The sequence below is a fragment of the Leptospira selangorensis genome (genome assembly GCF_004769405.1).
GTDB lineage: Bacteria > Spirochaetota > Leptospiria > Leptospirales > Leptospiraceae > Leptospira_B > Leptospira_B selangorensis.
Window position 1 is genome coordinate 1 of sequence record NZ_RQES01000018.1, and the last position, 57,671, is coordinate 57,671.

55 protein-coding genes and 1 pseudogene (1 of these 56 running past the window's edge) are annotated in these 57,671 nt (G+C 38.7%); 27 read left to right on the top strand and 29 right to left on the bottom strand.

Annotation, left to right across the window (positions count from 1 at the left end):
* Window positions 1–167 precede the first annotated feature (167 nt).
* The 16 genes from EHO58_RS12540 to EHO58_RS12615 all read left to right on the top strand — a co-directional run bounded on the left by EHO58_RS12540 (window position 168) and on the right by EHO58_RS12615 (window position 11,681).
* Complete coding sequence (locus EHO58_RS12540) at window positions 168–1,538, top strand: MBOAT family O-acyltransferase (RefSeq protein ID WP_135680166.1); 1,371 nt, start codon at window positions 168–170, stop codon at window positions 1,536–1,538.
* Between the two features lie 11 nt (window positions 1,539–1,549).
* On the top strand, window positions 1,550–2,599 hold the full coding sequence (locus EHO58_RS12545; RefSeq protein WP_135680167.1) for a DUF1574 family protein: 1,050 nt from the start codon (window positions 1,550–1,552) through the stop codon (window positions 2,597–2,599).
* A 106-nt stretch (window positions 2,600–2,705) separates the two neighbouring features.
* Window positions 2,706–3,041, top strand: coding sequence for an ArsR/SmtB family transcription factor (locus EHO58_RS12550; protein ID WP_135680168.1), 336 nt, complete (start codon window positions 2,706–2,708; stop codon window positions 3,039–3,041).
* A gap of 2 nt (window positions 3,042–3,043) precedes the next feature.
* Window positions 3,044–3,520 carry an SRPBCC domain-containing protein gene (locus tag EHO58_RS12555; protein WP_135680169.1) on the top strand — a complete coding sequence of 159 codons (477 nt, stop codon included), beginning with the start codon at window positions 3,044–3,046 and terminating at the stop codon, window positions 3,518–3,520.
* Window positions 3,521–3,531: 11 nt separating this feature from the next.
* Window positions 3,532–4,422 carry an alpha/beta fold hydrolase gene (locus EHO58_RS12560; protein WP_135680170.1) on the top strand — a complete coding sequence of 297 codons (891 nt, stop codon included), beginning with the start codon at window positions 3,532–3,534 and terminating at the stop codon, window positions 4,420–4,422.
* Between the two features lie 60 nt (window positions 4,423–4,482).
* The gene (locus EHO58_RS12565) at window positions 4,483–4,953 is read left to right on the top strand and encodes an ankyrin repeat domain-containing protein (RefSeq protein WP_135629064.1); all 471 of its coding nucleotides are present in this window, start codon (window positions 4,483–4,485) and stop codon (window positions 4,951–4,953) included.
* A 154-nt stretch (window positions 4,954–5,107) separates the two neighbouring features.
* The gene (locus EHO58_RS12570) at window positions 5,108–6,226 is read left to right on the top strand and encodes a serine hydrolase domain-containing protein (protein WP_135680171.1); all 1,119 of its coding nucleotides are present in this window, start codon (window positions 5,108–5,110) and stop codon (window positions 6,224–6,226) included.
* Window positions 6,223–6,552, top strand: a complete 330-nt coding sequence (locus EHO58_RS12575) for a hypothetical protein (protein WP_135680172.1) — start codon at window positions 6,223–6,225, stop codon at window positions 6,550–6,552. Before EHO58_RS12570 ends, EHO58_RS12575 begins: the two co-directional genes overlap by 4 nt.
* A 137-nt stretch (window positions 6,553–6,689) precedes the next feature.
* On the top strand, window positions 6,690–7,514 hold the full coding sequence (locus tag EHO58_RS12580) for a hypothetical protein (RefSeq protein ID WP_135680173.1): 825 nt from the start codon (window positions 6,690–6,692) through the stop codon (window positions 7,512–7,514).
* Between the two features lie 6 nt (window positions 7,515–7,520).
* Window positions 7,521–7,808, top strand: coding sequence for a TRL-like family protein (locus EHO58_RS12585; RefSeq protein ID WP_244241165.1), 288 nt, complete (start codon window positions 7,521–7,523; stop codon window positions 7,806–7,808).
* Window positions 7,809–7,810: 2 nt separating this feature from the next.
* Window positions 7,811–8,176, top strand: coding sequence for a TRL-like family protein (locus tag EHO58_RS12590; RefSeq protein ID WP_244241166.1), 366 nt, complete (start codon window positions 7,811–7,813; stop codon window positions 8,174–8,176).
* A 3-nt stretch (window positions 8,177–8,179) separates the two neighbouring features.
* Window positions 8,180–8,542 (top strand): TRL domain-containing protein, encoded by a 363-nt coding sequence (locus EHO58_RS12595; RefSeq protein ID WP_135680174.1) that lies wholly within the window; start codon window positions 8,180–8,182, stop codon window positions 8,540–8,542.
* A gap of 61 nt (window positions 8,543–8,603) precedes the next feature.
* Window positions 8,604–9,488 (top strand): fatty acid desaturase family protein, encoded by an 885-nt coding sequence (locus EHO58_RS12600; protein WP_135680175.1) that lies wholly within the window; start codon window positions 8,604–8,606, stop codon window positions 9,486–9,488.
* Window positions 9,485–10,060, top strand: a complete 576-nt coding sequence (locus EHO58_RS12605) for a CDP-alcohol phosphatidyltransferase family protein (protein ID WP_135680176.1) — start codon at window positions 9,485–9,487, stop codon at window positions 10,058–10,060. The genes EHO58_RS12600 and EHO58_RS12605 overlap by 4 nt, the downstream gene beginning before the upstream one ends.
* Complete coding sequence (locus EHO58_RS12610) at window positions 10,061–10,939, top strand: diacylglycerol/lipid kinase family protein (RefSeq protein ID WP_135680177.1); 879 nt, start codon at window positions 10,061–10,063, stop codon at window positions 10,937–10,939.
* The gene (locus tag EHO58_RS12615; RefSeq protein WP_135680178.1) at window positions 10,926–11,681 is read left to right on the top strand and encodes a phosphatidate cytidylyltransferase; all 756 of its coding nucleotides are present in this window, start codon (window positions 10,926–10,928) and stop codon (window positions 11,679–11,681) included. Before EHO58_RS12610 ends, EHO58_RS12615 begins: the two co-directional genes overlap by 14 nt.
* A 12-nt stretch (window positions 11,682–11,693) precedes the next feature.
* Here EHO58_RS12615 and EHO58_RS12620 read toward each other — a convergent pair whose 3' ends face one another.
* Both EHO58_RS12620 and EHO58_RS12625 read right to left on the bottom strand, forming a co-directional pair.
* The gene (locus EHO58_RS12620; RefSeq protein ID WP_135680179.1) at window positions 11,694–14,672 is read right to left on the bottom strand and encodes a SpoIIE family protein phosphatase; all 2,979 of its coding nucleotides are present in this window, start codon (window positions 14,670–14,672) and stop codon (window positions 11,694–11,696) included.
* 292 nt (window positions 14,673–14,964) lie between these two features.
* On the bottom strand, window positions 14,965–15,816 hold the full coding sequence (locus EHO58_RS12625; protein WP_135680180.1) for an NmrA family NAD(P)-binding protein: 852 nt from the start codon (window positions 15,814–15,816) through the stop codon (window positions 14,965–14,967).
* A 129-nt stretch (window positions 15,817–15,945) separates the two neighbouring features.
* Here EHO58_RS12625 and EHO58_RS12630 point away from each other — a divergent pair, with 129 nt between their 5' ends.
* A complete protein-coding gene (locus EHO58_RS12630; RefSeq protein WP_135680181.1) occupies window positions 15,946–16,851 on the top strand; it encodes an AraC family transcriptional regulator in 906 nt (301 codons plus the stop codon).
* Between the two features lie 112 nt (window positions 16,852–16,963).
* Window positions 16,964–20,148, top strand: a pseudogene (locus EHO58_RS12635) (SpoIIE family protein phosphatase).
* A gap of 21 nt (window positions 20,149–20,169) precedes the next feature.
* Here EHO58_RS12635 and EHO58_RS12640 read toward each other — a convergent pair.
* The 3 genes from EHO58_RS12640 to EHO58_RS12650 all read right to left on the bottom strand — a co-directional run bounded on the left by EHO58_RS12640 (window position 20,170) and on the right by EHO58_RS12650 (window position 22,361).
* The gene (locus tag EHO58_RS12640; protein ID WP_135680182.1) at window positions 20,170–20,931 is read right to left on the bottom strand and encodes an ABC transporter permease; all 762 of its coding nucleotides are present in this window, start codon (window positions 20,929–20,931) and stop codon (window positions 20,170–20,172) included.
* A complete protein-coding gene (locus EHO58_RS12645; protein ID WP_135680183.1) occupies window positions 20,928–21,863 on the bottom strand; it encodes an ABC transporter ATP-binding protein in 936 nt (311 codons plus the stop codon). Before EHO58_RS12645 ends, EHO58_RS12640 begins: the two co-directional genes overlap by 4 nt.
* Window positions 21,864–22,037: 174 nt before the next feature.
* Complete coding sequence (locus EHO58_RS12650) at window positions 22,038–22,361, bottom strand: DUF2834 domain-containing protein (RefSeq protein WP_135629079.1); 324 nt, start codon at window positions 22,359–22,361, stop codon at window positions 22,038–22,040.
* Between the two features lie 247 nt (window positions 22,362–22,608).
* Here EHO58_RS12650 and EHO58_RS12655 point away from each other — a divergent pair, with 247 nt between their 5' ends.
* Both EHO58_RS12655 and EHO58_RS12660 read left to right on the top strand, forming a co-directional pair.
* Window positions 22,609–25,779 carry a fibronectin type III domain-containing protein gene (locus EHO58_RS12655; RefSeq protein WP_135680184.1) on the top strand — a complete coding sequence of 1,057 codons (3,171 nt, stop codon included), beginning with the start codon at window positions 22,609–22,611 and terminating at the stop codon, window positions 25,777–25,779.
* A gap of 133 nt (window positions 25,780–25,912) precedes the next feature.
* Window positions 25,913–27,349, top strand: a complete 1,437-nt coding sequence (locus EHO58_RS12660) for a RecQ family ATP-dependent DNA helicase (protein ID WP_135680185.1) — start codon at window positions 25,913–25,915, stop codon at window positions 27,347–27,349.
* On the opposite strand, the gene EHO58_RS12665 is transcribed toward EHO58_RS12660, so the two are convergent.
* Both EHO58_RS12665 and EHO58_RS12670 read right to left on the bottom strand, forming a co-directional pair.
* The gene (locus EHO58_RS12665) at window positions 27,346–29,322 is read right to left on the bottom strand and encodes a sensor histidine kinase (protein ID WP_135680186.1); all 1,977 of its coding nucleotides are present in this window, start codon (window positions 29,320–29,322) and stop codon (window positions 27,346–27,348) included. The genes EHO58_RS12660 and EHO58_RS12665 overlap by 4 nt on opposite strands.
* 66 nt (window positions 29,323–29,388) lie before the next feature.
* Window positions 29,389–30,330, bottom strand: a complete 942-nt coding sequence (locus tag EHO58_RS12670; RefSeq protein ID WP_135680187.1) for an LA_2444/LA_4059 family outer membrane protein — start codon at window positions 30,328–30,330, stop codon at window positions 29,389–29,391.
* A 122-nt stretch (window positions 30,331–30,452) separates the two neighbouring features.
* Here EHO58_RS12670 and EHO58_RS12675 point away from each other — a divergent pair, with 122 nt between their 5' ends.
* Window positions 30,453–31,409 carry an NAD-dependent epimerase/dehydratase family protein gene (locus tag EHO58_RS12675; protein ID WP_135680188.1) on the top strand — a complete coding sequence of 319 codons (957 nt, stop codon included), beginning with the start codon at window positions 30,453–30,455 and terminating at the stop codon, window positions 31,407–31,409.
* An 8-nt stretch (window positions 31,410–31,417) separates the two neighbouring features.
* Here EHO58_RS12675 and EHO58_RS12680 read toward each other — a convergent pair whose 3' ends face one another.
* On the bottom strand, window positions 31,418–31,762 hold the full coding sequence (locus tag EHO58_RS12680) for an ArsR/SmtB family transcription factor (protein ID WP_135629085.1): 345 nt from the start codon (window positions 31,760–31,762) through the stop codon (window positions 31,418–31,420).
* Window positions 31,763–31,927: 165 nt separating this feature from the next.
* Here EHO58_RS12680 and EHO58_RS12685 point away from each other — a divergent pair, with 165 nt between their 5' ends.
* Window positions 31,928–33,277, top strand: a complete 1,350-nt coding sequence (locus EHO58_RS12685; RefSeq protein WP_135680189.1) for a hypothetical protein — start codon at window positions 31,928–31,930, stop codon at window positions 33,275–33,277.
* A gap of 68 nt (window positions 33,278–33,345) precedes the next feature.
* Here the strand turns inward: EHO58_RS12685 and EHO58_RS12690 are convergent, their stop codons facing one another.
* Window positions 33,346–33,957 carry a beta-class carbonic anhydrase gene (locus EHO58_RS12690; RefSeq protein ID WP_135629087.1) on the bottom strand — a complete coding sequence of 204 codons (612 nt, stop codon included), beginning with the start codon at window positions 33,955–33,957 and terminating at the stop codon, window positions 33,346–33,348.
* A 271-nt stretch (window positions 33,958–34,228) separates the two neighbouring features.
* Here EHO58_RS12690 and EHO58_RS12695 point away from each other — a divergent pair, with 271 nt between their 5' ends.
* The 5 genes from EHO58_RS12695 (at window position 34,229) to EHO58_RS12715 (ending at window position 38,658) form a co-directional block, all read left to right on the top strand.
* A complete protein-coding gene (locus EHO58_RS12695; protein WP_135680190.1) occupies window positions 34,229–35,227 on the top strand; it encodes a hypothetical protein in 999 nt (332 codons plus the stop codon).
* Between the two features lie 201 nt (window positions 35,228–35,428).
* Complete coding sequence (locus tag EHO58_RS12700) at window positions 35,429–36,589, top strand: cytochrome-c peroxidase (RefSeq protein ID WP_135680191.1); 1,161 nt, start codon at window positions 35,429–35,431, stop codon at window positions 36,587–36,589.
* A gap of 36 nt (window positions 36,590–36,625) precedes the next feature.
* The gene (locus tag EHO58_RS12705; protein ID WP_208728805.1) at window positions 36,626–37,711 is read left to right on the top strand and encodes a metallophosphoesterase family protein; all 1,086 of its coding nucleotides are present in this window, start codon (window positions 36,626–36,628) and stop codon (window positions 37,709–37,711) included.
* 9 nt (window positions 37,712–37,720) lie between these two features.
* The gene (locus tag EHO58_RS12710) at window positions 37,721–38,164 is read left to right on the top strand and encodes a c-type cytochrome (RefSeq protein ID WP_244241169.1); all 444 of its coding nucleotides are present in this window, start codon (window positions 37,721–37,723) and stop codon (window positions 38,162–38,164) included.
* Between the two features lie 11 nt (window positions 38,165–38,175).
* Entirely contained in the window at window positions 38,176–38,658 is a 483-nt protein-coding gene (locus tag EHO58_RS12715; protein ID WP_135680192.1) for a hypothetical protein, read from the top strand.
* Window positions 38,659–38,749: 91 nt separating this feature from the next.
* Here EHO58_RS12715 and EHO58_RS12720 read toward each other — a convergent pair whose 3' ends face one another.
* The 20 genes from EHO58_RS12720 to EHO58_RS12815 form a co-directional block, all read right to left on the bottom strand.
* Window positions 38,750–39,424 (bottom strand): methionine ABC transporter permease, encoded by a 675-nt coding sequence (locus EHO58_RS12720; RefSeq protein ID WP_135629090.1) that lies wholly within the window; start codon window positions 39,422–39,424, stop codon window positions 38,750–38,752.
* Window positions 39,421–40,461: a methionine ABC transporter ATP-binding protein gene (locus EHO58_RS12725; protein ID WP_135680193.1), complete on the bottom strand. Its 1,041-nt coding sequence runs from the start codon at window positions 40,459–40,461 to the stop codon at window positions 39,421–39,423. Before EHO58_RS12725 ends, EHO58_RS12720 begins: the two co-directional genes overlap by 4 nt.
* Window positions 40,440–41,267: a MetQ/NlpA family ABC transporter substrate-binding protein gene (locus EHO58_RS12730; RefSeq protein ID WP_135680194.1), complete on the bottom strand. Its 828-nt coding sequence runs from the start codon at window positions 41,265–41,267 to the stop codon at window positions 40,440–40,442. Before EHO58_RS12730 ends, EHO58_RS12725 begins: the two co-directional genes overlap by 22 nt.
* A 179-nt stretch (window positions 41,268–41,446) precedes the next feature.
* Window positions 41,447–42,319 (bottom strand): hypothetical protein, encoded by an 873-nt coding sequence (locus EHO58_RS12735; protein WP_135680195.1) that lies wholly within the window; start codon window positions 42,317–42,319, stop codon window positions 41,447–41,449.
* A 2-nt stretch (window positions 42,320–42,321) separates the two neighbouring features.
* Entirely contained in the window at window positions 42,322–43,731 is a 1,410-nt protein-coding gene (locus EHO58_RS12740; protein ID WP_135680196.1) for an MBOAT family O-acyltransferase, read from the bottom strand.
* 58 nt (window positions 43,732–43,789) lie between these two features.
* Window positions 43,790–45,004, bottom strand: coding sequence for an adenylate/guanylate cyclase domain-containing protein (locus EHO58_RS12745; protein ID WP_135680197.1), 1,215 nt, complete (start codon window positions 45,002–45,004; stop codon window positions 43,790–43,792).
* Between the two features lie 78 nt (window positions 45,005–45,082).
* Window positions 45,083–46,159 (bottom strand): ATP-grasp domain-containing protein, encoded by a 1,077-nt coding sequence (locus EHO58_RS12750; protein WP_135680198.1) that lies wholly within the window; start codon window positions 46,157–46,159, stop codon window positions 45,083–45,085.
* The gene (locus EHO58_RS12755) at window positions 46,159–46,704 is read right to left on the bottom strand and encodes a hypothetical protein (protein WP_135680199.1); all 546 of its coding nucleotides are present in this window, start codon (window positions 46,702–46,704) and stop codon (window positions 46,159–46,161) included. Before EHO58_RS12755 ends, EHO58_RS12750 begins: the two co-directional genes overlap by 1 nt.
* 100 nt (window positions 46,705–46,804) lie before the next feature.
* Entirely contained in the window at window positions 46,805–47,569 is a 765-nt protein-coding gene (gene pstB / locus EHO58_RS12760) for a phosphate ABC transporter ATP-binding protein PstB (protein WP_100707948.1), read from the bottom strand.
* 34 nt (window positions 47,570–47,603) lie between these two features.
* Window positions 47,604–48,548, bottom strand: coding sequence for a phosphate ABC transporter permease PstA (pstA, locus tag EHO58_RS12765; protein ID WP_135629098.1), 945 nt, complete (start codon window positions 48,546–48,548; stop codon window positions 47,604–47,606).
* A 24-nt stretch (window positions 48,549–48,572) separates the two neighbouring features.
* Window positions 48,573–49,655: a phosphate ABC transporter permease subunit PstC gene (gene pstC, locus EHO58_RS12770; RefSeq protein ID WP_135680200.1), complete on the bottom strand. Its 1,083-nt coding sequence runs from the start codon at window positions 49,653–49,655 to the stop codon at window positions 48,573–48,575.
* 61 nt (window positions 49,656–49,716) lie between these two features.
* The gene (locus tag EHO58_RS12775; protein WP_100707983.1) at window positions 49,717–50,556 is read right to left on the bottom strand and encodes a phosphate ABC transporter substrate-binding protein; all 840 of its coding nucleotides are present in this window, start codon (window positions 50,554–50,556) and stop codon (window positions 49,717–49,719) included.
* 179 nt (window positions 50,557–50,735) lie between these two features.
* The gene (locus EHO58_RS12780; protein WP_135629100.1) at window positions 50,736–51,185 is read right to left on the bottom strand and encodes an LA_3150 family lipoprotein; all 450 of its coding nucleotides are present in this window, start codon (window positions 51,183–51,185) and stop codon (window positions 50,736–50,738) included.
* A gap of 21 nt (window positions 51,186–51,206) precedes the next feature.
* Window positions 51,207–52,883, bottom strand: coding sequence for a hypothetical protein (locus EHO58_RS12785; protein ID WP_135629101.1), 1,677 nt, complete (start codon window positions 52,881–52,883; stop codon window positions 51,207–51,209).
* Between the two features lie 208 nt (window positions 52,884–53,091).
* Window positions 53,092–54,417: a spinster family MFS transporter gene (locus EHO58_RS12790; RefSeq protein ID WP_135680201.1), complete on the bottom strand. Its 1,326-nt coding sequence runs from the start codon at window positions 54,415–54,417 to the stop codon at window positions 53,092–53,094.
* Between the two features lie 172 nt (window positions 54,418–54,589).
* Window positions 54,590–55,183, bottom strand: a complete 594-nt coding sequence (locus tag EHO58_RS12795; RefSeq protein ID WP_135629103.1) for an energy transducer TonB — start codon at window positions 55,181–55,183, stop codon at window positions 54,590–54,592.
* Window positions 55,180–55,599 (bottom strand): ExbD/TolR family protein, encoded by a 420-nt coding sequence (locus tag EHO58_RS12800; RefSeq protein WP_135680202.1) that lies wholly within the window; start codon window positions 55,597–55,599, stop codon window positions 55,180–55,182. The genes EHO58_RS12795 and EHO58_RS12800 overlap by 4 nt, the downstream gene beginning before the upstream one ends.
* 3 nt (window positions 55,600–55,602) lie before the next feature.
* Entirely contained in the window at window positions 55,603–56,022 is a 420-nt protein-coding gene (locus tag EHO58_RS12805) for an ExbD/TolR family protein (protein ID WP_100725201.1), read from the bottom strand.
* Between the two features lie 33 nt (window positions 56,023–56,055).
* Window positions 56,056–56,868: a MotA/TolQ/ExbB proton channel family protein gene (locus EHO58_RS12810; RefSeq protein WP_108926858.1), complete on the bottom strand. Its 813-nt coding sequence runs from the start codon at window positions 56,866–56,868 to the stop codon at window positions 56,056–56,058.
* A gap of 737 nt (window positions 56,869–57,605) precedes the next feature.
* On the bottom strand, window positions 57,606–57,671 hold the 3' end of the coding sequence (locus EHO58_RS12815; protein ID WP_135680203.1) for a SpvB/TcaC N-terminal domain-containing protein. 7,422 nt of this gene lie beyond the right edge of the window; only the last 66 of its 7,488 coding nucleotides appear in the window; its start codon lies beyond the right edge, outside the window; its stop codon occupies window positions 57,606–57,608.

Below are 57,671 nucleotides of genomic sequence, written 5' to 3' on the forward strand. Positions count from 1 at the left end.
GTGTGAGATATTCGCAGTTATATCAATGTTGAAGTTTATGAAAAGCCAGAGTAGCAACACTCTGGCTTTTTTATTGCATAATGACATGTATTTTGAAAAAGGTTGAATACGGCTTAAGTTATTATAAACAATCGCCGGCCTTGATTTCTTTTTAGGCGGAAAATTTTTTGCTCTTCAATTCATTGGATTTTTTCCTATTCCTACTAGTTGTTTTTATAGTTTACTGGACGTTGCCTAACGTATATCGAAAGGTTTGGTTGATTTCCGCTTCCATATTCTTTTACGGTTTTTGGAGTATCGGATTCTTATTTCATTTTTTAGGAATATTAGCTTTTAATTATTTGTTTTATTATTTTGCTCACGGTTCGTATACCAAGGCAAAAGTTTCCTTCCTTGTTATTGTAAATCTGTTCAATCTCGCGATTTTTAAATACTTAATCTTTTTCGAAACCATTTTGAATGATTTAGGATTTTCAATCCAAGTTGCATATCCTTTGAAGGATTTTGTACTTCCTCTTGCGATTAGTTTCTATACTTTTCAGATCATAGCTTTTCACATAGATTGTTACAGAGGCGAGCTCAAAGAGAAAGTAAGTCCCGAAGACTTTTTCTTTTTTATACTTTTTTTCCCTCAGCTGATTGCAGGTCCTATTATACGATGGGCTGAACTTAAGAGGCAAATCGATCGTAATAAGTTGCCTCATGCAGATTTGTTGAGAACGGGAAGTGTTCTTATCTTTTTCGGTTTATTGAAGAAAGTGGTTATCGGAGATCAATTAGGAACATTAATAGATCCTGTTTTTCAATCTCCTGAAAAATACAATCAAGCCGCAATCCTATTAAGCGCATATGGTTTTGCTGTTCAGATTTATTCAGATTTTTCCGGTTATTCTGATATTGCCCGTGGACTAGCCATTCTTCTTGGTTTTAATATTCCGAGGAATTTTGATACTCCATATTTCGCAACTACCTTACAAGAGTTTTGGCAAAGATGGCATATTACTCTTTCCCGTTGGTTAAGGGATTATTTGTATATTCCCTTGGGCGGAAATAGATCAGGTAAAATTAATACGTATATCAACCTGCTTTTAACGATGTTACTGGGCGGGCTTTGGCATGGAGCAAATTACAATTTTTTGATATGGGGAGGTTTGCACGGTTTATTTTTGGCGATAGAAAGGCCTTTTGTCAGGACTTTTCAGAAGTATTCCAAATTTTGGCAGCTCGGAATCAGAAGTTTGATCATATTTCATTTCGTTTGTATCACTTGGATATTCTTTCGTAGTTCCAGCTTAAGGGATGCGATTGTATTTTTCGAAGGATTTACTCGAAATGTAGGTTCTAATTTATCCAATAATAGCCTTGCAGGTTGGTTGATATTTGGAGCGATAGCGCTTCATATACTCGAACGTAATTATCGCAAATTGAATTTTTTAACACAAAAGTTTTGGTTATTGCCAGCTTTTGGTATCGCGTTATTTGCCTTGTTTCCTTCGACAGTCAATAATGTTATGACTTTCATATATTTCCAATTTTAAGGATAGATAGAATGCGTAAAATTTTCTTTATTCTTTCCATTCCTGCTTTTTTCCTTACTCTTCTTTTACTCGATCGATTTATCACATCCGATCCTGTCATACGGTTTGTTAGAAAACAAAAAACTATGCAGGAGAATTCTTTAGATTTGATCCGATTGAAACTCGGTGAATTGGAGCAAACGGATAAAAAGACAGCGGTTTTTTTAGGCTCTTCACAATCCTTTTACTTTTCCACCTTATCGAATAAAGAAAACAATTGGGAGCCAGAAGCCGGAGTTAAGTTTGGCATCCAGAACGGGTTTGCACTAACCGCCGTCGATTTTTTTGCGGAGATGGCAATTCTCGACGAGATCCTCGAAGCAAAACGTCGCCCTGATTTTATTGCAGTGGAAATTTCTCCCTTTCTTGCAAATGAGTCCCTTCAGATTTTCAGATGGGATTCGAATATATATGAAAAATCTTTCTTAGATACTTTCTCTCAGGATGATTTACCTATAGCCTTACGTTCTAAATTTCGTACGGGCAAGTTTTTTAACTCTCTACAATATGGAGTGAGTTTTTATAATTTAGCCACATATTCTAAACGTCAAAATGGTTTAGGGATCGATCCTAATGCAATCCAAGGAGTTTTGGAATTCGCATTATTTTCAAGAGAAGAACCGGACTTAAAAGGGAAAAGAGCCGAAGAATTTTTTGAAGAAGAATATACCAAGACCGGGCAAGCTCAGGATCATTTCGGTTATTATAAAAACTTTCGAGTATGGGACGGTTTTTATAATATCTTGCTCCAACGAGTTCGCAAAATGGAAGAGTTAGGTATCAAATATGTTCTTTGGATCCCTGCAATTCATCCAGTACATGAAAAATACGTCTATAAACCTCAGGGAGTCGAAGAGAAATTCATTTTTGATTTTAAGAAAAGAATGAAAGATTTCGGAGACCTAGTCGTTTTCGATGCCAGGCCTTTCGGAAGAAATTGTGATTCATGGGCTGATTCCGTTCATTTAGGTTCGGCATGTTATAAAGGTTTGGCCGATTCTTTGTACGGTGCCGGAAAATAATTTTCCCCAATATAACCCACTTCTCCCATCGAGAATGTCCTCATTAGCCTGAAAAATACTTAAGTAAACGCTTGACTATTTTTCGTTTACTTTGATACTTAAGTAAATGCTTAACAATTCATCCTTAGACAGGATCTTCTATGCTTTGTCGGATCCTACTCGTAGGGATATCGTAGAAAGGCTTAGTAAAAAATCGGCTTCCGTAAGCGAACTTGCAAGTCCATTGGACATGAGTATGGCTGCAGTCGTTCAACATGTACAAATTTTGGAAGAAAGCGGTTTGATCAAAACCCAGAAAATAGGCCGAGTGCGCTCTTGTAGGGTTGAAACGAATTCATTGGAACTGATCGAAAGCTGGGTCCACCAGCGCAGAAAATTCTGGGAAAGGAATTTAGATCGATTGGGAGAATTTTTGGAAAAAACGGAGAAAGGAAAGAAGTGATTATGGAAAACCTAAAGGTTGCTCACGAAATTTTTAGCATAGAAAGAGTGTATAAATCCGATCCTGAATCCGTATATTCCGCATGGAGTAATCTAGAAGCAAAAGCGAATTGGTTTATCGGTCCTGGAGATTGGTCAGTCGTACAGAGAAAGCTGGATTTCCGAATAGGCGGAGAAGAGGTACTACATGGTCGTTTTCCAAACGGAAAAGAAACTTTATACAAAGCAAGATTTTCCGATCTAATCGAAAACCGAAGGATCGTTTTTGTGTATGATATGATCTTAAGCGGAAAGATCCACTCAGTGTCCATTGCTTCTGTGGAGATCGAAAAAGTAGATTCTTCTTCTACAAAACTAACGTTCACGGAACAAGTTGCATTTTTAGACCAAACCATCGGAAGAGAAGGTGTTGCTTCCAGGAAAGAAGGAACTTTGGCACATCTGGTCAGATTAACGGACTATCTTGAAAAAGTCAAATAAGGAGAACTAACATGAAAATTAAAGATTTACTATATTCTATTTTTATACTATTTACGGTTGCTACTTGTTCGGGAGGCTCACCTTTACAGCTTCGGGAAACACCTATTAAAATTTCATCTGAGCCGATCGAAAAAGGTCTCGCTCCTATCAGAGATATACAAATGTATTATGAGATCCACGGCAAAAAAGATGGAATTCCACTTGTTCTGCTAAATGGCGGAGGCTCGACGATAGAAGTGACTTATAGTAGAATTCTTCCTATTCTCGCCCAAAATCGTAAAGTGATCGCGCTGGATGAACAAGGGCATGGAAGAACTACCGATAGAAATGCGCCGGTTAGTTTCGAAACCTCCGCGGAAGATGTAGTCGCTCTTCTGAAATTTCTAAAAGTAGAACAAGTAGATATTTTCGGCTTTAGTAATGGAGCGAGTGTCGCTTTGAATGTGGCGATCAAACATCCAAAACTAGTGCGTAAACTCGTATTTGCTTCTTCCATTACAAAGAGAGAAGGGGCTTATCCTATGTTTTGGAATTTTATGAAGAATGCTACTTTTGAAAATATGCCTCAAGCACTAAAGGACGCTTTTTTAAAAGTAAATCCGGATCCTAAAAAATTGCATACGATGTATGAGAAAGATGCTGCTAGAATGCGCAACTTCAAGGATCTTAGCGATAAAGAAATTAGAACTGTTGGAATTCCAACTTTGATCCTGCTTGGAGATAGAGATGTTCCAAAACTGGAACATGCAGTTGAGATGGTCCGAATGATACCGAAAGCAAGGCTTTTAGTTTTGCCTGGAGGACATGGGGATTATTTAGGAGAAGCGATCATGTCCCAAGGAAAGGATCGATATCCTGAATTGACCTCGGCTTTGATCCAAGATTTTTTGGATTCTCCATAAAGGTGAGATCAAAATCCGGATCCAATCAGTCTATTTTCTAAATATAGATTGGGAAAAAACATGCTAGATTGGATTAAAAATTGGATTAAGGATCGAAAGACAATACAGAGGGGAAGGGAATTATTTTCTAAGATCCAAGATGGAGATAAACAAGGTTTCAGAAAAATTTTGGATCTGATACCCAATAAGGGTGAATTGAAAGAATGTACTAAAGGCCTTTTAGGCTTTTGTGCTTCCGAGATCCAAGACCCTTTTTATTTGGAAACATTGTTGAATGCCGGTTTGGATCCGAACCTTCCGGATAGAAACGGGATCTTTCCTATTCATAAAGCTGTGGAAAATGGTAAGATCAAACCTGTTCAGATCCTTTTGGAACATGGAGCGGATCCCAATGTTGCGGATCCGAAGGGTGTGACTCCATTACATATTTCTTATAGTTACGATGGATTGGCGGAAATTTCGGAACTTTTGATCTCAAGTGGCGCAGACACGGAAAAAAGAGATAATTTGGGTAAAAGATATTTAATGTAATTTCGACTGTAGGAACTCCCACATGCGATTCCCGTGGAGTTCCTACTCAGTTTAACTAAAATTCCCACACTTTGTATTTAAAATTTCATATTCAATCCGAATATTTTGGAATATTTTATAATCAGGATCTTTCCCATTTCTATCCGAGATCACGATGGGAATCTATTTAAAAAAAGTCTGGCTACTTCTTCTTTTATTCTTTGGTGTATGCTCCAAAGTGGAAAATTTTCCATACTCTTCCTATACTATTCAATTCGACGAGAAGCCAGGGATCATATCCTTATCTAAATGGGCAACAGAAGTACAATTCCAATCAAGCAAATCTAAGATCCGTACAAATGCGATTTTAGTACTCCAAAATGGAAAAACGATATTAGAAGTTTACTCATCCGAATTCGGACCGAAAACATTGCATCCAACCTGGTCCATCAGTAAATTTTTATTGAACGGAGCAGTCGGCCAAGCCGCGGCCCTAGGAAAATTGGATTTAGAAAAACCGGTCCAATTTTATCTCCCAAAATTTACTCTATCAAATTCTGAAGAACTAAAAGTAAAACATCTGCTCTTCTTCGCATCCGGAATCGACTGGAAAGAAAGGTATGAATGGGCACCTTTTAATTCGGATATTCTGGAAATATTGTATGGGGAAGGAAATCGAGATATAACCGACTACATTTCTAAATTAAAATTTTCTCATGTTCCTGGGGAAAAAATTTCCTATTCCAGCGGAGATTCTAACCTGTTATCTGCTGTTTTGAGTTCCGTAGAAAAAAATTTTCCTGAGTCCTATTTTAAGCGGATCGGGATTGAATCATATATTTGGGAAAGAGACGGTAAAGGAGTTCCAGTAGCTTCTTCTTATGCCTATTTATCCGCAAGAGATCTTGCAAAAATCGGACTTTTGTATTCTGAAGAAATTTCAGGAAATCCATTCGGTATTTTTTCCAAGGATTGGATCTCTAAAACATTTCGAATCTATGATCTTAAGAGTAAAAGACCTTGGTATTTGGATGCACTCCGTATTCCAAGTATGGGGGGACATGTATATCTGAATCAATTTTCTCCAGACTCAAAAGATCTATATTATCCGGGGCTTTCTTCTGGATCCTTTTTTGCTTCAGGTCATTGGGGGCAATATATGATCGTGGATCCTGAGAAAAAATTGGTGGTAGTTCGTTTGGGAAATGATAGAGGTGCAAGATTTCCTATGAGAGAATTTTTAAATCGTTTGCTTCCTATTTTAAATGAGAATGAGCACGGAATATCTCCATGAAGAATTTTATAAAAGTATTATATATTCTCGGAGCTATCTTTCTGATATTGTTTTTGTTTATATTCTCCATATGGAAATGGAGAATTCTTCCCGACTCACTCGGCAGAACATATTCTACTTTTGCCGCAAAAGAAGGTTGTTCTTGTTTATTCGTTTCTAAAGGTTCTGAAAAATATTGTAAGGATTATACAAAACAATTTTTTTCTCCGGATCTTTGGATTCAGGATGATAATTCTCTGTCTATCGAATTTTACACCTTATTTACCAATTTTAAATCAAAGGCTATTTTTAAACCAAAGCAAGGTTGTAGCTTATATTTCCCTTGAAAACTCTTCAAGAAGCGCCTAACGAAGGTAAATAACTTCAAAAAAATTGAAAATTCTGAATCGGATATAACTTTTTTCTGGCTCAATCAGAGGGAGAATGTATAGATTGTAGTGCTATATTGATTGGGTAGGCTTAAATGCTAGGTTTTCGTTTTTTCTCTTGTTTGTTTTTATTTTTACTTCCCGTATTCCTCTGGTCAGAGCCGAATCCAGGGCAGTCGGAACATCCTTACGGATTTTATAAAGGGATTTTTCTTTTATCGGGAACTACCGGAAATTCTTTTCAGACAGGAGGAAGTCTGATCTCGAGGGAAAAAGAGGTTCAAAAAAATCTGAAAGCGGAATCTGCCTCGGGTCATACTCCTCTTAAGCTACTTGGTCAGGATGCGTCTCCTTTATTAGGTCTTCCTAATTCTCAGTTTTCTACTCCCGTATCTTATCGTTTATTTTTTGAATACGGAGTAACGGATAAGATTGGTTTGGGATTTGCCGCTAGTTCTTTTTCAATGGATGTGACCAATAATAGGGAATATATAGATCTTTCTCGTCTATCTCCGAGCCAGCCGAACCCTACTTATGTGGAGGCGCTTCCTTATACTAAAAGATTTTATAATGATAAAATGTATTCTTTAGCAGTCTCTTTTCACCCTCTTTCTCGATCTCGTATAGATCCTTTCGTCAACTTAGAAGCAGGGATCGTACAATATACCACTAGCTCTAGAAATATTCATCCAAGCACTGCCTTCGAACCGGCCACTTCAACTGGTACGGGTTATGGAGTGAGGGCAGGTGCCGGTGTGAATTTTTTTCTAACTCCTGAGTTCGGGTTACAATTGGAAGTCTCCGGTCAGAAAAAATGGCTTAAGTCGGATATTATCGGAAATACAAGTTTGGAATCTGTTCAGATCCAAATGGGCTTCTTGTTTAATTTCGAAAACATCGCTAAATATTCCGAAAGGTAAATCAGTTTGAATCGAATTATATTTTCTATTCTTCTGGTGTTTACGCTCGAAGCTTGTAAGGGAATCATTTATCGTCAGGAAAAGATCCCTGGTAAGATTGGAAATGTGGAAGGCAGAAAAAGCGCCAAAGTATGCGCTTATAATTTTCTATTCTTAGTTTCTGCCGGGGATGCTAGTATAACGGAAGCAAAACGTGTAGGTGAAATTGATCGGATACATTCCGTAGAAATCGAAGTCTCTTCCTTTCTTTTTATCTTTTTCAGACGTCATTGTTTGATCTTAACGGGGGATTAGATATGATTCGTAGATCTTTTTATAAAAATAGAAAACAATTATCTTTTAAAGTTTTATTTGTAATCCTATCGATCTATCTCCTTGGCTTGGATTGTATGAGTTTGGGAGATTCCTATCGCCCCATCCCTGGACTTCTCTATAATAGTGTGTCCTTCGACGGAGATTTTAATCCTCAGAATTCTGTTCGACCCTTACGATTCGGAAAAGGATGTGTCCATCATATTTTTAGGATCTACTCATGGGGAGATGCGGCGGCCGGTTCCATAGCTTGGAGGGAATTAATTACGAAAATATCATATATAGATCATAGTGTGACGGATTTCTTTATTTTCTATGGAAGATATTGTACCTATGTTTACGGAGAATGATATATGAAGTTTACTATGTTTTTTTCGATCCTTCTCCTATTATGCTCCTGTTTTCCGGAATATCGGGTTCCTTATAGTGCGTTGATAATAAGCGCCAAGCATACTTCTAGAGGAGAATCCAATATATTCTATCCTTCTCGCCCTGAACAGAATGCCAATGTTATAGGGCAGGCGAGATTAATTAAAGAAGGTCGTTCTTGTTCTTCTTCTGTAGCTTATCTGGATACATATGTTTTTATTAAAGGTGGAAGTGTAAGAGACGCTGCTCAATCTGCAGATATAAAAATGATCGGTGCTATCGAATATTCTCACTTTAATCTATTAGGGATTTTTATAAAGGAATGTATTATTGTTAGGGGAGAGTAATGGATATTACGTTTTCTGAAATTTCGTTTTCGAAAAATAGACCGATTTGGATCTAAAGTTTATGAATTACGAAGAAGTAATAGAAAGCAGATTCAGAAAGTTTCCGTGGTGGATTCCGATATTCAGCGGGGTTTTGGCTTTCTGTCTGTATGTTTTTCTGCTCTACTTTCACGAAATATTCATATCCGGAGGGATTTGGATACTGCCCGTTAGCGGTTTGTTCTTACATTCTTGGATGATACTTCTAGTTCATGAAGGAACTCACAGAAATCTCACTCGCTCTAAATTCGATCGATGGATCTTGAATCTTGCAAGCGCTTTCGTTTTTCTTCCTTTTTATGGAGAACCTTTTAGGCTTTCTCACCTTAAACATCATGCAAAGACAAACCTTCCTGACGATCCATTATGGCCAAGGTGGAAATTGGAATTATTTAGAAAGAACCGTATTCTTTACGTTTTGTTGGAATTCCTACCGTTGGTTTCTAGTATTTTTTCTTTGTTCTGGAAATCTTCTTCTGTAGTAGTCGGTAAAGATAATAAGACTACCTTTTCCAAGGAGACTTTTTTCTTTTTACTTCTTTCCTTCATCGTTTCCGGGGTTCTATTTTATTGGTTTCGACCCGATCTATGGTTTATTTTCGGAACATTCTTCTTTGCAAATTTTTGGGGATGTTTTCGCCATTGGTGCGAACATACAGGATATTCCAAGGAAAGAGAAAGTAATACGTTTTATTTTCCGCTAGGATTCGGGATAGGGAACCACGAGATCCATCATGAAAATCCGAATCTTTCCTGGCTAAGTCTTGCTCTTGGGCTTCGAAAAAGAGAAAAGAATATTTCAATTTTTGAATGTTTTATCGGACTTTGTTTTTCTAAAAAATATATGCACTACGCGACAACAAAAGAGAACGATGCCTCTTTATTATCTTCTTCGGAGTTTTCATGAATTCTTATAGTAAATACATTCCAAACTGTATTACGATTTTACGTTTTTTAACTCTTCCTTTCCTTGTTTATCTCATCTATAAAAATGATAGATCTTTGTTTTCTTGGCTATTTTTTGCGGCATTATTGAGTGATATCGCTGACGGATTGATTGCTAGGATTTTCCGTTTGCAATCTGAACTAGGGGCAAAGTTGGACTCTTGGGCGGACCTTCTTCTTTTTTTCGTCGGTATCGCGGGTATACTGATATTCGAACCTGATTTTTTTTATGAGTACAGGATTTGGATCGGAATAGTTCTAATCCTATATTTCGGAGAGATGGTTTATTCCTTATGGAAGTTTAGGACCATTTCTAGTTTTCACACGTATGCGAGCAGAGTTGCGGCTTATTGTATAGGGATATTATTTATGACCCTATTTTGGTTCGGCGCCTTCTCTCCTATCGTATATGTTTCTTTCTTTGTGAGTTGTTTTGCCTACGCGGAAGAAATTCTGATCTTAAGAGTATTGGAGGAACTCCGTTCTAATGTGCGTGGAATATATTGGATACAAAAAGAAAAGAGGAAAATATAAATGGGAAAATCGGTTGCGATCGTAAATGGAAGACTTCGCAAAGAAAAATCTGGAATTGATTCATTAGTCCGCTCCAGATTGGAGAACGAAGGAATACGTCTTTTGGTGACTCAATTTCCGGGGCATGCCAAAAATTTGGCTCAAAAAGAAAGAAACAATTCGGAGATCATCGTAGTAGGAGGAGACGGAACTTTACATGAGGTGCTCTCTTCTTTAAAGCCTCCCTTTCCTAAGATCCGCTTGATCCCGGCTGGAACAGGGAATTCTTTAGCGAGAGATTTTGGTTGGGAAAAATGGAACCGAAAAGAAGAGAACTTGAACCCAACAAAGGAGACAATATTGGATCTCCTACAAATAGAGGTTGTGACTGAGGAAGAAACTTTTTCATGTTATTCCGCAAGTACCATTGCATTTGGTTTTCCTGCTGCGGTTACTGAAATTGCAAACTCCAGATTCAAAAAGTTAAAAAAATATTGTTATCCTGTAGCGGCGGGTATCGGAGTATTTTTTCAAAAAAGAAAAATGTATGAAGTTTCCTATAACGGGGGTACAAAGAACAGAATTCCTCTGACTGGATGTATTCTGAATAATACCAGACATGTTGCGAATTTTTTGGCGTTTCCTAATGCAAAACCAAACGACGGAAAATTGGAAGTTTTGGAATTAAACTCCGGAATTTTAGGGCAGACCTTACATAATCTTTCCGTTCTTTCTCGAAAATATTTTTACGAACCGAAAGCTCCTTTTCAAGTGAATTCAGTCGTAATAAGTTTCGAATCTCCAGAGATACTTATGGTAGACGGCGAAATTTATAAAAACGTAATTTCTTTTTTCGTAAAAGTCCTTCCTGGATCTTTGGGGATACATGGACCTAGATAAAGAATCCTTACCTGTACTTGGTTTCGTAATTTTCGGTTTTTTGGTGGGAGGGATTTGGTTTTTTCACTCCTCCAAAGGTCGTTCTAAAGAAGAAAGGACTTTAAGATTTCGAAAATACTGGTCCTACGCTTTAATTGTATCCTTGTCCTCCTTATTTGCAGTATGCGGAGGATATTTATGGCTCGGATATATTTCGGTTCTTTTGTTATTCGGTGGTATTGAACTGATTCGTAATCTTTCTATTGGACGATCTGTTCAATTTTTTTCCGTTTTAGGAATGTACCTGATATTAGGAATCGGAGCTTTCCTTTCCTTTTCGATCCTTTCTCCTAAATTGTGCCTATGGTTGTATTTGGGGATCGCCGGATTTGACGCCTTTAGTCAGATCGTAGGACAAAGTTTCGGAAATACGAAAATTTCTCCTAAGATCAGTCCGAATAAAACCTGGGAAGGATTTATGGGAGGGCTAACGTATCTATTTTTATTTTCCGGATTTGTGTTTTCCTTCTGGGGGAATTTTTCTTGGAAATGTATTTGGATTCTTCCTATTTTCGGATTTTTAGCCTTAGCAGGAGATTTGGCTGCAAGCTGGATCAAAAGAAAAGTTTCGATCAAAGACTTTTCCTCCATACTTCCGGGGCATGGAGGTTTTCTGGATCGATTCGATTCCTTCTTATTTACCCTAAGTGTTTGGACTTTTATTTCGATCCCTTTGGGCGTTTTTAGAGAGCCTTGGAATTGAAAGAAATAAAGTTTAAGATTCGATCTCTAATAATTTTTTGAGTTTTCGAATATTCTTATTATCCGGATCTATTTCTTCTGCGGACTTTGTGAAGCCGATTGCCTCTTCTCTATTTCCTAAAAGTCGATTTAGATCCGAAAGATGAACCAGGTTTTGCACATTCATAGGTTGCATTTGGTTCACCATCATTGCTGCTTCTAAGGATTGTGCCAAGTTTCCAATACGTTTTTCCGCAATAGATAGGTAATACCAAAGTTCTGCCGTGTCGGGATCCTGGGTTAGATATTTGCTTAAGACCTTTACCGCTAAAGGATAATCCTTTTCTTTAAAGCTGATCAACCCGAGTAGTTTGTTTAATTTTTGATTATTATTATCCGTTGCATATGCATCTAGAAGAATAGAGATCGCTTTTTGAGCTTCTCCATTTCGATATAATTCTTTTCCTTCTTTATAAAGGCTTTGTAAAACTACCTTATCTGCAAAGTCATTTCGATCTTCTCTTTGATCTATTGCAGGTGCGTTTACTTCTTGGAAGCCGATCCTTAGGATAGATAGGTCGTCTATGACTTCTCCTATATTTCGGATATTTTTTTCGATCGATTTAATATCTCCATGAGATCTTTCTACAACATCTAAGAATACATTTTCGTCTTCGTTGATGATCCTTTTTTCGTTATGTACAGATAATAGAAGATCGTCTCTTCCGTCGGAGGCAAGTATGATCAAGTCTCCTGGATGAAGTTGGAATTTTTTCACCTTAAATTCGAATTCGGAATCTAATCCTAATTTACGAAGTTCTAATGTATCTTCAATAAACGAGGCTTTTCCGTCCCTGTATAAAACTGAGAACGGATGTTCTGCGTTCCAATAGAACATTTCTCCTGTTTCATCGTCTATTAATGCTACAGTTGCGGAGATTACCATAGTTCCATCGAAACTTTTGAATACCGAATGAATTTCCATATAGGTTTCAGTCAGCCATTCTTCCGGTGTTTTTGCTAGGACTCTTTTGTTTGCGGCGGATCTTGCCATGATAGAGTTCATTACGACTCCCATGACCAAGGAACCTCCAGCTCCTTGCATCGATTTTCCCATAGCGTCTCCATTCATCGCCATGGTGAATTTTTTATAATTATCAGGAGTTCCTAATCGTAAATTTCCGGTTAAGCAGATATCTCCTCCGAGTTCTCCTTGTTTATTGCGAAATTCGAAATATTTCTTTTGTCTGATAAGAAAGCTGGTATTTACTTTAGAAGACTTATTTGCGTTATAGAATAGAGGTTTAGCAAGTAGGGAAGTTAAGAAGTAGTCTCCGTCCTGTTGGATTTTCAGTCTTTGGACTTCTTCCATTTTTTCTTGGACTTCTTTGGTACGTTCTTCTACCTTTTCTTCCAGATGGTCCGCATGTTCTTGCAATTGTTCTCTGGCGCCTCGTATGGAATCCACCATAGAGTTGAATGATAAGGATAAGAAACCGATCTCGTCCATAGTTTTGACAGGAACGTTGACATTCAGATCTCCGTGGTTTACCTTCTCCACACCGGATAATAGATTATTGAGAGGATGGATTAAGCTGACCCTAAGTAGGATAGGGAATGCGATCAATATGAAGAACGTAGTCCCGAAAATGATCAGGATCAACCAGCGGGCAACATCATGGATCACCTGTCTGAATTCTACATATGCAAATCCGACTTCGTATCTTGTCTGACCTATCACAAAATCATAATGGATATAAAAATCTCCTGCGACCCTGAATAGTCTGGAACTTAAAGGAAGGTTTGTTTCTTTCATTTCCTTCAGTGTAATTGTCTCTAATTCGGGTTCGGATTTTCCTTTATGTAGCTTTTTGTTCTTCTCGATCGCTTCTTTGAGCTGTTGGTTTTTATAATATTTTTCTCCTTCTTTCAAGATCGTTTGGTTTAAACCGTCTTTGGAAAAAAGGATCTCATATTTATGATCGAATATGCCTGGGCCGACCGGGCGAGATAGAATGTATCTTACATTCGGAGGGAAATTAGTATCTCCATTTCTGATCTCCGTTTTGACCGAGTTCATCTCTACTAGATTTTCTTTTTCGATAGACTTATCCATCGAGAATAACGTAATATAACTGATCGCACCCAATGCTAACACAACCGTAACCACAGCACTGGATAGTATTTTTCCCATAAAACTTGTAGGTTCTGGAGAATGGTTCAGGTAGGCACTTTGTATAAGAAACATCGTACTTACTGATAGGATAAAATATACGATCGCGTAAGTGTCGTAGGATAAGACTCCTGACTTATTCAATACGTTATTGTACGCATTTAGTATATTTATAAGTACAGTGACCAAAAATGCTCGGAGCGCGATCCCTTCTTTTCTGGACGGGAGAACGATCCTCATTATGTTCAGAGGTAAAAAAAGAAGAGCTTTAACAAGAATACGGACCGGTAGAGCCAGAGAAGCGGCAGAAGTATTCCATTTTTGGAATATTCCTGTATAACGGGAGAAGTAGATCGTCTTTCTGATCAGAATAACTGTGCTGAGTACAAAACAGAGTAGGATCGCAAAACTCGCTTCTTTTCCGAAATCGAAACTGTAATGATGTGCGGAGAATAGATATATCTTCTCCTTTCCTGCAGTGTTTATAATGAAGTGGATCCAAGCGACTAAAGCGATTACTAAGGTTAATGGAATAACTACCTTGGATTCTTTCGGATAAATATTTCTGGGAAAATGATAACAGAATCCTATAAATCCTACGATCGCGAATATCACAAAAACGGTAAGGTATCTATGATATGCTCCTAACGGATTGAAGATAGAATAGGAAAGAAAGTAACCGAAAAACATGGTTCCATATCCCAGATACATTATAAGTAAATAATATGTGGGAAGTGTTCTGCTTTTTTTGAATATCAAGAACCCGCTTAAAACGACGGTTAAAAGGAATAAGGAGAAAACTCCGCTTGCATGATGGGAGAAAAGAATGGAGGCTTCCATATCGGACTTGTTAGATTTTGCATAAATGCCTAATTGTCAAGAGGATTACTGAATACATGATAAATAGCAATAGATGAGTCCTTTATTTTAGATTTTTATCGAGCGTTTGATCGACAAAAGAAAATCATTTCAAATATGTTTCAGAATTTACTCTAAATTGCTATATGCACTAAAACTTTCGTACTATTTTCTCATTTCGACTTTTTATAATTAGGTGATTTCAGGTTCTATAACAATCGCTCGACCTTAATCGATCCGAAGATCGGATCAAGGTCGAACAAGAGAGTTGGTTCTAATTCAACCAGACCTTTTTGTTTTGCTCAGCGTACTCATCAAAAGAGATAGGGTCTTTTCCAGTAATTTCCCGAACGGTATTTAGTATGGGAGAAGAATGGCCTTCTTTCAATGCACCAGCAATGAATACCATAAAACTTGCATAGTCTTCCGGCACACCGGCTTGTAAAAGACCTGCCTTAAACGTCTCAGGGCTGATATCTGCGTAACTCACTTTTAAACCGGTATGTTTGGAAATTTTTTCAGCGACTTCTTCATGAGTGAGCGCTTCTTTTCCGGTTAATGTGATCCCTCTTCCATTGAATTGATCGTTCAAAAGAGCGGAAACCACGGAAGAAGATATATCATCCGTATGAATAAAGCTGGTCTTTGCATTTCCTGCAGGGAAGGATATCTTCTTATCTTTTAGTATTCCGGAAAGCCAATACGTTTGGAAGTTTTGCATGAACCAATTCGGTCTTAGGATCGTATAAGGAACTCCAGAGTTTTCCAAACTGATCTCTAATTTTCTGAATGGAGCCTCAGGAGGAGCAAAGTCCACTCCCATTGCGCTCATTAGAACTACTTTTTTCAAAGAAGAAGTTTTGGCTTTTTCGAACCAAGGGTTTAATACTGAATATTGATCCGTATACCCTGGAGGGGAAATGAAGAAGGCCCTCTCCACTTTTTCCAAAATTTCAATTCCTTTTGTAGGTTGGGTAGCATCTGCGAATACCCATATTAATCCCGGAAGTTTTTTACCTGTTTCGGGTGTTCTAGTTCCTGCGTATACTTCATGACCCAAATCCAATAATTTAGAAATTACCAAACTGGAGATCTGTCCTGCTCCGCCATAAACAAAAATTTTCATTTGATTTATTCTCCTGTAACTTTGAATGATACAAGATGTCTTGAAATTAGGCTATGTCTCAGGATCTAAAAAACATATCCAAGAGTATAAAGGAATCGACTTTTGGATATTATAGCTTATTCTTAAAATATGGATATTCTTTCGGAAATATTGACAAATGCGGGTTGGAAGGCGGATCTACTCGCCAGGACTTCCCTCTATAAACCTTGGGGATTTCGTTTTCCTTGTGAAAGGAGCGGTGGATTCCATATTCTTTCCCAAGGTTCATGTTACGCAAGGATCAAAGGAAAACTGATCCATTTGGAAAAGGGAGATATTCTATTCGTTGCAAAAGGTTTGGATCATGACCTTGTATATTCCCCTGATGATAATGTATTACATATTTCCAAGTTCCAGGATATGTCCGAAAAACAAAAAAGATCCGATAAACTTCCTTTAACCACATTCGTTTCCGTTCGTTATGAAGTTCCTGAAACTGCTCAGCATCCATTTTTCTTAGAACTTCCGGATTTTATTTTAGTAAAATCATCCGATGTTCTAGCGCATCATCCTTTGAACACTACTCAAGTATTGATCTCTCAAGAATTGGATTCCGGTATAGGTTCCGATCTGATATTACAAAGATTAACCGATATTCTTTTATATTACGTAATCCGACACTGGTTGGAGATCCATCCTTCCTATTCTCCTGGCTGGAGAAGTGCATTTAAAGACGAAAAAATTTTAAGAGCATTAGAGGCATTACATAGAAAACTTTCTTATCCTTGGACATTGGAAAAATTATCCAGAGCAGTCGGTGTTTCTAGGGCTTCTATCGCGAATCGATTTAGAGAAGTTTTGGGATGTACTCCCATGGATTATTTGGCAAAATTAAGAATAGATAAGGGAAAAACTCTGATGATAGAGGAAAATTTTACCTTAGAAGAGATTGCAAGGACTGTGGGTTATTCTTCTGCGTTTGCTTTTTCCAAAGCATATAAAAGAATACACGGTCTTTCTCCTAGAAATTCAGAGCTGGAGAGATTGGGAGCTTAGTCATTCTTTCGAATGGAATCGTTCTAATCAAAGCTTCAACTATAACCGGTTCTATTTCTCAAACAATCTTCTTGACGGAAACCGGTTTTGAGATTCTTTTTATGCTTCCGATATGGACCAGTTCTATTTTAATTTTTACTTTTTCGGTTCTTTATTAGCCTGTCTTTTTTCTATTTACGTTACCTTCTTCTTTTTAAGTATCAAGGATAGAAGTAAGGCGGCATTTCACTTGGGTCTTTCCACTCTGGCGATGACCCTATTCCATTTAGCTTATATTATTGCATTTATCTCTTTTGATCAATGGACGATCATTCATCGTTGGCTGGCGATCCCTTCTCCTATGATGGGATTTGTTCAGTGTTTTATATTTTTCTTTTATTTTCCGAATCCAAGAAACGTTAAGTTCGGCTTAACCGTTTATTCTATTCTATATGCCGGACTCGCAATTGTAGAGGCTACATTTATTGCAGTAACATTACAATCGGATCATCGTTTTAATATAGGTAGCAATTATTGGGATTTCGAATCCCATAAGTTCTATAAAATTTTTTCCATTATAATTTTAATATATAACTTTTCTTTTTTGGCCTCCGCTACTTGGAGAGCGATTGTAGAGAGAGGAAAAGAGAGAAGATGGATCATCTATATTGCAATCGCGTATTCTACCATTACGATCATTCCAGGTATTCTGAATGTAATGAGTAGGGACGGCTCAGTTTCTAGAAAAGTATTCCAACATACCACCGATATCGCTCTTGTAGCCGGCTTGTTTCTTGTTTTGATCATTTATGCAAACGCAACTAAGGAGAGGACTACGATTTTGAGTAAGATTGTAGCTGTGACCATGGCTACTTTTCTTTTGGCGTTTCAATTAGTGGGATATGCGATATTAAACGGTTATGAAACTTCTTTTGATACATTAAAAGTACAGGCTTCCGAACTCGCCGCGTTTCAGGGCAAAAAACCGGAGGGATTTGCATATCTTCTTTCTTTTGATCCGGATTCCAAAGAGTTCCTCTTGGAAAAAGGAGAGAAAGACTCCAGGTTCGATTCGGAAGATCGTTTGGAGATTAAATTTTTCAATATATCCCGAAAACTTACCACTTTGGGAACATTGAGCGCGAAAGAAAGATGGGAAAGATCTAAGGTTATTTTATCCAATTCTCCTAAAGAGTTTTACGCATATTCGGAAGGGATAAAGAATTTTTACGAATCAAAAGGAGAAACAAAAGTTTCAGATGCGGAACTTATGAATTTCTTTCGTTTTTTAAATAAAAAACTGAATATTATAAAAAACAAATACTCCAATCTTCCTTCTAAAAACGATCCGGCAGCGGTGAGCAAACTTCTGAATTCGGAAGAGATCGGTTTGAAATCAGTGCTTGAACAAGTTCGCAAAAAAGTGGAGAAGGATATTTCTTCCGGAAAATCAGAGTTAGAAGTAAGATCTTCCTTTATTCTTCCCTTAACTTCTTTAAGAGAAGTGGGGGAGAGGATGTATAGAGGAGCCAAGTTTAATAAAGCGAACGAAAAAACTCCAGAGTTCTATTTGGCATATTTAGTGATCCATCCTCAAAGTGAAAAAATTTACGAGGTGGGGTTTACTTATAAATCCTTCAGAGAATATTTACATTCTCCATCTTTAGTAATGGTGATCTGTCTTTTGGTAATGATCGTTACTATTAGTTTTGGATTTAGATTCTTCTTCCATAATGCGATCGTAAAACCGATGGAAGAAATTGTAGTAGGTTTAACGGAAGTAAACTCCGGAAATTTAGAATATAGATTGGTCCCAAGAGTAGAGGATGAGATCGGATTTATTGCAAGATCTTTTAACAGAATGGCTAGGTCCATTCAGGCCGCTAGAAAACGATTAGAACAATACGCTAATGAACTGGAAGAGAAGGTAAAGGATAGGACCAAGGAATTGGAACAAACCTTGACTGAGGTCCAGGAATTAAAACAACAACAAGACGCGGATTATTTTTTAACTTCTCTTTTGATCAAACCCTTAGGTTCGAATAAAGCAAATCAAGAAAATGTAAAGGTAGAATTTCTTCTGAAACAAAAGAAAAGATTCACCTTTAGAAAACATGAGGATGAGATCGGGGGAGATTTGAATATCTCCAATCATATAGACTTACAGGGCAGATCCTATACCGTCTTTTTAAATGGAGATGCTATGGGGAAATCCATGCAGGGTGCGGGAGGCGCACTGGTTTTAGGATCCGTTTTTGAATCCATTATTGAAAGAACAAGGGTAGTGGACACGATCAAAAAACAATCTCCTGAACGATGGTTAAAAAATGCATTTATCGAATTGCATAAGGTATTCGAAAGTTTTGACGGCTCTATGCTGGTCTCTTCTGTGATAGGACTTGTGGATGATGAACTTGGAATATTATATTATATTAATGCGGAACATCCTTGGACGGTTTTGTACAGGGATGGGATCGCAAGTTTTATAGAGAACGAGTTCATGTTCCGGAAATTAGGAACAACAGGTGTAGAAGGTACCATTTTTATCAAAACTTTCCAGTTGGAACCGGGAGATTGTATCTTCGTGGGATCTGACGGCAGAGATGATATTATCGTAGGTATGGATTCAAAAACGGATCCTAAAACCAGTGCGCCTCCCGCACCCTGCATGGATTTCCCCATAGCATCTCCATTTAAAAAGACGGTATAGGATCTGCCCTGTAAGTCTATATGATTGGAGATATTCAAATCTCCCCCGATCTCATCCGATTATCTTTTACCGGTAATGGGAAACATTCAATCCCTCAAGACGAAAAAAGGCAAAGGATCAAGGAATTACTCAGGAACGCAAAGGAAACCTTCTTAAATAAAGATACACAAGAAGCCCTTAGTTATTTAGAAGAAGCCGAAGCCTTAGATAGCAGAGTTCCTGAAGTAAAGAAAAATTTCATAAAACTTTTCTTGAAGTTAAAAGATTACCAAAAGGCGGCAAGATACGCGGAAGATTATTTTAAGATGAATCCGATCGATAGCGAGATCTTATATGTGGCTTCTTTTGCGGCTAGAAAAGCAGGTCAGATCAGAAAGGCCTTGGATTTTAGCGAACGTCTTCGTTTGAGAGAACCTTCTCATATCAAAAATCTGATCAATCTTGCAGAGATCTATATAGCGGTTAAAAATTTTGATAGGGCGGATTCTATCTTAAAGGATGCGATCCGTATAAACCCTTCTAATGAATCTAATTCGAAAGTAGAGGAACTTTTGAAAAAATATTCGGATCGTTTTTCGAATGGAAACGGGCAGCCTAAGGAATCATAGGCCGCTTTCGTTACTGCTTCGTTATTTCTTAATATGATATCCAGTTTTGAACATCCAAGCTACAACGCATAGGCAAAAAATCAAGAAGAGTGAGATCATTGTTAGACTGATTTCAAGACTTACATCTCCTATCTCATAAAAACTCCATCTGAACCCGCTGACCAGATATAGGATCGGGTTGAATAGAGTTACGGTTTGCCAGAAAGGAGGAAGCATATTTGCAGAATAGAAACTTCCACCCAAAAAAACTAAAGGAGTGATGACTAACATCGGGATCACTTGCAGTTTTTCGAAATTATCCGCCCAGATTCCTATGATAAATCCGAATAGACTGAAAGAAACACAGGTTAGTATCAGAAAGAACACCATCAAAAATGGATGAGCGATCTTAATTTCCACAAACATAGAAGCGGTAGCAAGCATGATGGAACCTAAGATCAAAGATTTGGTTGCAGCAGCTCCCACGAAACCGATCACAGCTTCCATACTGGAAACGGGGGCGGATAAAATTTCGTAGATGGTACCTGTAAACTTAGGGAAATAGATCCCGAAAGAAGCATTGGAGATACTTTCAGTCAATAATGAAAGCATTACAAGCCCGGGCACAATAAAAGAACCGTAAGACACTCCGTTCACTTCTTGGATCCTGGATCCGATCGCCGAACCGAAAACGATAAAGTACAAAGAAGTAGAAAGAACCGGTGATGCAATACTTTGCATCAATGTTCTTCTCGTTCTTGCCATTTCGAAAAAATAGATGGCTTTGATTGCGTTCAGATTCATTTGGGTTCCTTCACTAATTGTACGAAAATTTCTTCCAAACTGCTTTGGGTGGTATTCAGGTCTCTGAATTCTATTCCGGACTTTTTCAATTGTTCTAAGAAGTTTGCGATACCGGTTTGTTTTTCCTGACCGTCGTAGGTGTACAATAATTGTTTCCCTTCATTCTTTAATTCCAACTCATAACCGTTAAAATTATTCGGCAGACTTTGGAGGGGAGAAACAAGATCCAATAAGATCTGTTTTTTCCCAAGCTTATGCATTAGTTCGGTTTTCTTTTCTACAAGGACCAATTCTCCCTTGTTCATGATGCCGACTCTATCAGCGATCTCTTCCGCCTCTTCGATATAATGTGTAGTGAGAATAATGGTGACACCTTTGTCTCTGAGAGCTCTCACTACATTCCACATATCTTTTCTGAGTTCTACATCCACACCTGCAGTAGGTTCATCTAAAAATAAAACTGCCGGTTCATGTGATAATGCTTTTGCGATCATTACCCTTCTTTTCATTCCCCCGGATAGGGTCATGATCGTTTGGTCCTTCTTTTCCAAAAGAGAGAGGGACTTTAGAATTTCTTCGATATATTCCTTGTTAGGTGATTTTCCGAATAAACCCCTGGTGAAACTCGTAGTGCTCAAAACGGATTCAAATGCGTGAACTGTGAGTTCTTGGGGAACAAGACCGATCATGGATCTGGTCTTTCTGTAATCTTTGATAATATCGTAACCACCTACGGAAACAGAACCGGAGGTTGGATTGACTATCCCGCAGATAATAGAGATCAGAGTTGTTTTTCCGGCCCCGTTCGGGCCTAAAAGAGCGATGATCTCTCCTTTTTCAATATCCAAGTTTATATTTTTTAAAGCTTGGAATCCGTTAGAATAGGATTTGGAGAGGTTTTGGATGGAAACAATGGGAGAGTTGGAGTTCATACGATTCCTTCAAACCGTTCAATAAATTATGAGATTATCCAAAATACGAAACTCAGGTTGATTGGCCCACACCAATTTTAGAAGATAGAATGGTTTTGTGGGCCCCTGGAGATTGGTCGGTTCCCTTAAAGCGGAAACCGAATATTGGAATTCCTACAAAGAACAAAAAGTGGTTCAGTTACGATTCTGTTTTTCTCTCAGATAAATATAATAAGCTGCTCCTACTGCCACACCTGGAACCACACCGAGTAGAAGTGCGATCCACCCGTTCTTGATCCCTTTTGTTTTCGCATCATATACGATCCAGGCTGCGAGAACGAGCCAGGTAAAAATTATATCCAGAGCGTAAGCGCTGGAGAATGGATTTACAAATCCTCCTAAAAACGCGCCGATCACGTCGAAGTTTTGTGATAAAGGTGGAAGTACTAAATATAGAAAGCCTGCGGTAAACACAGAGCCTAGGACGATCAGAAGATTTCTAAATGTTGAAAGATTCATTTTATTCTCTTGGTTAAAAGTTTAATAACAAAGAGTAGGAATTTTTGTAGGGAGCGCTACAAAAAATTTTATCCAAAACGGGGTAAAAAAATTTAGAGAAGGTTCCCTAATTTATAAATTTTTTCCAAATTTTATCTAAAATCAGTTAAAAAATTTTCTCCAGTTGACGGATCTTAATCTGTTTGGGTTATATTCTTCAAAATCTAAAAATGAACGTTAAGTGAAATTTCAGATTAGGAGAACTAAGATGCGTAATCTAATTCGCTCGATAGGGATAGCGGTAGCCGTTACAAGCTTTCTCGCGAGTTGTCAAATTTTAAATAAAGCTATCGGATGGGATGAAAAATCCAATTTGTCATTCTTGTCGTTGGAAAAGGCAGGAGTATTCGCAGGTAGCGGAAAGTCCGGACCTAACGGGACCACCATACAATCTACAGACGGTCTTTTTAGCGTTTTCATTCCGGAAGGAGCAATGGATGGAGAAGAATCTTTTGAGATCACTAAATACGAACCTCCTTCCAATTCTCTTCCACAAGGATATTTTCCGACTTCTCAGTTGTATGAAATAACTCCTTCTTATAGATTTAAAAAAGACGTGATCGTAACGATCACATTAGATTCGGATAAATTAAGTTCTTTGAATTTAAATAAGAAGAAGTCCCAGGGATTCGTGATCAGCCAAACTCCTGAAGACAATAATTCAGGCAGGATCACCGGTGGTTGGAATACCGGAAGAACATCTGTAAACGGTGATAAAATTACGATTACTACTCGTACATTTTCGGTATTCGGTGGAGGAACTCCTCCTGCAGGAAATAATGCTCCGAATATAATGGGAGCCTTCTATTATTTTAAAACGAATTGTTCTTATTTACCTTATATGGTTAGAACTAGAGTTATAGAGCCGGATGGGGATCCAATGCAAGTGTATCTTCTTACTGGAACTGTAGGAAATAGTTTAGTTGCTATTCCTATGACTCCTGAATCAGGAAATTGGTACAGCGCAAATATCCCGTATGAAGCTATGGTTGCAGGTGGGATCCAAATGCAGGTCTTGGCTGTGGATTCTTATGGAAATAATTCCTCTCATCCTACTTCGGACACATTTAAATACCCTGTAGACGCCGGAAATTCTACTTATACTGCGGGATTTAAAACAGATCAGGATAATGACGGATATCTAGATGCTTGGGAAGTGGATAACGGTTTTAATCCGAATAGCGCTGCTTCTCCGCCAGTTACTCTATTTCCTGATTCCGATAACGATGGAATCCCGAATATTGCGGACCGCACTCCTAATGGAGAAACAAATCCACCTATTGATAGTTTAACTTTGATCCCTTCTGTTTTGAAAATGGACGTGGGTGAAAATGTTACGTTTGCAGTATCTGCATCTTTTGCAGGTCAACCTCGCTTTGTTCGTCCGAATATGGTAGTTACCGGGAATGCAGTTAGTGGAGTTCCTGTCGGAACTTTAACAAATTCTACATTACATGCGAATGCTCCTGGGCTTGCGGGAGTTACCGCAACTGTAGGAAGTAATAACGCTACTACGAAAGTTACAGTAGTGGATTCTGTTGCTCCAAGTTCTATCACTGACTTGACTGCAACTGCTATGACATTCACTCAAGTAAGACTTCGTTGGACTGCTCCTGGTAATGATAGCGGTTCCGGTCGTGCTGCGGCATATGAGGTAAGAAGAGCTTCTTCTGCGATCACTAATAATCTTCAGTGTGATTCTGCGCCTGCGATTGCACATTCATTAGTGCCAAAAAATTCCGGCTTACCGGAAGTATTAGATATTAACGGACATTCTCCGAATAGCACATACTATTATTGTATTCGTGCATTCGATTGGAATGGAAACAGAAGTTCTTGGACAGGGACTGTTCAAGCGACAACTCCTGCTACTCCTGATTTAACTCGTCCTGGAAATATCACTAACTTAAATGCGGTTACCGTAAATGAAACTTCAGTAGATCTAACTTGGACCGCTGTGGGTGATGATAATAATACCGGAATCGCAGCTGCTTATGATATCCGTAAATCCACGAATGTGATCAATACTGATAATGATTGTGATGGAGCGGTTTCCATTCCGAATGCGTTATTCGGAATTACTGCCGGATCTTCAATTACGTTTAGAGTAAACGACCTCTCCGAAGATACCAGATATTATTTCTGTGTGAGAGCATACGATGAGGTAAGTAATCGTAGCAGTTGGAACGGAACAGTTTCTACAAGAACACGTATGAGTAATAAGGCTCCGATCGTAGATGCAGGACCGGATCAATTGGATAGAATGATCTCTCAGGTTGTGAACTTGAATGGAACAAATTCATCGGATCCTGATAAAGGAATTTGTGGAGCAATCGTATCCAATTATTCATACCAGTGGAGATTTATCTCTAGACCGGTAGGCTCTGCATTACTGGATTCTAATATTTCCAATGGAAACCAATTGTCTGCTTCCTTCGTTCCGGATATTCCAGGAAATTATTTACTGGAATTGTCCTTTAGAGACGATGCGGGAACCTGTTATGGCGGAGCAAGAACAGGGATTGACTCTGTCTTAATTTCCGCAAAGGACTTAGATAGTGTAAATCCGGACCCTGTTTCCAGTAGATCCGCTGCCGCTGTTTCTTTGGATCAAATCCAATTGAATTGGTACAATGTAGGGGACGACGGAATGGTCGGGACAGTATCCAGTTACAAAATTGGGGTATCTCTTTCACCGATCACTAATAGTATAGAATGTGATGCCGCAGTGGATACACGTTATCCGAATTTGAATAACTATGTTCCAGGTCAGGCAGTTTCCTTTATCATCGGGGGCTTATTACAGAATACAGTGTATAATTTCTGTATCGTAGCCTACGACGACGTTGGAAACAAAAGCCCATGGAGTGGAAATCTAAGTGCAAAAACTTTAGAAGGAACTTCAGGCTGGGGAACATTCACTAGTTGGGGAACTTGTAGTACCAAATGTGGTGCCGGGACCCAGTCCAGATCCAGAGTTTGTTTGGATCCGACTCAAGGTTGTGCAGGTTCAGCAATAGAAACTCAAAGTTGCAGTTTGCATGCTTGTGCGTATACGAATTATACTTCGGAAGATAACGGAACAGCTCCGACTGCAAGTTGTCCAAGCGGGTTTTCTAGCTACACGGCAGCTTCCTATTCTGGGTATTTCAGAAGAGTTGTATATGACTATTGGGGAGAAGGTTGGGCATGTGGAATTATCCCGAGAGAAGATAGAACAGCTCCTTCGGGCGGTTATTACTCATCTTCTCTTAGTCCGACTTCAGTAACTTTCTACTATGCGGTAAATAATCCGCCTCCTGTAGAGAATTATTGTGTTTCGCATACTATAATCAGTAACCGGTCCGCAACGATTTATTGTATGGAGAAACAATATTAAGTAGATTATAACTTTAAATTTGTAGCACAGTTTACAGGCCCTCGTCGTAAGACGGGGGCTTTTTTATTCTCCAAAAGAATGTAAAAACCGGATTGGCAAAAACTGGATCGGATCCAAAAAGGAAATTGTCCGAATGTCCGATCTACAAGAATTAAAAAAGAAATTCGGAGTCTCCGAATTCAGATCCTCCCAAGAAAAAATTATAAAAGATGTTTTAGAAGGTAAAAACTGCCTTGTGATCATGCCTACCGGCATGGGCAAATCTTTATGTTACCAATTGCCTGCCTTGGCATTGGAAGAATTGACTGTTGTTATTTCTCCATTGATCGCTCTTATGCAGGACCAAGTGGACAAATTAAAATCTTTGGGAATTGATGCCGAATTCGTAAACTCATCTATTTCTAAAGAAGAACGTAATCTTCGTTATGAAAACTTAAAGAACGGGAAATATAAAATCCTTTATGTTTCTCCTGAAAGATTTCGTAAATCAGCCTTCCTGGAAATATTCAAAACTCGAAAAGTTTCCTTATTGGTCGTAGACGAAGCTCATTGTATCAGCCAATGGGGACATGATTTCAGACCTGACTATACTAAAATTTCGGAATTCAGAAAGATCCTAAAATATCCTAGAGTTATCGCTTTAACCGCTACAGCGACAAAAGAGATCCAAAAGGATATAATCAAACAGATTGGATTATCCGAATCGGATATTCAAATCTATAACGAAGGGATTTCTAGGCCGAATCTTTATTTGGAAGTTAGGACTTTTGTAGATTCTTCTTCTAAAGCGAAAGAGCTGATCTCATATCTGAAAAATCTGAAAGGAAATACGATCGTTTACTTTAATCTGATCAAAAATATCGAAATTTTTTCAGAACTTTTGGATATAGAGAAGATCCGGTATAGAGTGTATCACGGAATGTTATCTCCCGATAAAAGAAGAAAGATCCAAAACGATTTTCTAAATTCTAAAAATACCTTACTCTTGGCCACGAATGCATTCGGGATGGGAGTTGATAAGGCTAATATTCGTACGATCATTCATGCAGAACTACCTTCTTCTTTGGAATCTTATTATCAGGAAATAGGTAGAGCGGGGAGGGATGGGAACCCTTCCGACTGTCTTCTATTTTATAACCAAGACGATTTATCGGTTCTTATGGATTTTATTGAATGGCAGAATCCGGATGAAAATTTTATGATCCGAGCCTATCGGGTCTTAAAGTCAGTGGGAGAAAAATTATCATCCCTCGAATATGAAGAATTACAATCAATGGTTGTGCATAAAAATCGAGGTGATCATCGTTTACAAACTGTTCTTAATCTTTTCGAAAGACATGGAGTCACTTCGGGAGATTTGGAAAGAAAGTCTCTTGTTTTAAGAGGAGAATTACCGGACGTTTTAACGGACCCGAAAGTTCTGGAAGAAAGAAAGAAGGCGAGTTTGAATCGACTATATCAGATGCTTATGTATTTAAAGTCTGAAAAATGTAGAAGGGAATTTTTATACGAATATTTCGGTGCAAGTTTTCATTCTTGCGAAAATTGTGATATTTGTTCTAAAGCTTAAACTCTAGGAATGCAGAATGTAAATTTGCTTCCTTTTTTCTCTTCGGATTCTACTGAAATTTTTCCATTATAAGCTTTTATAATGCTATAGACCAAAGGTAGACCTAAACCTGTTCCGGATTCGTTTTTGGTCCCTAATCGAGTAGATTTGATCTCGGTTAAAAATAGATTCGGGATCATATCCTTAGGTATCCCGATCCCTGTATCTTCTACGAAAAATTCAGGATCATTCTTCTCATTAGAAAATCCTATACTGATCGTATCATTTTCTCTGCAGAACTTAATGGAATTGGAAACTAGGTTGATAAATATTTCAGCGAATAAGGCCCGATCTACGTTTAACTTCACATCGTCCGGGATTTTATTTATAATACGGATCTTTTTTGCTTCTGCTTGAGGAAGAAGTTTAGCTAATACACCTTCTACTTCCGGATATACATAGATCAAACTATTGTCTAAAGGAAAAGAACCCGATTTAAGTCGATTTAGATCCAGGAGTGTTGCGATCATCTCTAAAGATTGAGACGATGTATATTCAGCTCTATCCACCCATTCTAATAAGGATTCATCATCCAATTGGTCGTAATCATTTTTGATCAAATGTAAGATGCCGATTACCGTTGTAATAGGAGATCTTAAATCGTGAGTCGCTAAAGATAGGAACGTGTCTTTGAGTGAATTCGCTTCTTCTGCGATATGTTTTGCTTCTTCTAATTGTTTGGTTCTTTCGGTTACTTTTTGTTCCAATGATTTTTGGAGCTCTTCCAATCTTACGAATGCATTGGAAAATCTGACTGAAAGCATCACGGTTTGAGAGAATAAGAATGCGAGAAGTCCCCAGCTTGCCAAATATTCCGCTTTTATGATCAAACTTTGGTTCAAGATATCATTTAATGTAGTTAAGAAAAGTATTAAGGAACCTATTGCAAATAGGATTGCACCTTCTCTTCTTCTAAAAATACAAAGAGCGATCATTATAAAAAAGTAAACTATACTTATCCCTACAAATGATTGGAATATTCTAATATAATTCATGTATTCAGTAGAAGGTAGCGCAAGGACCAAGATAAAGAATATAGAGCTTACTCCTATGAATAGAGTATTAAAATAATAATGGAATTTTTCGTCCGGGAAAACCGCTTTTAGAAAAACGGAGAACAATGGAAGGGCCAAAACGAAGGTTAAAATATCCAATTTATGGATATAGACCCAGAAAGAATCAGGAGTAACCTCGTATATAAATACTGATCCTGTAAAAAATCCTCTGATACTTAGATCGATGCAGAATAATCCGAACCAAAGTGCGGATTTATCCACTCTTCTCATCAGAAACAGGATCAAATGATAAAGACCCATGAAGAAGGTGGCACCGAAAACCACCCAACCAAGCGCGACCTGTCTTTTTTTCTCCTCGAAAACGGCTAAGGTATCTCCGATCTTAATAGATTTGCGAAGCCCTCCTGTTCTATGATAAAAATTTGATATTTGTAATGTGAGTTTTAATTCTTTGGATTCTTCATCTATTAAAACAATCGGATGTTTATAAGAAGGAACCATTTCTTCTCTTGAATTTCCGATCTTCCCGTTCTCGATCAGTAGTTTTCCGTTTAGGAAAAGTTTGAATGCTGTGGAAACATCTCCGATTTGAAAGGCCAAATCTTTTACCGGTTTATCCAGTAGGACTGTGAGTTTGTAAGTCCCGAGGCCTTCTCCTTCATGTTGTTTGCCGTTTTTTGTAAATGAGTTCCATGCACCCGGAACGGAAATGAATCCATCTTTGGTAAAATTTTCCGGAGTTATAATCCCATCCGCAAATTCCCAATCTCCATCTAGAGCAACCGTGTAGAAACGATCTCTGTCCCAATTTCTCAGATCTAGAATTCCATCTTTTGCTTGTGGGGAATAGACCTCGGCTTTTTGAGAACAACCCATAAAAACCAAGAGAAATAGTAAATGAAAGATAGATGACCTCATTCTAATCTCTGGTCTCCAGTTTATTCTCCGCCTGAACTCTGTATAGAAAATTGTATAAGAATATTTTTAAAAAAAGACTGAAAACCCTAAGAAGAATCCTCTTAAAATCTCATAGTTCCCTGATCTGGAGCCATTACTAATAGAGATAGAGGAAGGTGAAGATATATTATAATAAAGATTCAATTGGTCAAAATGCAAATAGCTGAAATAGGAATAAATTTGGTTATACCCCAAATGAAATCTCATATTCTCATGAAATTTATATTGGAGAGAAATTTCAGATTCATAACCTCTAAAAATCCCTCTGGTCCCCGCGCTTCCATTGGTAAAAACCAATGTATCCGTAGAAATCATAGGAGTTTTGAAAAATCTAGTCCCTTCCGTATAAAACACATCTAAACTTAAATTTGCCGTAAAATTTTCCATAAATTGATAAGAAGATTGGATAGAAACCTGAGGGCCGTACGTATAAAAATATTCCTGGAAAGCACCGTCTAACATGTATTTGCCGTAGGTGTACTTATTGATATTACGAAGTCCTCCGCCTAAATATAAATTCCAGTTTTGAGCGGGAGAGATGATCTTATAAAAATTCGCTTCAAACTCTGATCTTGCCAAAGGAGAATAATAAAATCTCTCCGCAGATAGGCCGCTAGAATTGGATCGGATCACATTCGAATTCGGATTTACCAATTCCACTTCGTAATAAGAGATCTCTGCTCGGTAATTTTTTTCATAATTTTCGTAACTGAAAACTGCAGGAACCAATACTTTTTGGTTTTGTTGCAAATGGCTTGTTTCTATCGATTCTTTCGGATCCGTTTTTTCCGAATAAGAAGTGAAATTATAAGGAATAAAACTATAGGTTTGTCTCTTTAATAATAATTCGAATTTTTGTTTTTTGTTTTCAGAAGGTCCGTTCTTCGGGATTTCCTCTGAGGCTTGTAAGCTCGGAATTAAGAATAAATTTAATAGAACGAAAATATTATATTTTTGAAAAAGATCCATATTCTTCTGCACCTAAAAGAATAAGTTAGATTCTCTTTTTAAAATTCAAAAGGTCAACGACTTTCAGGTTTTCTAGTATACTTCCTAAACTTTCCATTTGAGAATTGGATCTTGGAGAAGATATGAATTTATTTATTACCGGAGCTTCCGGATTTGTGGGCGGAGCAATTGCTCGCCATTTAAAAGAAAAACATAAGGTAAAAGTATTATCCAGATCTCCAAAGACAGATTCTACTTTAACTCAACAAGGTTTTGAAATAGTAAGTGGAAGTTTAGAATCTATCAGTTCACAAGACTTAACCGGAATAGATATTGTAATTCATTGCGCGGCGTTTGTAGGTCCATGGGGAAATTACCAAGATTTTTGGAAAGGAAATGTCGAAGGAACAACTCGTTTATTAGAGGCTTCTCAGAAAGCAGGTGTTAAAAGATTTATACATATGGGAACAGAGGCGGCGCTATTTTATGGACAGGATATGATCCAAATAGATGAGACTTATCCTTATCCCAAAAAAACTCCTTACTATTATAGTCGTAGTAAAGGAGAGGCGGAAAGAAGGGTAGTCTCCGCAAATCGTCCCGGTTTTGAAACAATCGCCCTAAGGCCAAGACTAGTTTGGGGTCCGGGAGATACATCTGTTCTTCCTGTTCTTAAGAAGATGGTGGCCGAAGGAAAATTTATGTGGTTGGATGGGGGAAAAGCCAAAACTTCTGTAACCTGTATTCCGAATCTGGTTCATGCAACGGAACTTGCTTTAACTAAGGGTGTGCCGGGGCAAATCTACTTCATCACGGATGACGAGGATAAAACTGTAAAAACATTTCTAACAGAGATGATGCAAACCCAAGGGATTTCACTTCCTCAGGCTTCTGTTCCCTCTGCACTTGCTGGGTTTTTAGCGATGGTCGTGGAAGGGATATGGAGAATATTCGGAATTCGTAAAGAACCTCCGATGATGAGATTCCCGGTTGATATTATGGGAAAAGAATGTACGATCCGTATAGATAAGGCTAAAAAAGAATTAGGATATAAACCTGTGGTCAGCGTAGCACAAGGTTTACTATTAATGAAAGGTTGAGTTTCGCGTTAGACTTTGATCCCGGAAACTTCTTCTTGAGCGCTCTCTATCCTTGCACTTTTTAAGATCGTGTCGAGTAGGCCTGGGAATTTTTTCTCCAGGTCGTCTTGACGGATGATGGAAAATCTCTGAGTTCCTTCGTATCTGGTGAAGATCATCCCAGCTTCCCTTAATTTTCCCATATGGTACGAAAGATTTGTTTTGGGGGCATAGACTAGAAAGGTAGAACAATTGGATTCACCTTTCTCCGAAAGATCCAATAGTATCTTCCTCCGGATCGGATCACTTACTGCTTCGAATATAGAGTTCAATTCTATCTGATCTAGATTGGGATGAGTTGGTTGTTTAGACATCGGAATTTTTTTTCCAATACTCCTTATAAAGTTCAATAATATTTGAACAAAAGATTGACAAGCACTTTCTAAGTTTTATAGTTCAAATATTATTGAACTAATGGGAATAGCCCTGTTTCGCCTTAAAATTCAAAGATAGTGCGAACGGGGACTAAGGAGACTCCTATGAAAATACTTAGGTCGATTCAGAAAACCTACCAATATTTGCCGATTTTGCTGTTTTCTTTCTTTTTCATCTCTCCTCTTTTTGGAGATGAGGTAAGGCTGAAATCAGGGAAAGTTCTGAAAAATCTGAAACTGGAGAAGGAAGCGGAAGAATATTATATCTTTAGTTTGGAAGATTCTATTCCGGTCCGGATTCCTAAATCAGAGATTGCAAGTGTCCAGGCCGAAAACAATGTCCAAGAATTGAAGGAACAAAAACCGGCCCCTTCCAAAAGAAATTATGATCTGATCTGGACCCAATCTTTGACCAACGATGTGTTCATCAATGGTAATAGTTTATTCGGAAATGCTTTTGATAGAAGAGGAGATCTTCATTATTCAGAAGTACCTAAGTCTTTGATCCTAGATACAATGGTAAATATCCCAACTCCTGTAGAAGGTTTACAACTGATCATCAGAGATTATTCGCCTTTGACCGGGAGAACCAATAGGGACGTGGACGGAGTATTTCAATCACATCCGTACGGACCAGGAGTCGATCTGGACAAGGTTGCGGAAGATCCGAATACGAACAGATTGAGAAAGGAGCCTAACGGATTGAGAGAAGGTCTTGCCACTCTTCTCAACTATAAATGGTCTACAAATCGTTTGGGAGATTGGAATGCAGGTTGGATCTATTATGCGAATAATCAGCCGAGTTTTGCTTTAGGACTTTTTACTTTTGGTTGGGCATTACCTGTTCTGAAATATATTCATCCCACTTATACTTATAATGTGAGAGTGACTTCGGAAAGAATTGGCGGCTCAAGTATTGCAGGGGAGAAGGACCTGGAGTCCGGGTATCCTACGAACGCGTTTAATGGTACAACTTTTCATAGATTCTCCGTATTTCATGAATATGAGATCACTGAAAATTTTAAGATCCAACCAGGGATCGATTTTGGATACCAATACTATAATGATAATATAGATAGAAGGTCCGGATTTAAGAATATAGACTATAAGATAACCGTAAAGTATTTAGGGTTCTCTTTTTCACTCACTGACGTTTACAGACCGAATACTTATATGATAGATAATAATTATTATTATCCAAATACTGTGGGAGGCCAAACGGTTGGGACAGTTCCAGGAGCGACTTGGGTAGGCCCATTAACAGGAAATTCTAATGATGGATTAACAATAGATCCTTCGAAGGGTTATGGATTTGTGAATGATTTTATCTTAAGTTCCATCCAAAATTCCGGATTAGATCCTAATGTAAAGCAGGCTCTTGTGAATAAACACTTAGAACAAAAGATCCCGCTTCATAGTATTATCTGGTCTTTCGGATATTCTATCAGGATCTAAAATAAAAACCGGAAGAGAATATTAGAAATTAAGGATCTAATTTTTCTTCCGGTTGATTTTTCCAAGGATCAAGAAGCTCTTCCGATTTTGGTCGCTTCTTGCACTTCCACAAGTTTTCCTGTTTTCACATCGTAGAAGTATCCATAAACGGGGATGTCCTTAGGGATCAAAGGATGGTTTCTGATCCTTTTTACATCGTCTACCACGCTCTTTTCCAAATTTTCAAAAGTTAAGAATGGGATATATTTTGCTTCGTCTGATCCTCCGGATTCTTCCAAGTTTCTCCAACCGTTTGCATCTACAGTTGCAGTTTTCAAACTTTTCGCTAATAAATTTCGGATGATCTGATCATTGAATAATTCCATTCCACAATCAGAGTGATGGATCACGAAAAATTCTTTTGTGCCTAAAAGTTTATGAGAAATGATCAATGAACGGATCGCGTCGTCGCTTGCTCTTCCGCCTGCATTGCGGATTACATGAGCATCTCCTTCGGAAAGTCCGGCGTATTTTGCCGGATCCAAACGAGCATCCATACATGTGAGGATCGTAAAACTTCTGGCAGGGGGAAGGGCTAATTCTCCCTTTTTACCGAACTCGGAAACATACTTATTGTTTGCTTCGATTACTTCTTGGTGGATCTTACTGGTTTCTTTTTGCAGAACTGCTGAATTTGACATAATGGACATTATATCCGTAATAACGGATAAATCCTTCGGTTTTAACGGAGAAGAGGGAAAAAGGTCCTTAGATTGTATAATTGGTTAGGGAGAAGACCAGTATTTTGTGTGGAAAAGCTTAGCGGAAGTAGGAAGCCGCGTGTTGGAGTTCCTAAATGGATGAAGGAGTTCCGACTAAACATAAAGTAGATTTCTAAAAATAAATTTTAGATAATTTTGTCCGCATGATTGGCAGACTTGGTATAGATTTCAAGACGGAAGTTTTGAATCCATGATCAAAAAAATATTTTGCCTAATATACTTATCCATACTCGTACTGAATTGTTCCAGCTTTCAGAAAATTTTTAAGAAAGACCGGGACGACTTTCTCTTTTCTTCCCGTTATAAAGAAACTCAGGTTTTTTTCATACATGCAGGTACGAATTCTCAAGTAAATGGAGAAGAAGGAACTATCATTCATTTTCCTTCGGGCTCTCTACTCGGAGAAAATGGAAAACCATTATTAGGAGAAGTTCGAGTAGAACTTTCAGAATATTATTCTAACGCAGATATTTTGCTTTCCGGTTTAAGTACTACAAGCGGAGAAAAATCTATCGAGACCAAGGGAATGATCCGCTTAGAAGTTTATTCGTCCGAAGGTCAGAAAGCAAAAATTAATAAGAGAAGCCCTTTGCGTGTAGAATTTAAAAATCCTCCGGAACCAGGGTATGAGATTTTTTATGGGAAAAAGAAAGAGGATGGAAGTCTAGATTGGACAAACGATAGCCTTAGTTGGAATTCCGACATTTCTATTTCTCCGACCAAAGAAAAAGCACAGTCAAAGAGTCCGTCCTCTGAAAGCGAAGGACCTATCTTGCTGAATGAAAAAGAAGGTTTTACTCTTTATAATTTCGGTTGGATTAATTGTGACCGGTTCTTGAATTTTTCTCCAATCATTCCTCTTTATTTGAATGTTCTTGAGGAAGAGGTCCTGAAAAAGAATTTAGAAGATAGGCCGATCTTTCTTCTGATTTTCAAGGATATCAATTCCATTATGCCTGTATATACCGATCAGAGTAAAAGAGTTTTATATTTTCCTAATTTGCCTCCAGGAAAAAAGGCGACTGTAATAGGTTGGAGAAGATCCGGAGAGACAAGATGGCTTTATTGGAAAAAGGACATCGTAATCGGTGAAGAAGATAATCTAAATCCTGAATGGGCTTCTCATACTGCAAAACAATTGGCGAAACTTTTAAAAGAGATAAAGCCAATAGGATCGGAAAAGAAATAGAAATACTGTAAGTATGTTTAGTCTTTCATCTTAAAACATACTTTAAATAAAACGAATGTTTTAACTTATTAATGATTTTTGAAACTTACTCTCAAATTGAAGGATAAAAAAATTCTAATAATCTAACTTTTTCTTTCTCCAGGCCTTGACCTATTTTAATTCTAGAACTATTCTAAGCGAAAATTTTGTCGGCGATGTTGAATGAAAGTTATTACATCTTCACGAATCGATTCCAAGTTTTTAGGATATATATTTCTTATATTCGTTTTTTATTGTATAGGTTGTGATTCCCAGAAGAAAAAAGACACAGACCTAACTGAGCTTACCTATATTCCCAGTGGGATTTTAGGATTACCCGACGTACCTGTCCCTAAAAATAATCCTCAATCTAACGATAAAGTATCGTTAGGTGCAAAATTATATTCTGATAAACGATTTAGCGCCGATGGAACCGTATCTTGCGCTACCTGTCATAAACCTGAACAGGCATTTGTGGATAAACTTAAGGTATCTAAGGGTATCAAAAATCTTACCGGAACTAGAAATGCGCCTACAGTATTGAATGCAGTCTATTATAAAACACAATTCTGGGACGGAAGAAGAAACGATTTAGAAGGCCAGTCCAAAGATCCTCTCTTAAATCCTGTGGAGCATGGTCTTTCCAGTCATGATGACCTTATAAAGATCGTAAAATCGGATCCGGATTATACTTCGAAGTTTAAGACTGTGTTCGGAGTCGAATCGGATTCTATCAAGATAGATCATGTTGCCATGGCAATTGCATCTTTTGAAAGAACGATCATTTCAGGAAATTCTCCTTTTGATCGTTATAGATTCGGAAAAGAAGAGAAGGTATTATCCGAGTCCGCGATCCGCGGTTTAAATTTGTATATGGGCAAGGCGAGATGCCAAGATTGCCATACGATAGGTGAAACATACGCGATTTTTATAGATGATAAATTCCATAATCTGGGAGTGGGTTTTAAAAGAATACAACCCAAGTTAGAAGAGATCCTCCAAAAAAAAGCCGAATCTAAAAACAGTCCCACTTCTGACGAAGAAATACTTACTAATATAGAATCTTCCGAGCTGGGTAGATTTGCGGTTACTGGAATCAGTGAAGACCTGGGAGCGTTCAAAACTCCGGGGCTTAGGAATATCGCATTAACTTCTCCTTATATGCATGATGGGAGTTTAACAAGCCTAGAACAGGTCATCGATCTGTATGATAGAGGCGGAGAACCAAATCCTTTTTTAAGCAGCGGTATTCGTCCCTTGGGATTAACCGGCCAAGAGAAAGCTGATCTTATATCTTTTCTAAAATCCTTAACAAGTCCGGTTTTGCCTAGCATGCCAAAATGATTGAGGATCGGAAATATTCCGACGAGGAGGAGAGTTATGGAAGAAGGTAAACTGAGCAGGAAGGATTTTTTGCGCAGAACGGGGGGTCTACTCGCCGCGAGTATTGTTCCGATGAGTTTAGTGGAGATTGCCTGCGGGGGAAGAGGAAAGGGCACTCATGAAAAATTTACCTTTGCATTTATATCGGATCCTCACCTAACACATATTAAAGGAACGAATTTCGTTCGGAATTTTGATACGGGTCTGAATAAGGCAATTGAAACAGTGAACCTAATGTTTCCTAGGCCTGACTTTGTTGTATTCGGCGGGGATCTGGCTCAGTTAGGAAAAAGAGAAGAGCTAGATCATGGTATGGAACTTCTATCCAAGCTTAAAGTTCCGGTAAAATACGTGATCGGAGAACATGATTATTACTTGGATATGGGGAATTATTGGCAGGATAAGATCAGCAAACTCAATTATTCCTTCGATCATAAGGGAGTTCATTTTGTAGTCCTGAATAGTATTCTTACCTATGACACTTGGATCAAACGTTGGAAAACCCCTGAAGAAAGAATGAACGAGATGGCCCGTTTGGATAATCCGAACGGTTCTCCTTTTATGGTGGGTGATGATCAGATCGCCTGGTTGAAAAAGGATCTGGAGAATATTAAAAGTGGGACTCCTTTAGTGGTTCTTTCTCATTCTCCATTATATAAAATTTATAAACCTTGGAATTTTTGGACGGACGACGCGGAGAAGATCCAATCGGTCCTAAGTAAATTTGATAACGTGACGGTATTTCACGGACATGTTCACCAAGTTTTATACAACCAAATCAAGAATATAAGTTTCTATGCATTGATGTCCACTGCTTGGCCTTGGCCTTATCCGGAGAGTTATACTCAGTCGCCACATTATATTCCTAAGATGACAGTCTTTATGAACCGCCAGGATCCGTTCCATGAGAGGGACGGAACCGGCTGGGCCTTCGTAAACATGGATAATGCAAGAGAGGAAATGCATTATAAACTTTGGGAGAATAAGGATAGGATCGTAAAATACGACGAATCCGCTGGGCATCCGGTAGATTCGACTTATCAAAAGCCAGAATCTAGAATTCTACCTCAAACGCATTATTAGGAGAATCTTATGGACGATCGGTATACTTTTAGAAATAGATCTAAATCTAAAATTTTATTCGGGATCTGCACTTCCGTTTTATTTCTGATTTTCGGAACGGTGTCTTTGGTTTTCGGAGATGACTGGGATAAATCCAACGAAGACAAATGGAATGCGGCATTTATGGAAACGGTGGTTAGAGGAGAAAAACTTTTCCATGGGCCTGAATTGGGAGGAAATACAGTACAATGTGCTATGTGTCATCCGAATGCCACCAATACACATCCTGAAACATATCCGAAATTCCAAAAACAAATCGGAAAAGTCTCCACATTAAGGGAGATGATTAACTGGTGTATCCAAAATCCTCTCCAAGGTAAACCTTTGGCTTACGACGATCCTAAGATGATCGCATTGGAAGCTTATATCATGTATGAGAGAAGGAACTCCGTTCTGGTTCCGGGGAAACATTAGGGAATATGAATATGATCCGATTTGGTTTGTTTACAGGAATTCTTTCGATTTCATTTTTTTCTTTTGTATTTTGCGGAACTGAGATTAGCGATTCCAGATGTAAAACGGATCTGGAAAAAGGACTCTCCTTATTTGGAACCGTAGAAGATATACATGCAGAAAAAGCGATTTCCGTTAAGGAATCTTTTTCCTCAGGAAGTAAGGATTTGCTGTACGTTCCCTTCTCCGCTAAAGTAAAATTAAAGGAAGATCTTCGTAACTATGTTCATCATGCCCAAGAAGGAAGATATCATAGGGAGTATGTCGGTTGGGTGATGCAAAATTCGGCAAACAAATCCGGAACAGAGAAGTTATTACATTTCTCATTGTTGGCAAACCTTTCTTCTTCTCGTTGGTATGATGCAAAAAGCGGGCAGATCATTCCTTTAAAAGGGGTTTTGAGATATAAAAAAGAAGGGAGTGAATGGATTTCCTTAGGCGCATTTGATAATTAAATTTTTTGAATATGAAACACCACACATTTGATCCGCAGGTTTGCTTGCGGATTCTTTTTACCTTGGGACGGTATATTCTTCTTTTTAAGAACTAATGAGAGATCCTTTTATCACTTCTTTTACGGGTTATATCTCCGATCCATTGGAATGTTTGGACTAAAGCGATCAGAACAAAAACTGTTGCGAACATGATATCGTCTTCGTATCTGTAATAACCGAATCTGATCGCAAGATCTCCAATTCCTCCTCCACCTACAATCCCTGCCATTGCAGAATACCCTAATAAGCTGATGGTTGTAACCGTAATAGCGGAATAGATTCCCGGCATTGCTTCCGGTATCAAAACTTCTCTGATAATTAAATTGAGTTTTGCCCCTGTAGAGACTGCAGCTTCTAAAACTCCTTCCGGAATTTCTCTTAGAGATGTTTCGACTAGTCTGGCTAAAAACGGGATCGCTGCCACAGAAAGCGGAACTGAGGCCGCAAGCGGGCCGATTGTAGTTCCTACTAAGGATTGAGTGAGAGGGATTAGTGCCACGAGTAAGATCACGAATGGAATGGAGCGGATTAAGTTGGCCAATATCCCGAGTACCGCGTGGAAGAATCTGTTTGGTATAAATAGTTTTTTATCAGTAAGGTAGATCAAAAATCCCAGAGGAATTCCGAATACCAAAGCGGAAGATAATGAGATCCCAAGCATTAGGAATGTTTGTCCGAATGCATTGACTAGTTCCGGATATAATTCTATCCATTTGGAAAGATTCATCTGAAAATTTCCTCCACGGTGGCTCCATATCTTACGAATGCGGATCTGATAGTGTCCGTACTATTATCCGCCGGATCGGTTTCCAGATAAAAAACTCCGATCGGTTTCCCTGAAATATATTCAATTTTACTGTGGATAATATTTGGGACATGGTTTGTGGCGCGGATCACTTTCCCAAGTATAGGTTCGGTAGCGATCTCATTTTTCAATACAACTCTAAGTATTCTTCCTTCCGTTCTTGCCAAGGTTTCTTCCGGAATAGAATTTGTGAAAGCGTGTCCTGTAAGTTTTTTAGTAATTTCTTGAGAAGGGTCCGCGAATAGGGAATAAACGGAACCTGTTTCGATCAATTTACCTTTTTCTAATACCGCTACGGAATTGCAGATCTCTCTTACCACATTCATTTCGTGAGTTACGATAAGTATTGTTATAGAGAATTTTTTATGAATGTCTCTTAAAAGTCCTAAAATAGAACGAGTGGTTTCCGGATCCAGGGCGGAAGTTGGTTCATCGCATAAGAGTAGAGTCGGATGATTTGCGATCGCTCTCGCGATTCCTACTCTTTGTTTTTGTCCGCCACTAAGTTGGTTCGGATAAGAATCTATCTTATCTTCGAGTCCTATCAAGGAAAGAAGTTCGATCACTCTTTCACGGATCTTTTCTTTTTTCCAACCTGCCGCTTTTAATGGAAGTGCGATATTATCGAAAACTTTCTTATTTAATATCAAATGAGATTGTTGGAAAACCATTCCGACTTTGGATCTATGATGCCTAAGTTCTTCTCCATTTAAATGAGAGATATCTGCGGATTGGAAAAATACCTGCCCTGAGTCGGGTATTTCCAGCAAATTTGCAAATCTAAGTAAGGTACTTTTTCCGGCTCCGGTAGTTCCTATGATGCCGAAAATTTCTCCCTTATCTATCTTTAAGGAAATGTCCTCAATAGAAGGATGTGTAGAATTCGGAAACGTTTTAAAAACGTTCCGAAATTCTAATATAATTCCTGGGTTTTCTTTTACTTCCGCTTCCCGAACCATTCCGGCTTTTGGAATCCTTTAAAGTCTTTATCTACAATAGTTTCGAAGTTTTCGGATTTTACCGCTTCGACTATATCTTTAGCAAATACACTGTCTTTTTCCGTCTCACGAACTACTATTATGTTTTTATGTTCTTCTGCCAGCTTTTCTAGGATCACTGCTTTTGTCAGATCCAAACCTGATGCGAGTGCGAAATTTCCGTTGATCGCGGAAAAGTCTGTACTTTCTAAAGATCTAGGAAGTTGAGCCGCTTCTAAAGGTAAGAATTGGATCTGCTTTTTATTTTCGGTAATATCGTTTAAAGAAGCCTTGGTAGGAAGTGCATCCGGATTTACTTTAATAAAACCTAATTCTTGAAAAAGTTTTAAAGCTCTTAACAAGTTCGTTGGATCGTTCGGAAGGGCGATCGACGCCTTCTCTTTTATATCCTTAGGGTTTTTAGTTTTCCCCGCAAACACCGACATGGGTGCCGTAGGAATATTGATGATGGCGCTTAACTTTAGATTTTTATCCGCGGTAAATTTTTTCAAATAAGGAAGATGTTGGAACAAGTTCGCATCTATATCCCCGGAAGCCAACGCTAGATTCGGCTGGATATAATCACTGAACTGAACGATCTCTATCTTGTATCCTTTCTTCTCCAAGTCGGGGAAAACACCTTCTTTCAAAAGATCCCCATAAGGCCCGGGACAAATCCCGATCTTCAGATTTTTTCTATCGCCGGGAAGATTGGGGGCTTCTTTCTTTCCGCAATTTATAAAAAAAGGAAGAAGGGTAAGTAATATGAGATATAATATTCGATTCATTGATTCACCTATAGTCGGAATTAAACTAGTCCAAGGATTTTCAAATCCAGTCTTCTTGGATAGTAGAAAAATCTGTTATATTGAATAAAATGTTTAATATAACTCGAATCCAGGAATATTCGCCTATGCTCAAATTCTGAGACAAAAATCTGGTTCCGGGAGTGGTAGGAACTCCCTTACTACAAGGATTCCGCGTATTCTTTCAATTTGGACAAGAATCTATCCGCTTCCGGATAGGCAAGATGAAGAGCATCGCTATCTTCATAGATGTCTTTATGATCAATAAACCAAAGGTATTGAGAAGGAGGAAAGTTTTTCAAAACAGTCTCTCTTGTCCTGGTTTCTTTCGCTGAGACCAAAATTTCAGGATGCATTGGCATTTCGAAAAATATTGGTCGGACTCCTTTAGCTTCCAATTCTTTCAGAACGGAAGAAAGGTAGGCCATTCTATCATTTAACTTTTTCTGTTCTACCGCAGCGCCGTACCAACGTTTTACTTCCTGTAGATGTTCTTCTTTTAATCGTTTGGAAATTTCGAGAGCTTCCTTTTCTTCTTTTGGATTGGGCTTTGCTTCTGCTGCAAAAAAACGATCCGTAAATTGGATCACAAACCCTACCGCATAATTCAAAGGTTGTTTTTCGGATCTAAGAACAGGGAAATTTCTTCTAGTAAAAACAAAAAATGGCTCAGTATTATCTCGGGAGAATTTTTCATTTTCCTTTACGGAAAGTTGATTAACTTCGATCAGAACGAATTTGGGAGAAATATCTGAATTTTTTAATATAGATAATCCTGTTAGAGCACCTTCTCCCACTAATGAAAGATTAAACCAACCTGAGTTTGGCTTAGGCAACATTCTATCTGACATGGAAGATCCAACGATCACGAATCTAGAATCTTTTCCTTCGGTCAAAAAACTTTCTACTCGAACTCTATTATGCTGCCACCAACTCTGTTTCGGTATTTTCTGAGGAGAAAGAAAATATACGAAACCGGAATACAATCCTAGAAAGATGAGAAAGAATATAATAAGTCGGACAAAAAATTTCATAGTTAAAACTGAAAATAGATAAATGCGGCAGAAGGCCCTTTGTTCAAAACGATCAGAAATAGAAGAAATGCATAACCTATATTCGAGACCTTCTCCATTGTTTCTTCCGGATACTTCTCCTTATACCAGCCATAAAAATGATAAAAGAAGACGGGAATAGAAAAGAATATTAAGAATGTACAAAGTTCCCAGTCGGTTCCTAAACTTAGATTTGTTCCTAATAATTTTAAATATTTAACTGCGGTTTCGAAATCAGGCAAACGGAATAGTAACCACAAAAGAGAAACACTTAAGAACACAAATCCGGTTTTTATAAAGGAGAAGAAACGATTCTCGGGTAATTTAAATGGAAAATTCTGATCTAGAAATCTTTCTATCAATAATAGAAGTCCATGACCGATTCCCCAAACCATATATCTCCATTCTGCTCCATGCCAAAGTCCGCCCAAGGCCATGACTAAGAATAGATTTATATAAGTCCGGAAATTTCCTTTTCTATTTCCTCCTAGAGGAATATATAAATAATCCCTGAGCCAAGTAGAAAGAGAAATATGCCATCTTCTCCAAAACTCCGAAAAGTTAGAGGATATATAAGGAAAATTGAAATTGGTCGGAAGTTTATAGCCGAATAAGAATGCAGTTCCGATCGCGATCAAAGAATATCCGGCAAAGTCCGCAAATATCTGAGCAGAATACCCGAAAATCAAAAGTACTAATGTAAGAGTAGAATGATGAGCATTATAAGGAAAATCGATAACGAATGTAAGATCATTCAGATTATCTGCGATCACTGTTTTTAGAAAATATCCAAGTATTAAGATCTTCGCAGCTTGGATCCAAGGAATATCCTTGAAGTTTTTTGTTTTGATCTGAGGAAAAAATTCTTTTGCCTTAACGATAGGCCCAGCTACCAACTGAGGGAAAAAATTGATATAGAGAGAAGATTGTAAGATCAGTTTAGGGTAGGGAACCTTCTCCTTGAAAATTTCGGGACCAATTCGATAAAAGTCCACCACCATACTGATCCCATGAAAGGTATAAAAAGAAATACCGATCGGAAGCGGGATCAAAAAGATCCAATGTAGATCCGAGGAGCCTGAACTTCCTAAGAAAGTTTTGGCGAATAACCCGCTATATTTAAAGAAGAATAATACGCTTAGGTTTAGGACTACTCCCAACGCTAAGACCGCTTTTTTAGATTTAAAGTCCGGGGTCTGGATCAGATATACGATACTCGCATTCCAAAAGATAGAGAACAAGAGTAGAATTAGTAACCAAGGATCTGTATATGCGTAAAAATAAAAACTTGCGGCGACTACTGTCAGAAGTTGGAATCTTTTTAGGAAAGGAAGATAGTAAAGAGTAAAGGTAATTAATAGGAATATGAAAAATCCAAAACTATTAAAATTCATGGGAAAGAAAATCTGACTGGTTCAAATTCTTTCCTGGGACCCTTAGGTCAAGAACCTATTATACTTCTCTGGCTTCCTTCACCAAAAACATTTCGATCTCTCCCTTGTTCTTAGCTTTTATCAATCCTCTGGACTCGCAGATGAAATCTTCTCTCACAAAATGGAAGGTATCTAAGGAGATATTCACCTCGCCAGCGAGCCCGGAACTTTCCATACGGCTTGCAGTATTGACGGTGTCTCCCCAAATATCGTAAGCGAATTTTTCGGTTCCGATCACTCCTGCCACTACACTTCCGGTATGGATGCCCAAACGTAGTTCCCAGGTAGGAAGGCCTTGGTTCTGTCTTTCTAACTTTTGCTTTTTCATGAATTGTTGGAATTCCAATCCGCAGAAAACAGTGTCTCTAGCGTGGGTATTATTTGGCGTAGGAAGTCCTGCTACAGCCATATATGCGTCTCCGATCGTTTTGATCTTCTCTAAGCCGTATTTTTTTGCGATCTTATCGAATTCCGCAAAGAAGAAGTGGAGTTCCTTCACTAGCTCCTCCGGACTCATTTTTTCCGCGATCTGAGTAAACCCCGCCATATCGGTGAATAATACGGTAACACTATCATAACGTTTTGGCTGGACGGTATCGTTCATTTTTAATTCGTCCGCAATAGATTCGGGTAGAATATTCCGAAGCAGGTTATCCGATTTTTTTCTCTCTATATTCAAGTTCCTGCTGAGTATGAAGATAAGTATACCTGTTAGGATCTGGACAAAGATATAGTTTCCACCTAGGTCCATATATTCCGTATCTCTGTCCTTTTGAGGAACTATAAAATTCGGATAAAAATATTCGAATATATACAAGGAACCGGTGACAAACGCATAAAATCCATAGATGAAAAGGATATTATGATTTTTTAAAAGAATAGTAGCGATTACCAGAGCGGGGATGAAATAATAATGGTTTCCTCCATTAGAACCTCCATGTAGAAACCAAAGAGAAGATAAATATACAAGTATAGTCAGATTTAAAGGCCAGAATAGAACGTAATAAATGTTCTTAAATCTGGAAAAATAATACATGATAAGTAGAATGATACCGGAGATCAAATTTAGAAAAATTACACGGTGAGAATATTCGGTTGTCTCTTCGAATATGGAACCTAGGATATTTAAACTTCCGTTTACCAAGGAAATCGCGTTGAATAATCTATGCTCTAAGGAGTTCTTTTTGGGATCTCCGAAGATCAGATAAATAAGCTGAATTAGCTTTTGTTTCATAAAATTCTCCGGGATTTGAGAAGTTTAAATATTTAGAGCAGGGATAAACCTTTCATATTACGGAAAAAATTGCAAGCCTCAACTGGAAAGATCGGACACGATCCTGTCTCCGAAATAAAAAATATACAAGGCCTTTAGGATGGAGAAAAGACCGGCGCCCTTTGTTCTGGATTGTCTGGAAATTTGAAATAGTATCTTCCACTGTGAAAATAGTATGGAATATCTTTCTTTGAACGAAAACCTTGGGTCGTATATATTCGTGGATTCGGAAGTAACTCCGTTCAATTCCACTATATGCAGATCCTTTCCTTCTAAAAAATCTTTAAGAGAACTGAATCGAATATCATATCTACCAAAATAAAAACCTTTAAAGGAAGAAGAGATTTCATGGATCTTATTTTCTAATTCTGGAGTGATCCATTCGGAACCGTCTAAAAATAAAGTCCCCTGGCAATGGTTTCCAGCTTCCGAAAGGCAAATGATCTCTCCTAATTTAGGGATTTTCTCCCAAGTTTCGGAAAATCTTTTTTGAAACGTTTCTTTCTGTATTCTGAATCTGGGGTGGTTTTCCACTAATTGAGAAAGAGTTGATATTCCGTTTCCGGTTATCTTAGGAAATACTTTTCTGGTGATGGAAAATATCCTACCTTTAGATTCATTCGGATATCTATAATAAAAAACTCCGACTTCGAATGGGCCGGGGTGATACTCTTGGACAATAAGATCCACATTCGATTCCAGCAAACATTCTTCCAAATGTTTTAAATTTTGGACTTTTCTGACTCCTTGCCCTCTTTGTCCTGAATCAGGTTTGAGTATGATCGGAAATTCCAATCCAAAAGAATTCATTTTTTCTAAAATAGAATTCGTGTCCTTGGAACCTTTCGGAACTAAAAAGAATTTTAATACATGTCGAGGGGCCAGTTTTTGTAAGATTTGATATTTGGATTCTCCTACAAGTCCTCCAAGATGAATTTCCGGATTAGCGGAAGCAATTGTTCCAAATCCTAAAGAGGAAATTGAGCCGGATCTAATAGAACGAATCGATTCATATATAATATATGGGATCAGAGGAAGGTACAATTTCCAGGTAGGCCAGAATTCCATAGGATCTGATTGCCTAAGAAGATCTTGTTCTGTCTGAGTTTCTAACATTAGATGACCGGATCCCAAGAAAGAATGAGCTGATTTGAATTATATTGTAATGTGGAAATTGCAAACCCAAAACTATCCGGAATATCTTCGAAACCGAGATCGTGTTCGAGTGCGACTCTTATGATTGCTTCATGGTGAATTGTATGTTCTTGCACATAGAGTAGTTCTCTTTCCCAAGAGGAGTTTACTATATTCTCTATCCCGGAAGAAGAATGGACTAAGTAAGAAACTTGGACTTCTCCTTCCCAATCTCTTAGATCATATTCCTTTATTAGTTCATGAAGACGATCTGCTGCCGCTCTCGGAGAATTTTCGTAAAGAGGATTTCTTTCTCTTTGGTCGTAAGAAACAAGTCCTGTGTCATATCCGTTTATTAATGCTTCCGCAAATTCCAAACAATGGCGGATTTGTTTTCCTATACTGGCACCTGATAATAGATGTAATGGACGAGTATAATTTCTTTCTGAGATCCTAAGGAGTAAATCCGCAAATCTCGAAAAAATGATCTCGAGTGATTCGGTTAAGTCTGATTTCGTCTGCCTCATTGAGGGAAACTTCGAAGAATAGTGGGTTAGGTTACAACTCAGAATAAAAAAACGCCTGCATAATGCAGGCGTTTTGATACGGAAATATAGGCTATAATGGTCAGCCGAATTTTCCGGAAATATAATCTTCCGTTTCCTTTTTAGAAGGATCATGGAACATCTTTTTAGTAGTATCGAATTCCACCAAACGACCCATATAAAAGAAGCCGGTATAATCGCTTACCCTGGCTGCTTGTTGCATATTATGTGTCACGATCACGATTGTATAAGAGTCCTTAAATTCTGAAATGAACTCTTCTACTTTCTTAGTGGAGATTGGATCCAACGCGGAACAAGGTTCATCCATTAGGATCACTTCAGGGTTCATTGCGATCGCCCTTGCAATACATAACCTTTGTTGTTGTCCGCCCGAAAGTCCAAGTGCGCTATCATTCAGTCTGTCTTTTACTTCTTTCCAGAGAGCGGACTTTCTTAAACTTTCTTCGACAATATGATCCATTTGGTCTTTGGAGACTCCGCCGTTCAGTTTCAGACCGTAAGCTATATTCTCATAAATGGATTTAGGAAAAGGAAAAGACTTTTGGAAAACCATTCCGACCCTTTTTCTGAGTTCCACGACATTCATTAGAGGATCATAAATATTAATACCGTCTATTTCCAGTTTACCATTCACTTTAGAACTATCGATCACATCGTTCATCCGATTGATTGATCTTAAAAAAGTGGATTTACCACAGCCGGAGGGGCCAATGAATGCTGTGACCTTCTTCGCATGAATTTCTAAAGAGATATCATGCAGTGCTTGGTTCTCACCGTAGAAAAAATTGAAATGGCGGGATTTTATTTTTACTTTTGTATCTTTCATCTGCGATTAACTCCTCGCATCTCCAATAAAAACGTTATACATGGGCCTTACCCCTGGATTTTCTGATTCTGTATCTTAAGAAAGTAGCGAAAAAACTCATCCCGAAGGTTAGAGTCAATAATACCACTGTGGTTGCATATTGTTTCGGCATCGCTGCGTCCACATCAGGCGACTGGGTCGCCAATACAAATAGGTGATAACCTAATTGCATGAATTGATCCGAAAGGTGAGAAGGTAATTCCGGTAAGGAATATACAACTCCCACGAATAAGATCGGAGCAACTTCTCCTGCTCCTCTTCCGATCGCAAGGATTGCTCCCGTTAAAATTCCGGTTAAAGAATTCGGTAGGATCAATTTCCAGATGGTTTGCCATTTGGTTGCGCCTAACGCGAGACTGGATTCTCTCATTTCTCTTGGAATACTTCTCATTGTTTCTTCTACAGAGATAATGACTACAGGTAGGGTGAGGATCGCAAGGGTTGCAGCGGCCCAGATCAGGGCAGGCTTTCCCCAAACCGGAGTAGTATTATTCGCAACATAATCCATTCCTTTTCCGAGGAATTGGATGAAAAATCCTACGCCGAACAGACCGAATACGATGGAAGGAACTCCTGCCAGGGTATTGATCGCAAATCTGACAGTCATTGCGAACTTAGAATCTCTTGCGGTATATTCGGAAAGAAAGATCCCGGTCGCGGTTCCAATCGGAATGCTGAATAAGATCATTATAAAAACTAGATATACTGTTCCGTAGATCGCAGGAAATATCCCGCCTTCTAAGTTATTATTCCTTGGTGCTTCCGTCAGGAATTCCCAATTAACCCCGGAAATTCCTTTATAGAATATATTGCCTAGCATGAGAAGGACTGCGGATAAAATGAGTCCTGTAGCAAGCATAGGGGCGCCGAGAGCTAATATGGAATAAATTTTATCTTTGACGACTCTTCTTCTTTTAAGTCTGACTTTTTTCCATTTCAAAGAGGTTTACCAAATCTTGTTTGTTTAGGAGCCTTGGAACTTTTTCATAAGCCGTTTTTTAACATACAGCTCGGTGATTGCGTTCAAGGAAAATGTGAATAGGAAAAGAAGAACTCCCAGGAAGAACAGAATATTATAATGTTCTGATCCCCAGATAACTTCTCCCATTTCTGCGCCGATTGTGGCTGCAAATGTCCTACTCGGATCAAAAATACCGAAACTCATCATAGGAGCATTACCTGTAGCCATTAGAGCAATCATAGTCTCTCCAAAAGCTCTTCCTACGCCTAAAAGGACTGCGGCGAATACTCCGGGCAATGCGGCAGGAAGCATAACTCTATAAGCGGTTTGCCATTCAGTAGCGCCTAATGCTAAGGATGCCTGTCTATAAGATTGAGGCACTGTGCTTAGTGCGTCTTCTGCCACCGTAAATATGATCGGAGTGACTGCGATCGCAAGACCGATCCCTCCAGTCAAAGCGTTCAATCTGAAATCTATATCGAAGGTTGCCTTTACTAAGGTAGCAACGTCCATCAAACAGAAAAATCCGATCACTACGGAAGGGAAGTTTGCGAGCATTTCGATGGCTGGTTTTACGATCTCTCGCACTCTTGCAGATACAAAAAACGTAATATTCAGAGCGGCTAAAATAGCTAAAGGTGCTCCGAGTAGGATCGCTATGATTGTAGTTTTTGCAGTACCTACTATCAAAGGTAGAATACCGAATTTAGGAACGGAAGAAACCGGCTGCCAAACCTTGCTGAAAAGATTTTCGAAAAGAGAAAGTTTTTCAGGCTCAGGAGTGGCAACAGCTACGGGTTTATTTAATTCTAAAGTATCTCCATCAGGATTATATTCCGCAGGGGCATCCGCACTAGAGTCAGGATTGTATTCCGCTGGAGCTCCGGAGCTTTGGACAGTAGAAGTGGCTTGCGGGGAATCCGAGAAGAATAAGGAAGAAGCTTCTCTAAAGACGAAGAAAAAAATAAGAAGAATGATAAGGATGGAAGTTGCAGCGGTCCCTTTTACTAAGGTTTCCGCGAAAACGTCTATTTTTCTTCTGCTCGGATGTAAAAGATATCTCAGCAGAGGATCGAGTTTGCTCATTGAATATTCCGAATTCTGGATTTAAGAACGGCCCCCGTTGCCGGGAGCCGATCACACAATATTACTTTTTCTTAAGAGGGAAGTAACCTACGTCCTTCACAACTTTTTGTCCGTCTTTTCCGATCACCCAATCGATAAACTTTTTAGTTTGGTCTTTAGGTGCTTCTCTCAGATAGAAATATAGATATCTAGAGATCGGATATTTATTGGTCAAAATATTCGCTTCAGTCGGAAGTTCCGCTTTGGAGTTTGCGTCAGCAGATACTGCAACATCTTTAACTCCGGAAGCGTAAGCCGCTCCACCGTAACCGATTCCCCATTTGTCTTTGGAGATTGCGTTTACTAGTGCCGCAGTTCCTACCATATGTTGAGCAGAAGGATCAAAGTCTTGTTTTTCCAAAGCGTGTTCTTTGAAATACTCGTAAGTTCCGGAGTTATTCTCGCGGCTATACAATACGATTTTATGATCTTCTCCGCCAACTTCTTTCCAATTGGTGATCTTTCCGGTGAAAATTTTACGGATTTCTTCCAGAGAAAGTTTTGCGACTGGATTCTTTTTGTTTACATAAAGAGAAATACCGTCGATTGCAACCTTGATTTCCACACCGTTGGAATTATATTTTTCCTTTAATTGTTGGATTTCTTGAGGTTTGAGAGGGCGAGAAGCAGAACAAATATCCGTAGTTCCATTGATTAGAGCTGCGATCCCGGTTCCGGATCCTCCTCCAGTAACTTGGAATTGAACGGATTTATCCGGGAAGGTTTCGGTCCATTTTTGAACCAGGATAACCATCGTATCGGATCCTTTTATGGTGATTGTCTTTTTCTCTTCCCCGGATACGGAAAATGAAGAAAGAGCGAATGCTAATAAGACAATAAGTCTTAAACCTATCTTTTTCATCTGTTTGATATTTCTCCTGAAATATTTTTGAATCATAAATGAGAACCGTTACGAACGGATTTCTCGAATATTACAATCCTAATACACTCTGTTTTGCTGCATAGATTTGGCATTTTAACGCATTCTATGAAAATAGGCCCTTGGCTGCAAGAAGTACAAGGGCTTTCGATTGTTAGTTGTTAGGGAAATCCTACTGCTGACTTAATCTTTTTCCCACAATCTCCCCCGGCTTGTCCCAGGTTTGGATCACAGGTATAATATCTGAAATTCAATGGACTTGCATTTGTAGGGATTCCTGAACCCAAGAAACCCAAAGCTCCACAAGTTTGTTTGGAAAGAGCCGATTTTCTAAGTGCAGTATCCAAAGAATGTCCAAACATTACATTTAGATAATAGTTAGTCGGAGAGATCGTAGAATTGGAAGCTCCGAAAAGGGTGAAATGGTCGTAACATTCTCCGGTATAGTCCGTGAAGTTTCCGGCAACCTCTACCACTACGATGGAATTATTTCCGTCATCAGGGTTTCCTACTAATGCTTGTAATAAAGCTGTATCATCCTTTGTATCGGAAGAGCAGGAAATTGCTAAAAGTCCCAAAAGTGGAAGTATGAATTTAAGTTTAGATTTCATAATATTTACTTTCTCCTCTTCTTAATCTAACCTGGTGTTTAATTGGTCCGGTGTAACCATTCCGGTCCAGAAAGTTGCCTGAAGCTGGAAGTAAACGGTTTGGTTATTGATCGTTTCAGGTTCCCTGGTCACAGGGTCTATTCCTAATTTCAGAACAGGAATTTGGTAGAACAATTGTGCCTTGAATAGGTGTTTATCTCCGAAAAGATTTAAACCAACCCAGTAATATTTTTTCAGATCGTTATCTTCTATCTTACCGTTACGATTGAAATCTCCTTTTAGGAAATCATATCTGAAAACAGGCATAATATAATATTTATCGAATAGTTGGATATTATATCCGACTGTTGCCTGCCATCCGGAAAGATTATTGGAAGCCGCTCCGGTATAAGTAGTATAAGCTCCACTCAGATAGATACCGTTCCAAGTCATGGTTCCGTCGTAGGTATAACCTCTTAGGTCCAGATTTTTTTGGCAATAGCTGGTTTGATAGCTTGGGACAGTACAATCAGCAGTGCTATTATCCGCAGTAGTTTGAGTGGTAAGAAGATACTGAGTTGGAGCTCCTCTCGGGATCGCGCCGTCCACAGCTAAAGTGGATGCAGGACCGGAGCTAAAGCTTACGTTCTTAGTTTGCATGGTTGCAGCACCCAGGGAAATTTTTAGATCTTTTTGGAAGATCTCTTCCCCTTCTTGCCAACCTACATTACTACCGTTCTCTTTTACGATACCACCCAATACGTTCCATTGAACTCTCGCAAAGTATAAAGGAGAATTCAAAATAGGTTGGTTCGGTCTGCCTGCAACTGTAAGGTCTTGGCGTCTACCTGTTCCATAGTCACCGCCACCACCGTGTCCGTTACCGGCCATTAGATCTACGGTAAGATATTTTTCGTATTTCCCTTCGAAAAAATCTTTCAAAGGAGAAAGTCTTAGGTTCACACCCATATCGAACTGAGGATACGCGTTTGTCATATAAGAACGTTCTAATGCGATGAAGTTCGCGGAAGACATCAGATATTCTCTGTGGAATTGAGTAGGTAATTGACCAAAACTCAATCTTGCTCCCAAGATCGGAATATTCACATAAAGGAACGCTTCTTGGATATAACCTCTGTTTTCTCTTAAGGAAACATTAGTCACTTCTCCGGTGGTGTTTTTGGTTTGGGTGATATAAGGAGCATTCAACATGTTTTCTCCCCTTAGGTTCAGTGCCATCCCCCACCAAGAATTACCTTGATACTGTAATCCCAAACGAAGACGTCTGAAGTTCCAATCTACCGAATTGAAATCTCCATTTCCGTTATTATAATTGGATCCGGTCTGAGCGGAAATACCTCTGAATTGTATCCTACCCGTGATGGTAAGTCTTTCCTTTTGAGGTTCGTCAGGTCTGCTAGTGAAATGGTTTGGATAAGGATTGAACTTAGGATCGCTCTTGTTGATGGCTTTATCCATCTTACTTTTAAAACGACCTGGACCAGGTTTGGTATACAATTGCCCGTCCTGATCTTCATAAATAGTGAATTCTTCCTGCTTAGGTTTTTCCACTTTAGGAGGCTCGCCTGCTTGCGCAAGTTCTGCTCCCGGCGATATTTCCTGGGAGAAAATCGTTTGGGAATAGATGACGAGTCCTAGAATAAAAAATTGAGATACTATCCCTTCTAAGTTCTTTCTCTTTTTAGATTTCTGCTTCATTCAGAGTTACCTTTTCGATTCGCTTCCCGGGTTTTTCCCTTGCGAATTCTGTTTTACGTTTAGGTAACAGAATGGCTTTTTTACGTTACAAAATGATTACAGTATGACGATGATTTGGTTACAAGGCTCCTGTGGTTATGTTTTATGCAAAACTGGTATCATTTAAGTTACAGAAATAAGACTAAATAAACTAATCATATGATTAGTTTTATGCCTTTCCTTCTAAACTCCTCTTCATATCGGATGCATCTTTGGCGAAACTTTTGGAAGCAAGGAATACAAATAGGGAAGTCAGTAATACAGTCACTGGGATCAGATAGAGGGAATCATGAAGACCAATTGCTTTAAATTGTTCCGTCATTTCGGAAGTACCTGAACGGAGCATTGCTGATCTGGTCAAATAATCGGAGAACCAACCTACGACTGCTGGACCGGCCGCCCCACCTAATAAATACATAGCAGCGAAATAGATCGCCATCGCAGTTGCTCTGAGTCTAGGTTCAATCACGTCTTGGATAGCGGGGTAAACGCAGGTATAATAATTATAAGAAAGTAACCAACCGAACCCAAGTAGAAGGGAGAAGAATAAAACCATTTCTTCCGACTGCAATAATGCAAGAAGGATCAGAATTCCGGACACGAAAAGATTGAATGCGCCGAAAAGAAGGCGACCTCTTTCCGATCTTTGGTGGATCTTGTCTGCGATCCAGCCGCCCAGAGTCAAGCCGACCAAACCTGTGATCCCTACTATAAATCCTGTAGTGATCGCTGCTTTTACCAAAGTGAAATGATAATATCTTTGTAATAAAGAAACTAGGAAACTATTCACCGCATAAGCGGCAAAATTGAATGTAAGACCTGATAAAATGATCCACCACATAGTAGGAATTCTTAATACTTTTTTAATGGGCTGTGTCGGCGCAGATTGAGAGACTTGAATGGATTCCGCGGCTCCTCTTTCCGGTTCACGGATAAAAAAGAAGAATATAGAAAGAAGGATCCCAGGCAATGCTGCGATGAAGAATGGAGCTCTCCAAGTTCCGAATGCTTTTACCATGGCCCCCACGGTGAAAAATGCAAGAACGAGACCTAAGGGAAGTCCCAACATAAAAATACCGACTGCTCTTGCCCTTTTATGAGAAGGAAAAAGATCTCCTATCAGCGAATTTGCAGCAGGCGCATAACTTGCTTCTCCTATTCCAACACCCATACGAACAGAAACAAAGGATAAATAATTCCAAGCATATCCATTCAAAGCAGTGAATGCACTCCAAATCGCTAATCCGAAACCTATGATCTTTTTACGACTCCAAGAATCGGCGAGCCTTCCTAACGGCAAACCGGCAATGGCATAGATTACGGTAAATGCGGAACCTACTATGCCTAATTGAAGATCGCTTAAATCCCATTCATGTCTAATAGGTTCTATGATGATTGCAGGGATAGTTCTATCAAAGAAGTTTAGAAGGTTTGCCAAAAATAGAAGGATCAGGATCCTCCATGCATGCTTGGCTTGATTCGAGTTTGATTCCATCGCTTCATCTCCTAAGGGCCGCAATTACCTCCGGCCAGGAATAAAAAGCAAATCATAAAATTATAATTCGAACGATCGTTCTGGGATAAATATATAAAGTATAATTAATGAACGGATGTTAGTTGAGAGAGTAGAACATCTTCTTCTCCCAAAAAGGAAGAAGAAGATTATATCAATAGAGAGAGAAACGAACTGGAACGTAAACCTTCACAGTGATCGCTTTTCCTTCGAGCATAGAAGGAGAGTAACGTTTTTTATAAAATGCCTGGATTGCAGATTCTTCTAATCCGTATCCTAAGGTTTTACCAATATTACGTACTCTTAAAACTTCTCCGCTATCCGCGATGATCACTTCTAAGGTAAGAGTTCCGCCTACACCCGCAGACTGAGCGTCTTTGGTATATTCCGGCTGAACGTTAGGTGAAAGGTCTACTGGAGCAGTAGCACCGGAAACGATTGCATCCTGAGCGCCTGCGATCCTGGAATCCTCTTTTTTCTTAAGAGTATCGGTAACCTCGAACTCTCCGTCGTCAGGAGCTTCTCCCACATTCGGATCCTGGATCACAAGATTCTCCACGAAAGCAACCTCATCGATCAGCTTATCTAGATGATCGTAAGTATTCGGAGGAGTGTACCAGAAAAGAAGTGCTGCGATCTGTAGAACAGCAGAAGAGCCTAAGAAGGTCTCCATTCTGTAACGATCAACAAACCTGCGAAGACCAGAACGTTTTTTGGAAGAAGAAGGAGGGGAAACAACTTGGTTCATTTCAGTCCTCCTCCTTGCGTAGTTTTAGTAACCAGGGAGACTTTTAATGCACCGGCTTCTTTCAAAAGTTCGAACACATTGTCCAGGTCAGCATAACTTAGATCTTTATCCGCATGAATAAGGACCTTTAAGTCAGGAGTGGTTGCAAGTTTGGCACGAACATTATTGATCGCTTCGTTCAAAGGCATCTTTACTTGGTTAAAGTAAATGGACTTCTCGTTATCAGCGCTTAAATATAAATTCGCGATTTTTTTATTAAGCTGCTCTCCTCCAGGGACATCCGGAAGAGCGATTGGAAGATCCGGATCCGTATCAAGGACCGAAGTCACCATAAAGAATACCAAAAGAAGAAAGGCGATATCGGCCATAGAGCTGACCGGAATAGAAGGTGGAGCTTTTTTCTTTTTAAGTGCCATATCTTATTTTAATCTTTTTACGGAGACTTGTTTAAAACCTCTTAACTGCACAGCAGAAAGAGCATCTAACATATTTCCGTATTTTGTTTCACCGGTCGTTTTGATCAGAGCGACTTTTTCATCGAGATTCGGGATTTCAATATCGTTCAGATCTTTTCTGAATTCTGCAAGATCCTTGTAATCACGAGTTCCGAGGACTTTGTTCCTCATCTTGATCGTTTCGCCAGCCACCAATATCTCGTAGATATTCTCTCTTAAAACTAGGGTGGGGTTGGAGTTTTTGCGGGGAAGTTGGATATTTAAACCCTCTTTCACGAAAAACACCGCGGTCACCATAAAAAATACGAGAAGAAGAAACGCGATATCCGACATAGAAGAGGCCGAAATTTCTTCCAAACCCCTTTTTTTCTTAAGCTGAATCATATTCCGAATTCCTAATAAATGGAAGAGCTAAGATTAAGCTCTTGCGTTACGTTTCAGGAATTCTTTGTAAATTCTGTTTGCAGCTTCTTCTACTTCGGAAGTGAATCCGTCGATTCTGGAAGTCAGGTATTGGTGGAAAGTCATAGCGGGAATTGCGATGATCAAACCGGCTGCAGTTGTGATAAGAGCTTCTTTAATACCGCCCGCAACCACTTTCGCGTTTACTTGGTCGGCGTTTGCGATCGCATCAAAAGCATTGATCATACCGGAAACTGTTCCTAAGAACCCGATCAAAGGAGCGATAGTCGAAACTGCAGCTAAGATCACGAGTCCTCTTTCAAGAACTACGATCACCTCGGCAGCTTCTCTCTCGATACCTTTTGCGAAAATTTCAGCGTTACCAGCGGAAACATCGATACCGTTTTTCAAAATATCGGAAATTTTATAAGAAGGGTTTGCATCGATGAATTCTTTTGCTCCATCAAAACCTTTTTCATCAACCTTCTCCCCTAAATCGATATTAAAACCTTTAGGAAGAAGTTTGGAAGTAGTAAGGAAATAGATCCTTTCGAAAATAATCGCAAGAGCGATGATAGAAGAAAGAGCTAACGGATACATTGTCCATCCACCCTTATTGAACAGGTCTACAAATCCCCAGGTTCCGCTTTTTTCAGCAGGAGCCGGCGCAGGTTGTTCTGCAGGTGCAGTTGTTTGTTCGGTTTTATTTGCGTCGGTAGGCGCAGCATCTTGGGAAAAAGTAGGTAAAGTTGCAGTTAGAACAAATCCTCCAACAAGTGCAATGGCAATCCATTGGCGTAGGGAGAGATTAGTATATCGATTATGCATAGCTTTCGGAAGCTCCATAAGAAGTAATGAGACATTTTTACGTGATTTGAGTTACATATTTATTACGAAGCGGTTACGGGTTGGTTAGTTTGGGGAGGGGGAGAAGGGCGCAAGTGGTGCGAGGTGAGGGGGATGATGCGGGATTGTAATAGTGAGAGGAGTGGAAGTCGGGAATCTACTGCGTAGAACTCCGGGCCTGATAACGATAGAGACTTTTTAACATTACTTAGGATGCAAAAATTATGATTTCATCTTTCCTTATCAATTAGCTTGAAAGATAGTCTTTCAGAATTTCAAGTATGTCACTCCTGAACATAGGGGGCGGAATCACAATTTGCCTATGATCTTTTAATTTGATTACTATCATGCTTTCTGGTCCTTTGATTCTTTTAATACTTTTTCTGGATATACTGATGATATTTTCCTTTGAAATAATCTTTTTAGGAAGAAATCCTTTTTTATAAACAATGCAATTGGGATATAAGGTTATAGAAATATTAGATTCATGTCGCATCCAAAGCGCAAATAATATTACAAAAAAGACTAGTAACACCTCGATACTGAGATCTTTGAGGGAATCTGAAAAGTGCACTACTATAAAGAAAAAGCATCCAGGCATTATTGCAATAGAAGGCATAAAAACCTGAATCCATAAGTATGGTCTGTATATCTTTCCTTCCTTTTTGTTTTGAATCATTCTTTAAGAGGTATCATATAATTTCAGAAACCGTGGAAAATTATAACCTAGGAACGGTCGTGGGAATAGGAGAAACATTATACATAGGCAGGATTTCTACTTTTGG

Coding starts and splice junctions, on each gene's coding strand:
- EHO58_RS12545 (WP_135680167.1), top strand. CDS start 1,550: ATGCGTAAAATTTTCTTTATTCTTTCCATTCCTGCTTTTTTCCTTACT.
- EHO58_RS12550 (WP_135680168.1), top strand. CDS start 2,706: ATGCTTAACAATTCATCCTTAGACAGGATCTTCTATGCTTTGTCGGAT.
- EHO58_RS12555 (WP_135680169.1), top strand. CDS start 3,044: ATGGAAAACCTAAAGGTTGCTCACGAAATTTTTAGCATAGAAAGAGTG.
- EHO58_RS12560 (WP_135680170.1), top strand. CDS start 3,532: ATGAAAATTAAAGATTTACTATATTCTATTTTTATACTATTTACGGTT.
- EHO58_RS12565 (WP_135629064.1), top strand. CDS start 4,483: ATGCTAGATTGGATTAAAAATTGGATTAAGGATCGAAAGACAATACAG.
- EHO58_RS12570 (WP_135680171.1), top strand. CDS start 5,108: ATGGGAATCTATTTAAAAAAAGTCTGGCTACTTCTTCTTTTATTCTTT.
- EHO58_RS12575 (WP_135680172.1), top strand. CDS start 6,223: ATGAAGAATTTTATAAAAGTATTATATATTCTCGGAGCTATCTTTCTG.
- EHO58_RS12580 (WP_135680173.1), top strand. CDS start 6,690: ATGCTAGGTTTTCGTTTTTTCTCTTGTTTGTTTTTATTTTTACTTCCC.
- EHO58_RS12590 (WP_244241166.1), top strand. CDS start 7,811: ATGATTCGTAGATCTTTTTATAAAAATAGAAAACAATTATCTTTTAAA.
- EHO58_RS12595 (WP_135680174.1), top strand. CDS start 8,180: ATGAAGTTTACTATGTTTTTTTCGATCCTTCTCCTATTATGCTCCTGT.
- EHO58_RS12600 (WP_135680175.1), top strand. CDS start 8,604: ATGAATTACGAAGAAGTAATAGAAAGCAGATTCAGAAAGTTTCCGTGG.
- EHO58_RS12605 (WP_135680176.1), top strand. CDS start 9,485: ATGAATTCTTATAGTAAATACATTCCAAACTGTATTACGATTTTACGT.
- EHO58_RS12610 (WP_135680177.1), top strand. CDS start 10,061: ATGGGAAAATCGGTTGCGATCGTAAATGGAAGACTTCGCAAAGAAAAA.
- EHO58_RS12615 (WP_135680178.1), top strand. CDS start 10,926: ATGGACCTAGATAAAGAATCCTTACCTGTACTTGGTTTCGTAATTTTC.
- EHO58_RS12620 (WP_135680179.1), bottom strand. CDS start 14,672: ATGGAAGCCTCCATTCTTTTCTCCCATCATGCAAGCGGAGTTTTCTCC.
- EHO58_RS12625 (WP_135680180.1), bottom strand. CDS start 15,816: ATGAAAATTTTTGTTTATGGCGGAGCAGGACAGATCTCCAGTTTGGTA.
- EHO58_RS12630 (WP_135680181.1), top strand. CDS start 15,946: ATGGATATTCTTTCGGAAATATTGACAAATGCGGGTTGGAAGGCGGAT.
- EHO58_RS12640 (WP_135680182.1), bottom strand. CDS start 20,931: ATGAATCTGAACGCAATCAAAGCCATCTATTTTTTCGAAATGGCAAGA.
- EHO58_RS12645 (WP_135680183.1), bottom strand. CDS start 21,863: ATGAACTCCAACTCTCCCATTGTTTCCATCCAAAACCTCTCCAAATCC.
- EHO58_RS12650 (WP_135629079.1), bottom strand. CDS start 22,361: ATGAATCTTTCAACATTTAGAAATCTTCTGATCGTCCTAGGCTCTGTG.
- EHO58_RS12655 (WP_135680184.1), top strand. CDS start 22,609: ATGCGTAATCTAATTCGCTCGATAGGGATAGCGGTAGCCGTTACAAGC.
- EHO58_RS12660 (WP_135680185.1), top strand. CDS start 25,913: ATGTCCGATCTACAAGAATTAAAAAAGAAATTCGGAGTCTCCGAATTC.
- EHO58_RS12665 (WP_135680186.1), bottom strand. CDS start 29,322: ATGAGGTCATCTATCTTTCATTTACTATTTCTCTTGGTTTTTATGGGT.
- EHO58_RS12670 (WP_135680187.1), bottom strand. CDS start 30,330: ATGGATCTTTTTCAAAAATATAATATTTTCGTTCTATTAAATTTATTC.
- EHO58_RS12675 (WP_135680188.1), top strand. CDS start 30,453: ATGAATTTATTTATTACCGGAGCTTCCGGATTTGTGGGCGGAGCAATT.
- EHO58_RS12680 (WP_135629085.1), bottom strand. CDS start 31,762: ATGTCTAAACAACCAACTCATCCCAATCTAGATCAGATAGAATTGAAC.
- EHO58_RS12685 (WP_135680189.1), top strand. CDS start 31,928: ATGAAAATACTTAGGTCGATTCAGAAAACCTACCAATATTTGCCGATT.
- EHO58_RS12690 (WP_135629087.1), bottom strand. CDS start 33,957: ATGTCAAATTCAGCAGTTCTGCAAAAAGAAACCAGTAAGATCCACCAA.
- EHO58_RS12695 (WP_135680190.1), top strand. CDS start 34,229: ATGATCAAAAAAATATTTTGCCTAATATACTTATCCATACTCGTACTG.
- EHO58_RS12700 (WP_135680191.1), top strand. CDS start 35,429: ATGAAAGTTATTACATCTTCACGAATCGATTCCAAGTTTTTAGGATAT.
- EHO58_RS12705 (WP_208728805.1), top strand. CDS start 36,626: ATGGAAGAAGGTAAACTGAGCAGGAAGGATTTTTTGCGCAGAACGGGG.
- EHO58_RS12710 (WP_244241169.1), top strand. CDS start 37,721: ATGGACGATCGGTATACTTTTAGAAATAGATCTAAATCTAAAATTTTA.
- EHO58_RS12715 (WP_135680192.1), top strand. CDS start 38,176: ATGATCCGATTTGGTTTGTTTACAGGAATTCTTTCGATTTCATTTTTT.
- EHO58_RS12720 (WP_135629090.1), bottom strand. CDS start 39,424: ATGAATCTTTCCAAATGGATAGAATTATATCCGGAACTAGTCAATGCA.
- EHO58_RS12725 (WP_135680193.1), bottom strand. CDS start 40,461: ATGGTTCGGGAAGCGGAAGTAAAAGAAAACCCAGGAATTATATTAGAA.
- EHO58_RS12730 (WP_135680194.1), bottom strand. CDS start 41,267: ATGAATCGAATATTATATCTCATATTACTTACCCTTCTTCCTTTTTTT.
- EHO58_RS12735 (WP_135680195.1), bottom strand. CDS start 42,319: ATGAAATTTTTTGTCCGACTTATTATATTCTTTCTCATCTTTCTAGGA.
- EHO58_RS12740 (WP_135680196.1), bottom strand. CDS start 43,731: ATGAATTTTAATAGTTTTGGATTTTTCATATTCCTATTAATTACCTTT.
- EHO58_RS12745 (WP_135680197.1), bottom strand. CDS start 45,004: ATGAAACAAAAGCTAATTCAGCTTATTTATCTGATCTTCGGAGATCCC.
- EHO58_RS12750 (WP_135680198.1), bottom strand. CDS start 46,159: ATGTTAGAAACTCAGACAGAACAAGATCTTCTTAGGCAATCAGATCCT.
- EHO58_RS12755 (WP_135680199.1), bottom strand. CDS start 46,704: ATGAGGCAGACGAAATCAGACTTAACCGAATCACTCGAGATCATTTTT.
- pstB (WP_100707948.1), bottom strand. CDS start 47,569: ATGAAAGATACAAAAGTAAAAATAAAATCCCGCCATTTCAATTTTTTC.
- pstC (WP_135680200.1), bottom strand. CDS start 49,655: ATGAGCAAACTCGATCCTCTGCTGAGATATCTTTTACATCCGAGCAGA.
- EHO58_RS12775 (WP_100707983.1), bottom strand. CDS start 50,556: ATGAAAAAGATAGGTTTAAGACTTATTGTCTTATTAGCATTCGCTCTT.
- EHO58_RS12780 (WP_135629100.1), bottom strand. CDS start 51,185: ATGAAATCTAAACTTAAATTCATACTTCCACTTTTGGGACTTTTAGCA.
- EHO58_RS12785 (WP_135629101.1), bottom strand. CDS start 52,883: ATGAAGCAGAAATCTAAAAAGAGAAAGAACTTAGAAGGGATAGTATCT.
- EHO58_RS12790 (WP_135680201.1), bottom strand. CDS start 54,417: ATGGAATCAAACTCGAATCAAGCCAAGCATGCATGGAGGATCCTGATC.
- EHO58_RS12795 (WP_135629103.1), bottom strand. CDS start 55,183: ATGAACCAAGTTGTTTCCCCTCCTTCTTCTTCCAAAAAACGTTCTGGT.
- EHO58_RS12800 (WP_135680202.1), bottom strand. CDS start 55,599: ATGGCACTTAAAAAGAAAAAAGCTCCACCTTCTATTCCGGTCAGCTCT.
- EHO58_RS12805 (WP_100725201.1), bottom strand. CDS start 56,022: ATGATTCAGCTTAAGAAAAAAAGGGGTTTGGAAGAAATTTCGGCCTCT.
- EHO58_RS12810 (WP_108926858.1), bottom strand. CDS start 56,868: ATGCATAATCGATATACTAATCTCTCCCTACGCCAATGGATTGCCATT.